This is a genomic window from Xanthomonas vasicola (assembly GCF_000772705.2).
GTDB classification, from domain to species: Bacteria; Pseudomonadota; Gammaproteobacteria; order Xanthomonadales; family Xanthomonadaceae; genus Xanthomonas; species Xanthomonas vasicola.
Genome location: NZ_JSBW02000047.1, coordinates 1 through 57,425, shown reverse-complemented (window position 1 = coordinate 57,425; position 57,425 = coordinate 1). Strand labels below are relative to the sequence as shown.

Sequence of the window (57,425 nt, the reverse complement as noted above, 5' to 3'; positions counted from 1 at the left end):
CCTGCAGCAGCTTGGCCATGGCAGCGGCGATATCGATCGCCGGCACGTTGTTTTCGGTCTCGTAGCGCTGCAGCAGATCGCGGTACATGTCGATCTGGCCGCCGGCCAGGCTCTCGGTGATGCGGGTCATGAAGCGTGCCACGCGGGTGTCGTTAACCGCATCCACGCTCGGCAGCTGCATCTCTTCGATCGGCTGGCGGGTGGCGCGTTCGATCGAACGCAGCATGCCCTTTTCGCGCGGCGTCACGAACAGGATCGCGTCGCCGTTGCGGCCGGCACGGCCGGTACGGCCGATGCGGTGCACGTAGCTTTCGGTGTCATACGGAATGTCGTAGTTCAGCACATGGCTGACGCGCTCCACGTCCAGACCGCGTGCGGCCACGTCGGTGGCGACCAGGATGTCCAGCTTGCCGTCCTTGAGCTGGGCAATAGTCTTCTCACGTGCCGCCTGCTGCATATCGCCATTGATGGCGGCCGCAGCCAGACCGCGTGCCTGCAGCTTCTGCGCCAGTTCTTCGGTACCGGCCTTGGTGCGCGCGAAGATGATCATGCCGTCGAACGGTTCGACCTCGAGGATGCGGGTCAGCGCATCCAGCTTGTGCAGCCCGCTTACCCACCAGTAGCGCTGGCGGATGTTGGCCGAGGTGGTGGTCTTGGCCGCAATGGTGACTTCGGCAGGATCTTTCAAATAGGTCTGCGCGATACGGCGAATCGCCGGCGGCATGGTGGCCGAGAACAACGCCACCTGGCGCTTCTCCGGCAACTTCTTCAGCACCGCTTCGACGTCGTCGATGAAGCCCATGCGCAGCATTTCGTCGGCTTCGTCCAGCACCAGCGTCTTGAGCTGGGACAGATCCAGCGTGCCGCGGTCCAGGTGATCGATCACGCGGCCGGGGGTGCCCACCACCACATGCACGCCGCGCTTGAGCGCGCTCAACTGCTGGGCATACGGCTGGCCGCCGTAGACCGGCAACACGCGGAAGCCCGGAATGGCTTCGGCATATTTCTGGAAGGCCTCGGCGACCTGGATGGCGAGTTCGCGGGTCGGGGCCAGCACCAGTGCCTGCGGCTTGAGCTGGTTGAGATCGGCGTTGGACAGCACCGGCAGCGCGAACGCGGCGGTCTTGCCGGTGCCCGTCTGGGCCTGGCCGAGCACGTCGCGGCCGGATAGCAGCGCGGGGATGGTGGCAGCCTGGATCGGCGACGGCGACTCGTAGCCAACATTGGCAACGGCCTTCATCACAGCGCCTGAGAGGCCGAGGTCTGCAAACAGCAGCGGCGCGGAAGATTCTTGGGTCATGGGTAACTCCGGAGGCGCCGCACGGAGCCGGCAAGCGCAAAGCAGCATAGTGTGCCTTCTCAGGCCCCCTGCTGTCGAAATTTTCGTGACAGTCCATTCAGGTTGTGAGGAATTGCGTGTTCGCGCGAATCATCCTGGCGCGCAAACCCGCTCACCTGCCCGACTGGAGCCCTGTCCCTGGGCACATACCTGCAAGCCCGCTTCAGCACCCTCCTGCAGCAACACCGCTGCATCGTGCTGAAGGTGGCGGCCAGTTATTGCCACGACCGCGACGAGCGCGCTGAGCTGGCGCAGGAAATCGCCACGCACCTGTGGCGGGCATTTTCCAGCTACGACCCGAGCCGGCGGTTTTCCACCTGGATCTACCGCATCGCCTTGAACGTTGCAATCAGCGATCTGCGCGGCCGCCGACACATGCCCGGCGAACCCATCGCATTGGACGCAGCGGTCGAACGCATCGCCGACCCATTGGCGCACGACCCGGTGCGCGAGCAGCGGGTGGCCGCGCTGTACGCCTTCATCACGCAACAACCGCCGCTGGAACGCGCTGTTGCTGCTCTACCCGGACGAACACAACTACCGCGAAATCGGCCAGGTGCTCGGCATCAGCCAAACCAATGTCGCCACGAAACTCAGCCGCCTGAAAACCCGCATGCGCGCCGAACTTTGACCCACACCGATCCGCAACCGGAGCACGCCATGGAACTGGATGACATCACCGCCGCCTGGCGTTCGCTGGAACAACGCCTGGACCAACAAACCGCACTCACCAGCCAACTGCTGGGTGATATGCGCAGCCACGCAGCACGTGCGCAACTGCGCCTGTTGTGGCTGAGCCAATCGGTGCAACTGCTGTGCGCCATCACATTAAACCGGCGTCATCGCCCACAGCTGGCTCCCGTTTGCCGATCAGGCGACAGCCGTCGTCGGCGGGGTGCTGCTGCAGCTGTGGTGCGTTGCGCTGGCAGCTTCGGCGGTCCGGCAACTGTGGCTGTTGTCGCAACTGGATTTCGCGAGGCCACTGTTACAGACACAGCGCGCGCTTGCACAGCTGCGGCGCTGGCGCACACGCGTGGCGCCGTGGCTGGGCGTAGTGTTTGGGTGCTGTGGGTGGCAGTGGCAGACGCTGCGTGGCGCACTCTCACCGGCTTGTCGCTGCCGAACGCCTGGCTGCTGTGCAACTGGTGGTCGGCGCGCCTGGCGGCATCGGCACCTGGCTAGGTGATCGGCGGCTGCAGCGCAGGGGTCCCCCGTGGCTGGAACGCCTCGACACCGCACATGCCGGCCGTAGCGTCGCGCGTACCGAAACCTTGCTGGAACAGATTGCGCGTTTCCAGCGCGAGTAGGCGGATAATCGCCGGCTTCCTGCACGCGAGCACACCATGCAATACCTGGAAGTCGACCTGGACGGCGACTACATTGAACTCAACCAGTTGCTCAAGCTGGCCGGCATCGCCGACAGCGGCGGCCAGGGCAAGGCCATCGTCGCCAGCGGCGCGGTCAGCGTCGACGGTGTGCAGGAGCTGCGTAAGACCGCCAAGATCCGCCCCGGCCAGCTGGTGCAGTTGGACGATGTGGAAATTCGCGTCCTGGCACTGGACCCGGACGCCGAACCTGACGCATGAAGGTGGTGGAGATCAGTCAGCGCAACCACGCACCTTCGGCCGACGATCCAACCCACGACGTCTACATTTTTTCGATCGCCGTCGATTCGGAGAAACCGTTCTGGCTGGAGCAATCCATCCGCGGGCGGCCATGCCGAGCGAGGCGGCTGCACCATGCTGGCCTTGCACGAACTGGAAGCCTGGCCCGGCGACTGGCGTGCCGATGTGACCAAGGCCGGTTGCGCGTGGGTGGCGCCGATTCTTGAAGAAGGCCTGCGTACCGACGATACGCAGGCGGCAATCGATGCAATCTTGGCGCGGGCGCAAGCGCCGGATTGCGCCTCACCCAGCCTGCAACGCTGCATCAAACGCCCAGCAGTGCGCGCACCAGTTTGACGATGCCCCAGAACGACACCACCCAGATGGCGCTACGCAGGTACGGGATCCCTGCGGCATACACCGGCACATAGGCCACACGCGCCCATAGGTAGAGCTGCACGGCGAGTGCTGTTTCTGCACTGGTACGCCCCGCCACGCTCACCGCCAGCACCGCGGCGGCGAAGATCGGAAAGGTTTCCAGATAGTTGCGGAACGCACGGTCCAGCCGCGCGGCCACGCCGGTGAGCGGCTTGGCCTCGCCATCGCGTGCGCTGGCATTCCACTTGGTGCCGCGCTGGGCAGTCATGCTGGCCGAGGCAGCCAGCAATTGCACCAACCCGAGCACCATCGCCCAGCCCAGCGTCTGCAGCTCGATCGTCAGTTGCATACGTGCCTCCCGGCCGATGGAAACATCACTTCACCGCCGTGCGCAGGCTGTAACCGGCCAGACGCCAGGTCTTGTCTTCGTCCAGACGGAACGACACCAGCTCGCGCACCGGCTGCTGTGCCTTGGCAAAGCGGGTCGGGAAGCTGACGTTGACGTAGAGGCCTTCGGGCACCTGCGCGCCGGGGCCGTACTTGACGCGTGTCACCGATCCCTGCCCGCGCCCGACCATCGCACCCAGCCGCGCGCGTTCGGTGCCGATCTGGCTGACGAAGACATCGCGCTTGACGGCAGTCTTGGCCACTTTGGACGCGCCATCCCACAAGGAAGCGATCTGGTTGCCGTCCACCATCTGCGCCACGCGCAGGGCCGCCTGGGTCATTTCGGTGTTCTGCTTGGTCAGCTGCGCTTGCTGCGCAGTGCTGAGCGCCGGCTGGCCTGCGGGCGCTGCAGGTGCTGGCTGTGCGGCGGCCGGGCTCGCGGCGCGACTGGCGGCCTGCGGTTGTTGAGCGAACGCCAGCGCTGGAGCCAGTGCCAACGCGATAACCAGACGAGAACGAAGCATGGGACGAAGACCTTGTACGGATCGGGTGGAAGGAGAAGCGCCGCATACCTTGCGGTGCGTAGCGCAGTCTAGGGTGCGCCCCGCGCAACACAAGTCCCGAGCGCAGCGCGGGAGGACGGGGGCGGCAAAACATGGCGAGCGGTGACGAGGAGCTGGTGGACGATGCGTTTATCGAGAGCGCAAGCGGCGAGCGTTGAATCCTGGCTACAGACTCATGCCCTAGAAGCAATCAGGTCTGGCAGCGGCGCTTTTATCCTTTCTGCTTGGAGTCGCCCGTACGCTGTGGATAGCCGCTTCAAATGGATTGACGCCCATGCGGCAAAGTTATGGAAGTGCCACGCACTGATCCCGGGCGGCGCCATTCCGCCGTCGGCAACCACAATAGCCGTTTTCTAATTGAACTTAGACCTCGCCTCCCGGAGCCGGTGGCATGGCCGCCACAGTACGCGGCCGCCACAGACGCCAGCTAACCCAAAAAGCACGCGCAATTGCGGCAATCAGCGCGACCAGACTCAGCCAGCTTGCCACTGTCGCCGGCCATTGTTCGTGCATGGCGGCAGCGGCCAGACGCAGTAACTCGGCTACACCGAAGCCGACCAGCACCAACAGCGCCGACGGTAGATATGCCAGTAACACACCCTTGGTCTTGCCTCGCATACGTCCCCCCGGCTCGGTTGTGATGCAGCGACGATAGGCAGCGCGTAGTGCGATACGCGTGAAGCCCGTCACTGCATTCAGCCTTCGGGGTGGGTCGCTGGCTGCGGGTCGGCCTGGGCGGCATCCTGGGCTGGCGCGGCGTCCGGCTCGGCAGTGGGCGCACCACTGCCTGCGGCAACGTTCTGGGCATCGCTCGCCGGCGCTTGACCGCTCTGCACCTGGCCAGCCTGCACCTTGCCGTTCTCCGCCTCACCGGTCGGCGTCTCGGCCGCCGGGCTGGCCGGCGGCAGGGCAGCGGCATCGGTTTCGGCCAGCGGGCTTTCGTCCGGGCAGGCCGCATCCGGAAAGCCGAAGCGCTGCTTCAGCGCCAACCCACAGGCATTGACTGCGTCCAGGTCCGCACCCTCGCCCTTGCACTTCTGATCGAAGGCGACCAGAAACGCGTCCTTGCGCCGCACGAAGGCATCGCCGCACTTGCGCATCTGGCGGATGCGTTCCAGATCGTCCTGCACGGCGTTGGTGCCATCCAGGCCATATTCGCGCAGTTCTTCCATCGTGAGCAGGCGCAGGCTGCGGTTGGGCACGGTCATCATCAAGTCGGCCACCGCCACTGCAACGCCGTTGCGCTCCAGATAATCCTTGACGTTGCCGTAGACCTCGCGCAGCTCACGATTGAGCTCGGCGCGCGAGGTGGCCCTGGAGCTGATCCGCATCATGCGGTGGATGCCGACCTTGCCGGCCACTAGCCGGTTGTCGCCCGCTGCCAGCACGAACACACAGGCGCTATGGCAGATCGAGCCTTCGCGCACCCAGATGGTCCAGTTGGATTCGCCGATGGTGTCGCCGGCGCGGATCGCCGCCTCCACCTGCCCGCCGCTGGAATCCAGATCCAGGATGCGATGCGGCAACTTCCACTGCTCAGCCACCGAGGCCAGCCGCCATACCAGCGCTGCAAACCCGGCGTTGATCTTGCCGGCGTAGCGCACCCGTACCAGCCCGGTCTCGCGGCATGGCGCCAGCGCCGCTTCCACGCTGGCCCGGTCCAGTGCCGGCAGCAGCGTGCCGTCGCCGGCTTCGCGGCTGTAATCGGTCGCACAGCTGATCCAGGCCTGGCCCGACTCCAGCTCCGCCTGCGGCCATCCCGCCTCGCCGGCATGCGCACGCGGGCGCGGCGGCGGTATCGGGTCGGGCGTATCCACCGACACCATATGGTCGCCATCGCCCGCCTGCCCTGCACCGTTCTGCTGCGCAACTGCCGCATCGGCGGAGGTCGCCGAGCGATCGCAGGCGGCCAGCAGCAGCAAACAGGCAAGTGACAGGCAAACCAATTTCAACATGATGTGGGGCACTGACCGCGACGGAGATCACCCGCAGTCTATGGCTGGATGGGCCAATGGGTTGACCCAGCCATGAACGCGCAGGCCCGCCGCAACCCTGTCCGAAAACGGCCAGCCGGTGCGGTGGCGAGCGCATAGACTGGTGCCATGCAGACCGCAACGCCCGACCGAACCCAGTGCGATCGCGCCCGCCTGGCGCGCGATGCGCGCTTCGACGGGCTGTTTTTCACTGCCGTGCGCAGCACTGGCATCTATTGCCGCCCGGTGTGTCCGGCGCCGCCGCCGAAGCCGGCCAATATCAGTTACTACCCCACTGCCGCGGCGGCCAGCGCTGCCGGCTACCGGCCATGCCTGCGCTGCCGGCCCGAGCTGTCGCCGCAGGCGCAGCAGCATCTGGGCGAAGAGAGCGTGCAGCGTGCGCTGGCGATGATTGCCGACGGCGCGCTGCAGGAGCAGCCGGTGCAGACGCTGGCCGATGCGGTGGGCTTGAGTGCGCGCCAGCTGCAGCGGCAATTCGTGCAGCAATTGGGTGCCACGCCGATCCAGGTGCACGGCACGCATCGCTTGCTGCTGGCCAAGCAATTGCTCACCGAAACCGCTTTGCCGATCACCGAAGTCGCGCTCGCTGCTGGCTTCAATAGCTTGCGGCGTTTTAACGCAGCGTTTCTGCAGGGTTGCGGCATGCCGCCGTCGGCCTTGCGCAAGCAGCGCGCCGAGGTTCCGGGCGGCGAACTGACACTGCGCCTGGGCTATCGCCCGCCGCTGGATCTGCCGGCGATGCTGGCGTTTTTGCAGCGCCGCGCGATCGCGGGGATCGAGCAAGTCGATGCCAGCGGCTACCGTCGCGTGATCGGCCCGCCGGGCAGTGCCAGCGTGATCGAAGTCAGCGCGGCGGCGCAGCGCGCGGAACTGCTGCTGCGCATCGGCGCCACCGACCCGCGCCAGATTCCGCAGATCGTGCGGCGCGTGCGCCGGCTGTTCGATCTGGATGCAGACCTGCAAGCCGTGCACGCCACACTCGCGCCGGAACCACTGCTGGCCGAGGCAATCGCGCGCCGACCCGGCCTGCGCGTGCCCGGTGGCTGGGACGGCTTCGAAGTGGCGGTGCGTGCGGTGCTGGGCCAGCAGATCAGCGTGGCTGGCGCAGCGACGCTCGCGGCGCGGCTGGTCGACCGTCACGGCGGCCATCATGCCGACATGCCGCCCGGATTGAATCGTAGTTTCCCCACACCCGAACAGCTTGCCGACGCGCCGCTGGAACAGCTTGGGCTGCCGCATGCGCGCGCCGCCACGCTACGTGCGCTGGCATCGGCTTGCGCGCAAGGCCGGCTGCACTTCGGTGCCGGGCAGCGCCTGCCCGACTTCATCGCCGCCTTCACCGCGCTACCCGGGATCGGTCCATGGACCGCCCATTACGTGGCTATGCGTGCGTTGTCGCACCCGGATGCGTTTCCGGCTGGCGATTTGATCCTGCAGCAGGTGCTCGGGGCGCCCGGGCGCCTGAGCGAACGCGCCACCGATGCGCGCTCGCAGGCGTGGCGCCCGTGGCGCGCCTATGCCGTGCTGCACCTGTGGCATCTGGCCAACGACCGTAAGGACACCCGCGCATGAGCACACTGCACTACGACACCTTTCCCTCACCAATTGGCGCGCTCAGCGTGGCCGCCGACGACACCGGCGTGCACCACATCCTGTTCGCGCAGAACCGCTACGACGCCATCGGCCGTGCGCGCTGGTTGCACGCCCCCGATGCGCCGCTGGTGCGCGAAGCACGCGAACAGTTACTTGATTACCTGCATGGCGGGCGACGCAGTTTCGATCTGCCGCTGGCGCCTGCAGGCACGCCATTTCAGCTGACGGTCTGGCGCACGCTGGCGCAGATTCCGTTCGGGCAGACCTGGAGCTACGCGCAACTTGCGCAGGCAGTGGGCAAGCCCGCCGCGAGCCGCGCAGTGGGTGCGGCCAACGGGCGCAATCCGCTGCCGATCGTGCTGCCCTGCCATCGCGTGATCGGTGCCAATGGTGCGTTGACCGGCTTCGGCGGCGGCCTGCCGACCAAGCAGGCGTTGTTGCAGCTGGAAGGTTGGTCGCCGCATAGCGCCGCGCGCGCCGACGATCTGTTCGCCCCTATATCGGTACTACGCACTGGCTGACTTCGCGGCATCACCACTGCGCCGTAAACTACCGCCATGATCGACCGACGATTTGGAATTGCCGCAGCGGCGTTTGCCCTGCTTGCGGCCTGTAGCAGCCAGCCATCCTCGCGCAGCGCGCCCACGCAGTTGCCAACTGCTGCGGCGAACACCGCATCGGCCAGCGCGCCGCATACCTTGTTGCTGATCTCCATCGACGGCCTGCGCGCCGACATGCTCGATCGCGGCATCACGCCCAATCTGTCGCAACTGGCGCATGCGGGCGTACGTGCGCGCTGGATGACGCCCTCGTATCCGTCGCTGACATTCCCCAATCACTACACCTTGGTCACCGGCCTGCGCCCGGATCACCACGGCATCGTGCACAACAGCATGCGCGACCCGGCGCTTGGAGATTTTTGGTTGAGCAAACCCGACGCGGTGGGCGACGCACGCTGGTGGGGTGGCGAACCGGTATGGGTGGGCGTGGAAAAGACCGGCCAGCATGCGGCGACCTGGTCGTGGCCAGGTAGCGAGGCGGCGATCAACGGCGTGCGCCCGTCGCAGTGGCGCCATTACGAAGAAGGCGTGAGCCTGGACACGCGCGTGGCTGCGGTGCGGAACTGGTTGAAGACAGACGGCGCCCAGCGCAATCGCCTGGTCACGCTGTACTTCGAACACGTGGACGAAGCCGGCCACGACCACGGCCCCGAATCGCGCGAATACGCCGACGCTGCGCGCGCAGTGGATGCGGCCATCGGCAAGTTGCTGGATGGCATGCAGCGCGACGGCACCCGCGCGCGCACCAACATTATCGTGGTCTCCGATCACGGCATGGCCGAGGTTGCGCCGGGGCATGCGATCAGCGTGGAAGAGATCGCACCGCCACGGATCGCCACCGCCGTCACCGACGGCCAGGTGATCGGTTTCCAGCCAATGCCCGGCCAGCAGGCCGCAGCCGAGGCCAGCGTGCTCGGCACACACACGCACTACGATTGCTGGCGCAAGGCAGAACTGCCAGCGCGTTGGCATTACGGCAGCCATCCGCGGATTCCGCCGATCGTGTGCCAGATGCATGAAGGCTGGGATGCGCTGTTTCCCGACAAACTCGCCAAACGTGCGCAGGAAGACACGCGTGGCTCGCATGGCTTCGATCCGGGGTTGCCGTCGATGCGCGCGGTATTCCTGGCGCAAGGCCCGGACCTGGCGCAGGGCAAGACACTGCCAGGGTTCGACAATGTGGATGTCTATGCGCTGATGACCCGGCTGCTGGGCATCCCCGCCGCGCCCAACGATGGCAATCCGGCGACCTTGCTGCCGGCCTTGCGCGTGCCGCCGTCAGCTGGCGCCAAGTAGACACCCCAGACATCTTCAGCAGCGCTGACGAGCATGCATGTAAGTGCCGCGTCAGCGTCGATATAGCCGCATAAACACGCTGTTTCGAGTTGCCGCCGGCACGCGCAGACGCTGGAAACAACACGGGAATGTGGATCGCTGCAGACACTGTTGCCGCCAGGCAGTGCGACAATAGTGCGATGTCTGATTCCAATCCCCCGCCGCGTCGCTTGCGGCCGCTGTTATCCAGCGAAGGCTGGCGTCGTCGCGCTGCTCTGTGGGGCGGCGCAATTGCGGTAGCGCTGGTGGCGATCGTGTTCGCCAAGGCCAGCGACGCGGCCTTCCACCTGTTCCAGCACATTACCGCGCACTCGATCTGGTGGGCATTGCTGCTGACGCCGGGCATCTTCGCCCTGCTTGCCTGGCTCACCTCCGGTGCGCTACGGCCCACGCGCGGCAGCGGCATCCCGCAGGTGATTGCCGCGCTGGAGCATCCCGACCCCGCGTTTCGCGACAGCAATCTTTCGTTGCGCGTCTCGGTCGGCAAGCTCGCGCTGACCACCTTGTCGCTGCTCGGCGGCGCATCGGTGGGGCGCGAAGGGCCCACCGTGCACGTTGGTGCCAGCCTGATGCATGTGTTCGGGCGCTGGTTCGGTTTTCGCGACCCGCGCGAGCTCTCGCACTTTCTGCTCGCCGGTGGCGCCGCCGGTATCGCGGCCGCATTCAATACGCCGCTAGCCGGCGTGGTGTTTGCGATCGAAGAACTGAGCGGGCGCTTTGAGCACCGCTTTTCCGGCACCTTGCTCACCGCCGTGATCGTCGGTGGCGTGGTGTCGCTGGGTCTGCTGGGCAACTACACCTATTTCGGCAAAGTGGCGGTGGCCCTGCCGTTAGGTCAGGCGTGGTTGGCGATTGCGTTATGCGGCAGCGTGGCAGGGTTGCTCGGCGGCGTGTTCGCGCGGCTGGTGCTGGCCAGCGTCAGCGGTAAACCGCGCTGGTTGGGCGCGCTGCGGCAGCGGCATCCGGTGCTGCTGGCTGCGTTGTGCGGCCTTGCCCTGGTCGGGCTTGCGCTGGTGTTCGGGCAAGGTGCCTTCGGCACCGGCTACGAGCAGGCGCGCAGCCTGGTGCAGGGGCATGCGGTCGTCGGCCACGAGTTCGGCATGATGAAACTCATCGCCAATCTGGTCTCGTATCTGGCCGGCATCCCGGGCGGTCTGTTTTCACCGGCGCTGGCTGTAGGTGCCGGCATCGGCCATAACCTGTCGGTATTGATGCCCGGCGTAGACCCGCGCACCTTCGTGCTGCTGGGCATGTGCGCCTATCTCACCGGCGTAACCCAGGCGCCGCTGACCTCGGCGGTGATCTCGCTGGAACTCACCGACACCAGCCAGATGCTGCTGCCGATTCTGGCCACCGTGCTGATCGCGCGCGCAGTCTCCGGGCTGGTCTGCAAGACGCCGATCTACCGCGGCCTGGCCGAGCAGTTGCTGACCGTGCCGGCGCCTGCTGCTCCCGCTGCAGAGCGCGCGTCGACGTCGTAGCTCCAGACCTTGTCAGGAAACAGCGGCGAGGACCACGCTCCTACGAACACAAGCTGCCGCACCGCTCGCCAGCGGTGCAGCGCGGCAGATCTCCTCTTCATCGTGCTGCTTCCCGAGGTTATGTATGCGTGCAATGCACTTCGAGCGTTTTGAACAGGTCCCGGAAATTCTGCAGCTCCCCGACCCGACCCCAAGCGAGGACGGCGTGGTGATCAAAGTGGCAGCCACCGGCATCTGCCGCAGCGATTGGCACGGCTGGATGGGGCACGATCCGGACATCGCATTGCCGCACGTGCCGGGACACGAGTTCGCCGGCGAAGTGGTCGCCATGGGAAAACGCATCTCGGGCTTTGCGATCGGCACCCGGGTCACCGTGCCGTTCGTGTCCGGGTGCGGGCGCTGTGCGCAGTGCCATGGCGGCAATCAGCAAGTATGCTCGAACCAGTTCCAGCCCGGCTTCACCGCATGGGGATCGTTCGCCGAATATGTCGCGATCGATTTTGCCGAGACGAACCTGGTCAGACTGCCGGAAAGCATCGACGATGCGACGGCGGCAAGCCTGGGATGCCGGTTTGCCACCTCGTTTCGGGCCGTGGTCGATCAAGCCAGAACCGGCCCTGGCGAATGGGTCGTGGTCCATGGCTGCGGCGGCGTCGGGCTTTCGGCAGTGATGATCGCAGCGGCACTGGGGGCGCAGGTGATTGCGGTGGACATTTTCGACGACAAGCTGGCGTTCGCCGTTGAATGCGGCGCGGTCGCAACGGTCAACGCGTCGAAAGCGGACGACACGGTGGAGGCGATTCGCGAGATCACCAAGGGTGGCGCGCACGTTTCCATCGATGCGCTCGGCAGCCCGGCGACCTGTTTCAACTCCATCAGCAACCTGCGGCGGCGCGGCCGTCATGTCCAGGTGGGGCTGATGCTGGGCGAACACGCCACGCCCAGGATCCCGATGGCGCAGGTAATCGGCCACGAACTGGAGATCTACGGCAGCCACGGAATGCAGGCGTGGCGGTACGGTGCCATGTTGGCGATGATCCAGGCCGGGAAGATTGCACCACAACGGCTCATCGGCAGAAGGGTGTGCCTGGACGAGGCCATTGCGGTGCTGATCGGCATGGACGCTACGCGCGACCTCGGCATCAGCGTCATCGATCGCTTCTAACGCGTATCGCCGCCGGCATCCCCCACACCTGGGGCGCACATTGATGGACCGGCCGGGAGCGTAAACCACCGTTCTGCAAAACAGAAAAACGCGGCGCAAGCGCCGCGTTTCGGTGTCGCGAAGCGAGCTGGGATCAGCTGGCCTTGGCGACGGTCTTTTTGGCGACAGCCTTCTTGGCCGGGGCCTTGACCACGCCTTTCTTGGCAACCGGGGCAGCTGCACCCACGACAACCTTGCTCACCGCGTGCGAACGCGAATTGCCGTAGCTGGCGTTGTAGCGCTTGCCCTTGGCGGTCTTACGGTCACCCTTACCCATTTCGTCGACTCCTGAATGTGAATACAAATTCCCGTGCTGGCACGGGTCTGGCGAGGTTTCACCGGCGGCGCCCTCGCGCAAGGCCGACAAGCCTACCACGGCGGCCCCGGCGCGCGTAGCGGCCGACCGCCTTGCGGAGCTGATCGACTCCAGAGCGATGCACGCAGTTGTGGACTGTGATCGGCTGCGGGTGGAAGCCGCAGAGCAGCCCGACGGTGCGGGTGGCAGACGTCGCTGACCTCCGCTGTACGCATCGGCCTGGCGGCGACGCAACCGCCTCGCTACAGATACCTAGTGCGCGCAGCTGGCGTCGTGGACATGGCCGTGCCCGTGATTCAGGCGCAGATTGACCAAGTGCGCGATGCCGACCAGGGCGCCGCCCAGCGTCATCACCACTGCATGCGGCATCACCGAGTGATGCAGCGGGTCGTACAACAGGCCCACCCATAGCAGCGCCAGGCCAGGCAGCAGCAATGCCAGCGCGTGCAGCGCTTTGTGCCGGCGATACCCGAGCACCAGGCTAAAAAGGCCCAGCAGCGTCACGAACACCACGATGGTCAGTTCCACCCCATCGCCCAGCCAGAACGACAGGCCCAGCGAAGGCGCCAGGGCCAGCACCAGCGGCAATACCGCGCAGTGCACGGCGCACAGCAGCGACCCGGTAGCGCCGAAGCGGTCGAGAAGATGGCGAAGGGTTGGTAGGGGCATGAGGTCCAGCAGGTGCTCGTGGCGACGTGGAATAATATAACATCTTACTACTCCAGCCCCGCACCACTGCATCGCGCAGCGGTGAGGCTCGCCGCCGGCGCAGCAGGCAAGCTGCGCCTTATCACTGATACACAGTAACAACTACAGAGTCCCGCCCACCATGCCTGCACGTTTCGATCTCTCGTTCCGCCGCTCCGCGCTCTCGCTGGCACTGACCAGTCTGCTGACCCCTGCCCTGGCCATGGCCGAGGACGCTCCGCTCGTTGCCGATGCACAGACCCCGCCCAGTTCGGACACGCGCCACGCTGCCAGCCCTTCCAGCGGCCGGCATATCAAGGATCTGGACAAGGTGGTGGTCACCGCCAGCCCGCTGCGCGATGCGGCCGGTGCGTTGAGCCGCCCGGTGGAAGTGCTGGCCGGCGAGCGCCTGGACGAGGTGCGCAGTTCGAGCCTGGGCGAAACCGTGGCCAGCCTGCCCGGCGTGCAGAGTTCCAACTTCGGCCCCGGCGTGGGCCGGCCGATCATCCGCGGCCTGGACGGCCCGCGCGTGGCGGTGTTGCGCGACGGCCTGTCTACCCAAGACGTGTCCACCGTCAGCCAGGACCATTCCCCGGCGATTGAGCCGTTCCTGGCCAACCAGATCGAAGTGCTGAAAGGCCCATCGACGCTGCTGTACGGCTCCGGCGCGATCGGCGGCGTGGTCAACGTGGTCGACGGGCGCATTGCCGAAACGCCGGTGGACGGTTTCAGCGGGCGCGCCGAAGTGCGCGTTGACGGCGGCGACAAGGACGGCAACACCGACATGTTCCGCGTTGATGCCGGCAATGGCAGCGGGCTGTCGATCCATGCCGATGGCGTGTATCGCAACCAGAACGACTACGACACGCCGCAGGGCCGTCAGCTCAACAGCTGGGTCGATTCCAAGGTGGGCTCGATCGGTGCGTCGCTGTCCGGCGACTGGGGCTTTGTCGGCCTGTCGGCGTCGCGCTTCCGCGACAATTACGGCAACCCCGGCGAGCCGGGCGACCCGTCCATCGGCGAGCGCGGCGTCTCGCTGAAACTGCAGCAGGACCGCTACGACCTCAAGGGCGGGCTGACCGATCCGTGGGGCGAAGGCAGCGCGCTGCGTTACAGCTTCGGCCATACCGATTACGCACATACCGAGTTCGAAGGCGAAGAAGTCGGCACCGTGTTCACCAAGCGCGCCAACGAAGGCCGCGTGGAGGCCTCGTTTACGTTGGGCGGCGGCTGGCAGACCGCATTCGGCCTGCAGGGCAGCGACAGCACCTTCCAGGCAGTGGGCGAAGAATCCTTCGTACCCAAGACCGATACGCGCTCGCTCGGCGCATTCGCCGTGGCACGCAACAACTGGGAACGAGTCACCGCCGAATTCGGCGCGCGTGTGGACAAAGTCAAGTACCAGACCGATATCGGTGTGGACCGCGATTTCACCCCGACCAGCGTCTCGGCCAGCGGTGGTTTCCGCTTTAACGAGCAATGGCGCCTGACCGCAAATCTTGACCACGCCGAACGCGCGCCGGCCGAAGAAGAACTGTTCGCCAACGGCCCGCACATCGCCACGCTCGCCTTCGAAGTCGGCGGCGCCGATCTGAAGACCGAGAAGGCCAATCAGGCCGAGTTGGGATTGAATTTCCAGAACGACTGGGTGGATGCCAAGGTGGCTGCGTACTACAACCGCTACAACGACTTCATCTACATCGTCGACACCGGCGGCCAGTGGTTCAACGAAGAAGACAATGACTTCCTGCCGATCCGCCAGTGGACGCAGGCCGATGCGACCTTCCACGGCTTCGAAGGCGAGGCCACCTTCCATCTGGCCAACAACGACAACGGCGCGTGGGACCTGCGCATCTTCGGCGACACAGTGCGTGCACGTTTGAACGATGGCGGCAACCTGCCGCGTATCGCGCCGGGCCGTTTCGGTGCGCAGCTGCGCTGGAATGCGCAGCAGTGGCGCGCATCACTCGGTGCCACACGCACCATGAAGCAGGACAAGGTGGCAGTGAACGAAACCCCGACCGACGGCTACACCTTCGTCGATGCGCATCTGGCGTATCACGTGGATCGCGGCAGCAATGCGTGGGAAGTGTTCCTTGACGGCAACAACCTGACCAACCAGGACGCACGCGTGCACACCTCCTTCCTCAAGGATGACGTGATGCTGCCTGGCCGCAGCGCGTCGTTCGGCGTGCGCTTGTTCTTCTGACAGCGGACTCTCCCCCCGCCGACTGGAAGCGAGGCCGCCTTCGGGCGGCCTTTTATTTGCGTTGCAGACCTCACGCGGCAGCGTGGGCTGCATCGCTGCTGCTTGAGGCCCGTAATCGTATTCGTCGCTGCGTGCGTCAACCCAACGCACAAGATGTGATCGCCGCCACAGCACAGGCAAACACAGCCGTACCGTCAAACAACAAGTGCAGACCGCAGCTGCTGCGTCGCACAACGGGCTGTGGCGCATCTGGGGTTAAAACTTCATTAGCACTGCGCCGACAGGGGGCGCAAGCGACGCGATAGCGCGGGCGCGCGCGTGCACTGACTGGCGATGCATGCACACCACTGCGTGACTCGACAGCGTTCTTGCACTTAAGACAAGGAGCCTTGCGCATGCGTTTTTCATCACCCCGCTACACCCTTTCGCTCGCCGTCGCTGCGGTGCTGCTGGCACCGAATGGCCGCACGCAGACCGCTACGCCTGCAGCGGGCAATCAGGACGCCACCACGCTGGATGCGGTCATCGTCAGCGGCACCGCGCGCTTCAAAGGACTGGCCAAACGCGATGCCAGTTTTTCGATCACCACGGCCAGCCCGGAACAGATCCAGCAAGCGGTCCCACAGAGCACCGCCGACCTGCTCAAGATCGTGCCTGGCGTGTAGTCTGAGCCCAGCGGCGGCGGGACCGGTGCCAATATCTTCGTGCGTGGTATGCCTTCGGAAGGCGATGCGCCGTTCGTGACCATGCAACTGGATGGCTCGCCGCTGTTCCCGCCGCCGACCTTGTCGTTCCTGGAGAATTCCACGCTATTCCGCGTCGACGATACGGTTGAGCGCATGGAAGTGTTGCGCGGTGGTTCCAGCCCGATCTTTTCCAACGGCCAGCCCGGCCTCACCGTCAATTTCATCCAGAAAAAAGGCCAGGACGAACCCGAAGGCAGCGTGCGCCTGACCGGAGGCAACAACGCATTGCGCCGCATCGATGTGTTCAACAGCGGGCCGATGGGCAATGGCTGGTACTACAGCGTGGGCGGCTTCTTCCGCGAAACCGACGGCGTGCGCGACCCGCAGTTTTCCGCCGACAAAGGCGGCCAGTTCAGCGCCACCTTGAGCAAGCGTTGGGACAGCGGCGAGTTGTCGTTTTACGCGCGCCACACCGACGATAACAATGCGTTTTACACCGCGATTCCGCTGCTGTCGCGCAACAACGGCGCCGATCTTTCCAGTTTTCCCGGCTTGAACGCGCAGACTGGCACCCTGCTTGGCCGCGACTTCCGCAATGTGGATCTGTTGGTCGGCCCCAATGGCCAGACACTGCGACGCGATCTGGCCGACGGGCGCGGCGTCGACATCGATGTGTTCGGTGGCGAATGGAACTGGGAGAGCGGCGGCTGGACCGTTGCCGACCGCTTCAACGTGATGAGCGGCAGCGCGCCGACCTCTGCGCTATTTACCGGCGATGCGCCGCAACGCCTGGGCGATTTCATTGCCAGTTACGGCAGCAGCGGTAGCGCCAGTTACACCAATGGCGGCGGTGCGGTGGACCCCAATCAGCAGGTGCTCGAGGCCGGTTGGTGGTCGGTGGACAAACGGTTGAATTCCTTCACCAACGACCTGCGCCTGAGTCGCGAGTTGTTTGCCGGCAACACACTCACCGTAGGTGCGTATTACGCCAAGTATTCCTCTGCCGACATCTGGTACCTGGGCAACACCATGCTGCTCACTGCGCAAAACAACGCGCGCCGCATCGATGTGGCATTGGACGATGGCCGCCAGCCCACGCGCCAGGGCTTTACCAGCACTGCCTTCCTCAACCTGCGCGCCAAGTACAACGGTGAAAACATCGCCGCTTTAGTTGCCGACGAGTGGGAACTGAGCGAGCGTCTGCGCCTGGATCTAGGTGCGCGCTACGAGCGCCAGCGCGTGACCGGGGATGTGCACGACACCACGACCGTGGATCTGGATGGCAACCCGGCCACGCTGTACGACAACGCCACCTCATTGGCATTGGCAACCACGCGGCGCATCGATCAGGACGATGAAGCGTTCTCGTGGACCGCCGGCTTGAACTTCACGCTCGATCAGAACAACAGCCTGTTCGCCCGGGTCAACTCCGGAGTGAAGTTTCCTGGTTTCGACAACCTGCGCGATGGCCAGAACCGCGTGCAGGACGTGGATCAATACGAGCTGGGCTTGAAATCCGGCACCAGTGCGTACGACCTGTATCTCACCGCCTTTTACAACACCTTCAAGAATTCGCCGTTCCAGGCGTTTCTGGCCAATGGGCAGAATTTCACCGCGGTGGGCGATTCGCGCGCACGCGGCCTGGAAGTGGAAGGCGCGATCCGGCCGTTCGGCGGTTTCGAGCTGGCTGGCACCGGGGTGTGGCTGGATGCGAAATACCGCAACTATCGCGAGTTCACTGGCAACCAGGTAATGCGCCAGCCCAAGCGCCAGTTCCGCATCACGCCGAGCTATTACTGGATGCTACCGTTCGGCGATCTCAAGCTGTTTGCCACCTATTCGTACATCGGCGAGCGCTTCGCGGATCTGGCCAACAGCCAGCGCCTGCCCTCGTACGACATGCTGGATATCGGCGCCAACCTGCATGTGGGCGAGCATTGGGAAGTGACCGCCAGCGGGAGCAACGTCACCGACACGCTCGGCCTGACCGAAGGCAACGTGCGCGTGCCTGGTGCGGCCACCGGTGGTGTGTTCATGGGCCGGCCGATTGCCGGGCGGCAGTATCAAATGTCGGTAGCGTACCGCTGGTAGATCGGCGCAGCATATCGAGCCGCGCAGCAGCGGGACTGCTGCGCGGAACCTTGCAAACGACAGCGCGCCGTTTTACATGGTCGCGGCGCGGGCGCGCCTGCCAGTCATGTCATGCATTGCAAAACGCTGCGCGGCAACGACGTAGACACCTTCCCCATGCGCGGCATGCGGTGGGAATAGCCAGACGCACGCAATTGAAAGCAGCACCAGATGCGAAGAAACGCGACGCATCGTGATGGGTTATTTCAATCAAAATCACCTCTGCTGCCGAATTCCGCAGAAAATTTTCTGCAGAAAATTTCGCGTGCAAGACGCAACTGGACAAACACGTCGCAAATTGTGCGGCGGGTCACGCAGGCACCATCGGTCGCAGGCATTGCAGGCACTGAGCTCCCACGCTTAACTCTGACTGTTGCCGGTGCAGACGCACTGCCAACATCGGCTGCGTCGACACGCACAGGGGGGCCGAGGCACGACCTGATCGCATTTTATTCCATAAAGAGAAATGCGCTTTTTAGCCGTCCCGAGATAAACCGACATGACTCCTGCTGCTCGCTGTTTCGCAGTAATGCACTCTTTTCGCAGGCGCCCGCTCACGTCGCTGATCGGCGCGCTGCTGATCGGAAGCGCGCCACATTCGGCGCTGGCTGCAACACCGGCCGTCGCTGCCACGCCCATTGCAAACGCTACTGCAAGCACCAGCGCGACACACAGCGCCACCGCAAAATCCACCGGCACCGACCCGTTGTTTCGCTACCAATGGCATCTGCTCAATCAAGGCCAGCCGGTGTTCGGCGACCAACGTCCACGGCCAGGCGTCGATCTGGATGTGGACGTCCTGCACACGCTTGGCATTCGCGGAGCCGGAGTCAATGTGGCGGTCATCGATGGCGGGCTTGAGATTGCCCATGAGGATCTCGTCGATAACATGATTGTCGGCGGCTCGCATAACTTCTTGAATGGTTCCAACGACCCGACGCCGCCTGCGGATGAAATCGACAATGGCCATGGCACCGCGGTCGCCGGCATCATCGCGGCACGTGGATGGAATGGTCTGGGTGGACGTGGCGTTGCGCCGGAAGCGAATGTGGCTGGCTTCAACGCACTTTCCATACTCGATGGCAGCAAGCAGTACGTCGATATCCGTTACTCCTGGGGCGATGGCCCAGAAGCCCGTGCGATGGACGTGTACAACAACAGCTTCGGCGTCTTGACAGCGGTCTATCCATTCAGCGATCTCGACGAGCAGCGCTCTCTGGAAAAAATGATGCGTGCCCAGCGTGGTGGCAAGGGCGGCATCTACGTCAAGGCAGCTGGCAATGATTTCAATACGCTGCTCGACGTGGATGCACAGGGCAGGCTGATCGATCGCTGCAGCGACCAGACCCGGCAGCTTGGCGTCGCCTGCAGCAGCGCCAATATGGACAACCTCAACAGCCTGACCACCATGATTGTGGTGGGTGCGGTCAACGCCAACGGCGTGCGCGCGAGTTATTCATCGCCCGGATCCGCGTTGTGGGTATCCGGGCTGTCTGGCGAATATGGCTTCCAGCACCGCTTCGACCCGCATCCGGAGACTTTCAGTCCGTTCTATACACTGATCGCTGCGCAAGGCCCGCAGCCATTCTTCTCACCGGCGATCGTCACCACCGACCTGAGTGGATGCGCTGCAGGCAATAATCGCGATCGCGCACGCGCGCCGCAGAATGCGCTGGATACCAGCCACTCCAACATCGATGCCTCGTGTAACTACAACGCACGCATGAATGGCACCTCTGCCTCGACACCGACGGTTGCAGGCGTCGCAGCGCTGATGCTGAGCGCCAACCCGCGGTTGACGCTGCGCGATGTCAAATACATCCTGGCAACGACGGCGGTGCAGGTCGATCCCCATCAAGCCAAGGTGTTCTACAAGGACGCCGTGATCGAGCCCGCCTGGATCACCAACGCGGCCGGCCACCGTTTCAGCAACTGGTATGGCTTCGGCTTGGTGGATGCAGCAGCGGCGGTGGAGCGCGCCGTGCATTTCACCCCGCTGCCGGCAATGCAAGACACCGAATGGACCGTCTACGACGGCAAAAGCAGCACCATCGGCGGCATCGGCTCGCCGGCGCGATTGGCGATCGACATCAAGCAGTCCTTCAAGGTGGAAGGCGTACAGCTGTTCTTCGGAGGAACGCACAAGAATCCTCGTGAACTGCGCGTCGTGCTGGTATCGCCAAGCGGCACCCGCAGCACCGTGATGACGCCGTTTTCCACGCTCGACCCGGGTGATGGCTTCGTGGTGTTCCTGACCTCCAGCAATGCCTTCCTGGACGAGGAGGCAGCCGGTCGCTGGACATTGGAGGTGGACGACATGCTCGCCGACAACGGCAAGGAACAACTGCAGGAATTCGAAATGCGCGTGGTGGGCCACTGACATGAAAACTTCTCTGATCACACTGCTGTGCGTCGTTGCCGCCGGCATGTCTGCACCCGTCTCGGCACAGGTGTTCGATCGCGCCCGCCTGCGTGCTGCCGCAACCGGGCAAACCGTTGTGGTGGACCGTGCCAGTTTCCGGCTGATTCCAGCAGCAGTGGTACAGCTGGCCGACACCACGCGCAGCATTGCCGCCGCGCAATCGCGAGGAAGCGCGCAGACCAGCGCGAATGCACCCATGGGCCGCGTCGATCGCTATGCGATCTATCTCGACAACACCAGCGCTGTTAAGGCGGTCGCGCGCACCACGCGTAGCCAACCATCGGCGACCGTGCTGGCCGCGCTGGAAACGCGTAGCGGCCAGCTGGCATTACTCGGTGCTTCGATCAAATTGTTCGATACCACGCCAGCCATCGCGCGTGCATTGGCCACGCGTACAGGCGGCAACTTGCTCTATGCATCGGCCATCGACGGCAGCGCGATGATCGGCTACGACTCGGCGATGACGGCATTGGACCATTGCCGACAGCTGCAAGGCAGCAACGGCGTAGGAGCGATCAAGCCGGAAGTGATCGGCCCGGCGGCACGGCCACTGTGACGCGACTGCGCTAGAACGTCGGCAGTCACGCGTGCCACGCTGCGGCATTGGGTTGCAGCGTGGCGCGCTGGTGCGGCCCGCCTTACACCGGCAGCGGGCTGCGCTCTGCAAACTGCCCGCGCCAATAGGGGTAATAGGGATACGGCGGTTCTACTGCGCTCACCTGATCCAGACGCGCACGCTGATCATCGGTCAACGACCAGCCCACCGCACCCAGGTTTTCGCGCAGCTGCACTTCATCGCGCGCACCAATCAGCACCGTGCTCACGGTCGGCCGCTGCAACAACCAGTTGATGGCGATCTGCGGCACGCTGCGGCCGGTCTCTGCGGCAATGGCGTCGAGCACATCGACGATGTCGAACAAGCGCGCATCGTCGATCGCCGGGCCAGCGGCGGCGGTGGCATGCAGCCGGCTGTGTTGCGGCAATGGCTGGCCGCGGCGGACCTTGCCGGTGAGTCTTCCCCAACCGAGCGGGCTCCACACCACCGCACCAATGCCCTGGTCGATGCCCAGCGGCATCAGTTCCCACTCGTAGTCACGCCCGGCCAGCGAGTAATAGGTCTGGTTGGCGACGAAGCGGCTCCAGCCGTGCGCATCGGCCACCGCCTGCGATTTCATTAGCTGCCATCCGGCGTAGTTGGAAGCGCCCAGATAACGCACCTTGCCTGCGCGCACCAGGCCGTCGAGCGTGGACAGGGTTTCTTCCATCGGCGTCATCGCATCGAAGGCGTGCAGCTGCAGCAGATCGATGTAGTCGGTGCGCAAGCGCCGCAATGATGCATCCACCGCACGCAGCAAGCGGAAGCGCGACGCGCCGGCATCGTTGGGGCCATTGCCCAGGCGCAGGCCGGTCTTGGTCGAGAGAATCACCTGATCGCGGCGGCCTTGCAGCGCCTGACCAAGGATGTCTTCGGACGCGCCATCGGAATACACATCGGCGGTGTCGAACAGGTTCAGCCCAGCCTCAAGGCACAGGTCGATCATGCGCCGCGCCTGCGCCACATCGGTGTCGCCCCATGCGAAAAACAACGGCCCCTTGCCGCCGAACGTGCCGGCACCCAAACCGAGCACGGGCACCTTGAAACCGGAACGGCCGAGTAGACGGGTTTCCATCGAATGACTCCTTGCAACGTTGAATGAGAGATGCGCTGCGTCGTCGCTCATGCTCGCGACAGCATTTGCTGGCAGCGAAACCAGCGTTTGTGCAGCACATCGAAATCCGCCGGACGCACACTGCGCCACCACGGCCAATGACCAGCGGGCAACGAACTCAACCCACCTGCGCGCACACCGACGGCGATGCAGTGCGGCAGCGTTGCAACTGCACGCTCCACAGCGCCAGACCCAGGCCGACAGCGCTCAACAGCGCAGCCACCCACGGCGTTGCGACCAGACCGGCCTGCGTGGCGATCACCACGCCACCCAGCCACGCGCCCAGCGCATTGCCCAGGTTGAAGGCGGCGATATTCAGGCTGGACGCCAGGTTCTGGCCGGCGCCACGCGCATGTTCCAGCACGCGCAACTGCAACGGCGCTACGGTGGCGAAGGCGGCCACGCCCAGCAGCCCGACAAAAATCACCATCGCGGCCTTGCTGTGCAGCGCCAATCCCAGCGCGCCCAGGACCACCACCAATGCAGCCAGGCTGCCCAGCAACGCCGACGTGGGACGACGGTCGGTCAGCCGCCCGCCGAGCAGATTGCCGACGATCATGCCCACGCCAAACACCAGCAGCACCGGCGACACCGCCGACTGCGTAAACCCGGTGACCTGCAGCAGCAGCGGCTGGATGTAGGTGAACACCGCAAACACGCCGGCGTAGCCCACCACCGTGATCGCCAGGGCCAGCAGCACCTGGCCGCGCCGCAGCACCGCCAGTTCCTGCCGCCAGGACACCGGAGTGGCAGCACCGGCAGCCGCCGGCACCCACAACGCAACCGCGGCAGTGGCCAGCACGCCGATCGCTGCCACCGCCCAGAATGTGGCGCGCCAGCCCAGTTGCAGGCCCAGCCAGGCACCCGCCGGCACGCCGAGCAAGGTGGCCACGGTCAGCCCGGCGAACATCAGCGAGATGGCCGATGCACGGCGTTCGGCCGGCACCAGCGAGGTGGCCACCACTGCCCCGACGCCGAAAAACGTGCCGTGCGCCAGCGACGTCAGCACCCGCGCGACCATCAGGCTGGTGTAGTCCGGCGCCAGCGCGCAGGCCACGTTTCCGACGGTGAAGATCAACATCAGCCCGACCAGCACCGCCTTGCGCGGCAGGCGTGCGCTGGCCAGGGTCAGCACCGGCGCACCGACGAACACACCCAGCGCATAACCGCTGATCAACAGGCCCGCCGCGCTGAGCGAAACGCCCAGATCGGTGGCCACCTGCTGCAGCAATCCCATGATCACGAACTCGGTGGTACCGATGCCGAAGGCACCGATGGTCAATGCCAGCAACGCTGGCGGAAAGCGCGACGAACGCGTGGATGTGAGGCTAGACATGGGGATGGACCAAGGAAGACTGCGCACAGCCTGCGCTTGGCAGTTGTTCGCAAAAACCCCTGCTATCCTGATTCACCTTCAATCAATCATTGAGAATCGCGTGGACCGTCTTGGCGACATTGCCCTGTTCCTGCGCGTACTCGACCTGGGCTCGATCACCGCGGGCGCGCGCAGCCTGGATCTGTCGGTGGCGGTGGCCAGCCAGCGTCTCAAGCGCCTGGAACGCGAATTGGGCGTGCGCCTGCTGCACCGGACCACGCGCCGCCTGCATCCCACTGCCGAAGGGCAGCGGCTGGCCGAACGTGGCCGCGTGCTGGTGGAAGATCTGGACGCGCTGGCCGAAGATCTGCGCGAAAGCGCGCACGATGTGGGTGGCGTGCTGCGCATGACCATGTCCGCCTCATTCGGGCGCCAATACGTCTCGCCGCTGCTTCCGGAATTTCAGGCCCGTCATCCGCGCCTGCGTATCAGCGCGCACCTGAGCGACGACCTGGTGGATCTGGTCAAACAAGGCTTCGATCTGGCGATCCGCATCGGCCCGCTGGACGACTCCGGGCTAGTGGCCCGGCGCATCGCCGACAACCGCCGCACCCTGGCGGCCTCGCCCGATTACCTGCAACGTCACGGCACGCCGCGCACACCGGACGAACTCGCTCAGCACGCCGGCGTGCTGCTGATGGGGCGTGATGGCCGCCAGGACGTGTGGACCCTGCAGACGCCCCAGGGCGGGCTGGTGCGCGTGCGCATGCAGAGCCGCTTCGAGAGCAACTTCGGCGAGCTGATACGCGATGCGGTAATCGCCGGCCAGGGTATTGCAGTGCATTCGTACTGGCATATCGCCGATGAATTGCGCAGCGGCCGTCTGGTCGAAGTGATGCGCGACTACCCGCCGCCCACCTCGCAGATCAGCGCAGTGATGCCGGCGCGTCAGCTGCAACCGCCGCGCGTGCGCGCGTTTGTGGATTTTCTGCTGGAGCGGCTGGGCGAGCAGCCGCCTTGGGGAGTGGCGACGTAGCGCTCGCTTGCCGGGGGGATGCGCAAGCGGCGTTGGTGGTTATGGTGACGATGGCACCGCTGAAACGCGGGTGCCGGTCCTGCGAACTGGCGCAGGGTGGGTGTCTGCGACATGTCATTGCCACTGGAAACGACGGCATCGAGAACCTGCAAGCTGCGTATCACCCGCTGACTGCGTGAATCTGATGGCAGTCTGCACAGCGCAGCCATTGGCCTGGTGGCGCACCGGGCCAACTCGCTGCATCAGTCAGCTCACCGCTGAGGCGCGGTATCGCAAGGTGTGTTCAACTGCTCCGGAACAACCGCACTGGTCGTGCTTGCGCAGATCAACGCTCGCCGCGCAGCAGGCGCTTGTGCAGGCTGCGGCGCTGCGCGTCGCTCAACAAATGCCCATGCGTACGCAACAGCCCGAGGATCTGCAGATGCGCCTGCGCAGTGCGCCGGTCCAGCTCTGCTGCGGCAGCGGCCTCCAGCCGCTTCCACTCGGCGGGACTGGTCGGGGTCGGGAAGCTGGGACGTTTTGCGGGCATGGCATGCCAAAGATGCGGGAGACGCGCACATGATACGGCCGGCACGTGAGTGACCTATCAGTGCCGAAGCTGTCTCCGCTCAAGGCCAGCTGCAACTGCAGCCGCCTTTTCCAGCGGACGCGGCCCTACACGCTGCATGCCTTGCCGCCGACACCACCTGCACTCTTGTACGATCGGCGCTCTCGCGGCCGGGCCGCATTGCATCGTCGACGGGTTTTCGCATGTCTTCGCTGACCGAATTGAGCACGCTATTGCTGCGTCATGCCCCCCGCGACGGCATGCATACCACCCCGATCGCCGGGCTGCAGATCATGCGCAGCGCCTCGCCCAGCGTGTCCATGCCGACCGTCTATACGCCCATGCTGTGTCTGGTGGCGCAGGGTCGCAAGCAAGCCATGCTGGGCGCGCAGGCGTACGTCTATCATCCGCGGATGTATCTGGTGGCGTCGGTGGATTTACCCATCGTCGGCTCGGTGATCGAAGCCAGCGACGCGCAGCCGTATCTATGCTTCTGCCTGGACCTGGACACCGCGTTACTCAGCGAGCTGGCGATCAAGCATCCGGAACTGGTGGAGACGCAGCGCGATGCGGCATCGGCTGGGCTGCTGCTCAATCGCAGCACGCCACAACTACAGGACGCCGCGCTGCGGCTGACGCGCCTGCTCGACCAACCGCATGAAATTGCCGCGCTCGCTCCCTTGATCGTACGCGAACTGTTGTATCGCCTGATGGCCGACCCGGCCAATGCGGCGGTGCGCCAGATGGCCATCGCCGACAGCCGGCTCAACCAGATTTCCAAGGCCATCGTGTGGTTGCGCGAACACTACGCGCAGCGTTTCAGCATCGAGCAGATCGCCGATCTCTCGGCAATGAGCCGCTCCACCTTTCATGCGCATTTCAAGGCAGTCACCACGATGACTCCGCTGGAATACCGCTCGCAGCTGCGTGTGCACGAAGCGCGTCGCCTGATGGTGGCCGAGGCGCTCACCGCTGCCGACGCCGGCTTCCGCGTTGGCTACGAGAGCGCATCGCAGTTCAGTCGCGACTACGCACGCATTCTCGGCATCCCGCCCGCACGCGATGCGCAACGGCTGCGCGCCACTGCGCAGGATGCAACCGAAGCGGCGTGATGCCTGGTGTACGCGGCGCAGGCACCACAGCGAACCAGCACATCGCCGCAGAGTCCGCCAACGCGGCACTTCCACCGCATGAGCATCAACGCTGTTACTCAGCGGCGTATTGCGCCTCGCTCACCTGCTCCAGCCAGGTCACCGGCAAGCCGTCCTGCGATTCGGCAATCGCGATATGCGTCATCGCCACGTTGGCGTTCGCACCGTGCCAATGCTTGGCGCCCGGCGGAATCCAAGCGATGTCGCCTGGGCGGATCTGCTGCGCCGGTTTGCCCCACTCGTGCACGCGCCCGGCGCCGGTAGCGAGGATTAGGGTCTGGCCCAGCGGATGGGTGTGCCATGCAGTGCACGCGCCCGGTTCGAAGGTGACGGTGGCACCGCCTACCCGCGCCGGTGCGTCGGCCTGGAAAGGTGCGTCGATGCGCATCTTGCCGGTGAAATGCTCGGGTGACCCCCACAGCCGATGGCGCCCCGCCCGCCTTGCTCACCCTAAGGATGGTCTGATCAACGGGGCCGGAAAACGAAGCAAGCTACATCAACCGCGCCAAGGGGCGCTCAAATCCCTGATTTGTTGCCGCTTTCGGCGCGTTTGCGGGGTGTTGCCCGGGTTGCAGGCACACCTTCCCCGCAGCAGGCATTAACTGATTGCGCGTCAGCCACAGATTCGACGGTGCAAACAGCGTCAGCACCTGTGCGGTGGTCTTCGCCAAACCGCGATAGCGCACCTTGGCGTAGCCAAACTGGCGCTTGATCACCCGAAACGGGTGTTCCACCTTCGCACGCAGGCTGGCTTTGGTGTGCTCCCAGCGCTTGGCCAACTTCAGTTCGCGCTTGTTCTTGATCTGCTTCAGCGTCGAGGGCTTCTCCTCGATCAGGTAGCGCAGCGTGCGCTTGCCCTTCATCTCATCGCGCTTCTCAAGCCCGGTGTAGCCGCTGTCCCCGCACACCGTCTTCCTTGCCGTGCAGCAGCTTGTGCGCTTGCGTCACATCGGCCACGTTGGCCGCCGTGCATGCGACGTGGTGCAACAGCCCGGAGTCGTCGTCCACCCCGATGTGCGCCTTCATCCCGAAGGAGTACTGGTTGCCCTTCTTGGTCTGGTGAAGTCCGGATCGCGCTCGCCCTCCTTGTTCTTGGCCGAGCTGGGCGCAGCGCTTCCAACCGATACGGCTGGCGCCGGGGCTTCCCCGACGTCGGGTAGTGCGGCTCGATCAGCGCCAGCAGGTCCTTCCACGGCACGACCTGGTCCATCTCGGCCAAGAACACTTCACGCCGCGTCCGCTTGCGCTTGCCGTTGTACTCCGCGTCGCCGAAGGTCAGTTGCATCGTCGTCGTCCCGTTGCATCTGTGGGATTGTCGCAGGACCAGGGGGAGTTGTTTAGAGTTTCCTTAAGAGCAACCGACGTCGCGCAGCTCAAAATCGGGAACGTTGCGACATGGCACTTATTAATTTCCATAAAAAGTCTCATATCCAGACCTCTAATGATTTTCGTATACATGCCCTCATAAATTTTTCAGGTGCATTAAATGCACTTATGACGGATGCCACAAAGAAAAGCACAATTCATCACAATTACATCACAGGCCAGCTAGAGAGGCGTTGAATTTATTTGATCTCTTCAGCATAGTTAACCGCAGGCCGGCATGATTTTCTACGCGTAGCGCTGCAAATATGATTTCGCAACGGCGCATTTCGCTCCGTACCATTTAATTAATTACCCAAACAAAAAGTTGAAATGAAAATAAATTTTTTAGCAGCGACGATATTTTTTGGACTTAGCTGCTCCGCTACCTCCATGGCATTGGCAGCAGACCAATGGCTTTCATTTTCAAACCAACAGAAGACTAGTATCACTTCAACGGAAAGGCTAAGCCCGATCAAAATCAGCGAATCGCAAGCCTACGATGATGCGGCTGCCGGTGGGCTTTGGCTACCGCTGCCTGACGGCCGACGCATCTATGCAAAAACCATCTCTCAGAACACCCAAGACAAAGATCATTGGACCTTTGTCGGCGCCCTACCCTCAGAAAAGCAAAGTGTAGTGATCACTTTTGGGCGCAACGCAGTATTCGGATCATTTCCGGCTGGCAATAACACATCGCTTCGTATCGTCACCCGGGGCGGAAAGCTTTATATCGCAGAACGCCTACCAAAAAACATTGCTATTAATCGCCTCAAGAGCAATGATAGTTCCATGGCGTCCGACTACCTGATTCCGCCAAAGCAACCGTTAAGCCAGCAAGATTTACAACACACCCTTGCACTAGTGAAGCAGGCGGCCAGCGCAACGACCCCGGCAGTGGTCGACGTGCTTGTAGGTTATACCCCAGGCTTGGTCCGCGAGTTAGGATCGGTGGATGCCGTTAACACACGCATCAACTATCTGGTCGCCGTTACCAACCGTGCCTACATGGATAGCCAAGTGAATGGACGCCTGCGCCTGATCGGTACGCAGCAGGTTAATTACACCGATTCCACCACGGATGTTGCCGCACTTCAGGACCTGACCGAAGCCTCAGGTAGCTCTTCATTAGCGGCACTGCACAGCACGCGTGACACCCAGGGTGCCGATCTTGTCACCTTGCTACGCCCCTACAGCGCAAATCAAGGCGCTTGCGGCATGGCTTGGCTGAACGGTGGCGGGCTTCAATCGTACAATAGCAATATGCAGGGATCGGGCTACTCCGCAGTGAGTGACGGTACTGACGAAGAAGCCGGAAATTACTGCGAAGATATTACCTTCGCGCATGAAATTGGCCATAATCTGGGTCTGGCTCACGACAAAGCCGATTCCGGCCCTGGTGCGTTCACTTATGCTTACGGATGGCGGCAGACGTTGGATGAGGGCAGTTTCAATACCATCATGGCTTATGCCGCCGACGATCAGGAGAGGGTTCCATACTTCGCCAATCCACATATCACATTATGCAATGACAACCCGTGCGGGGATGTAGACGAAGCCGACCAGACCAGAGCATTAAATATCACCATGCCCATCGCAGCTGACTTTAGGCCGACAAGCGATGAGTGATTCGTAAGCAGACTGCTACTGGAGCGTGACAGCGCATGGCCGTGTATTAACGACATGCGCTGTTACGACGCGACCATCAGACACTCTTGTAGACACACCATATAAAACGGCAAGTATCATCGATAGAAAATAAGTAAATTTATAGATATGAAGTCGGTGAGCGATCGCGCCGTACCTTCGTGAAAACCTGAAGCCTAGACTCTCCTCAGGGCGTCACGCGCTAACCTTAATCCTTATCAGAGAATGGTATGCAAAGTCGCTTCAGCGGTTGGTCTGCACAGGTGCTCGATGCGGAAGATGTCACAGCAGTCATGCGTGACGTCGGCAGATATGGATTCGCGATCGTCAGGGATCAATGGCGGTTCGATGCTTCCGATTTCAATAAGATGTCGGCACGCTATTATCTTGGCCCGATGTATCAGCCTGACTTCAATCGTCGCTTGCACTCGGAAGGCATGTTACCGTCAGGCATGAACCAAGTCGGTGGCTTGACTACAGGTGCGCATGATGTCTTCAACAGCACGTCAAGCGCGGCATTGCACACTGACGGTTCGTATCTGCCCATCGGCACGATCAAGACCTCGATCCTCCTTTGCAAGCAGCACGCGCTGCGTGGCGGCGAATCGATCCTGTTCGACAGCGTGTCGGCATTTCAGACGCTTGCTCACCATCACCCGGATCTCGCCCAATGCCTACTGGCCCCAAAGGCCTTCCGACGCAGGTCTACCGATCCGCGGCTAGATAGGCAGTACGAGCACGTTGGCCCGATCTTCCTCGCAGAAGAAGACGGCGCAATGGTTGGTGGGTTTACCCTGGACGTGACGGCAGACTGGGACTATTCCCGGCGCATGGACCCGAGAGTGCTCGATGCGGCTGCTTACTTGACGCGTCTCACCAAGCCGGACAGCGGCTACACATTGAGTTTTCCGCTGCGAAAGGGGCAAGCATTGATCATGCGCAATGACCAACTCTCGCACGGACGAAGCGCCTACGTCGAAGATCCGGGCAACCCGCGTATTCTGCTGCGAGGCTTGTTCCTCTCCGCCCCTGGCGCATGCGCTGTGCAGATACGGTCCGCGCGTCGGTCGAAGGCCCCTGACAGCAGGAGCCGCTCGAATGGCTGAGACAACGCCGCCCCTGTTTGCGTCCCAATGGTCCTTGTGGATGTCACACCCAACCAGCGGACTTGAGGCACGCATTGGCAGCGATCTTGCAGGACATCCGATCGACCCGTCCATGACCGCGGCGATCGTCGAGTTTGTTCGCGAGTACCGGAACGGCGGAAAAAACTGGAGCAGCAAAGGGCTACGGGGTGACGAGGTGATCGCACCGTTGCTCGGTCTGGCAAAGCACTCGCCAGTGGTCTTTGATCTCTTCCGCTTGAAGGTTGCCCAGGCGCAGCACAACAAATGGGTGGGTGGCAGCCTGAACGGCACGGTTGCCGCGGCGCAGAAGCAGTACACGAAATTCGTCATCATCTCGACGCCCCGTTCCGGGACGCACCTATTGCGCACGCTGCTCGGCTCCCACCCATGCATCGAGATGCATGGCGAAGCATTCAATCGGTTTAGCCAGCACTTGCTGCCCTATACCGTACAGGACACCACTGCGCAACACATCCTCGAGAAACATCTGTTTCGCCCGTACTTTGAGTACGTGCAGGCTGTCGGGTTCGTCCTCTTCCGCGATCTCGACTCGCAATGGGGAGGCGTCAATGTCTGGGAGATCTTGGCTGGCTTGCCTGAGCTGAAGATCATTCTGCTGGATCGACGCAATCGCCTTGAGCGCATGGTTTCTCTGAGGAAAAGCCTGCTAGATCATGTCTGGTATGTCGGCAGGGACGATAAACGTGCGCGTGGGGATGTCCGGCTGTCCGTAGCGCAGAATGAACTCGTAGATTTCATCGATCACGACCTTGCCAATCGCGCCGCGTTCTGCGAACGCTTCGGCCACCACGACATCCTCTCCATCGAATACGAGCAACTGCTGGACAACCCTGAGAGCACACATGCCGAGCTACTCGCGTTCCTGGGAGTATCGGTCGTGCGACTGGAACCGGGAACCGGAAAAAAGGAAACTGCGTCAATCTCGTCGATCGTTGAAAACGACGCGCAACTGAGATGTTCGATTAGAGGGACACCCTATGAACGCTACATCTAGGCGGCGCGCTTATTGGCCGCCGTATACGCCAATGACCCTTGAGGATTGTCGGCCTAGGATCGTGCGCGGCGCAGGAATTTATCTCTACGATGATGCGGGCAAGCCCTATCTGGACGGCATCTCCGGCAGCTACAATCATTGCCTCGGTCATTCTCACCCGGCACTGATCGACGCCGTCAAACGGCAGATGGACAGCCTGGTGCACGCATGCAACATCGGAACGAGTACGCTCCTACCCGATGCGCTTGCGGAGCGGCTAAGCGAGGTATTGGCGCCAGCCGGACTCGTACAAACGTTCCTGGTAGGAAGCGGCAGCGAGGGAGTCGAAGCCGCAATGAAGATGGCTTGGCAGTATCAACGCGGTCGCGGGCAGCCACAGCGGGTGAAAGTCGTTGCCATCGACGGTGCATATCACGGCTGCACGCTTGGCGCGATGCTCGCGACACGACGCCCCTTCATCAACGAAGGCTCCTTGGCGCTTGTCGCAGATTGCTCAATGACGATGCCATTGCCGCAGAGCATTGACGAGGTGGCAGACTGGGAAGCGCTTCTTGCCGAGCATGGATCGACCGTAGCGGCGATCATCATCGAACCGGTGATGGCGATGGCGGGAACCCGGCAGTTTCCAGCTGGCTTCTTGCGAGCCCTGTCGTCGCTCGCCAGGGCCTACGATATCCCCCTGATCTTCGACGAAGTGTATTGTGGCATCGGACGCACCGGCGTCCTGTGCGAGTCAGTCTCCCAGGGCGCGAGTCCGGACATTGTGATCTTCAGCAAATGTCTCGGTGGCGGCTTCCCGATCACCGCCGTCATGACGACCGCCAAGATCGCCGATGTCTTCGCCACACAGCCGCTCCCGCTTTTCCGCCACGGCCACACCCAATCCGGCAACCTGCTGGGTTGCCGCGCAGCTTTATTCATTCTTGAGCACCTGGATGCCGAGGATTGCTACGAACGGGTCAAAGCAAAGGGCATGCGCTTGCTGCAGGCAATTCGTGACCGTATACCCGCCACCGACGATGTCGTGAGTGTGCAAGGAAAAGGACTGATGTTGTCGATCACCTTTTCGTCGCCAGCGGCATGTAGCCAAGCGCAACACGACGCGCGTCGACACGGTCTGTTCATTGGCGCTGCGGATCGACATCTCAAGCTCGCGCCGTCGTTCATGATCGATGATGCCGAGATCGACGAGTTGGCGCAACGATTGAGCCATGCGATAGACAACCCATCGCATTACTGACGCTTTCTTTTCGTACGAGGGAGAACATGACGTCCGCATACTTCGCGCTCAGGCAGATTGCAGGAGGAACACGCCACGACGCGCCGTTCCAATGGGGAGAACTGCAGTGCATATGGCAAAACGACGCGTTGGCCCACAAACTCGCAGATGAATTTCCGACAGAGGGATTCAACTTCCGGAAACGCAACGGCGGGCATTTTTATCGACGCACGATCGTCCCTCTGGGCTCGTCCGGCGTCGACCAGCCAGCGGCGCTAACGGATGCGTGGCAGGCGATGTGCGGCGAGCTCGTGTCGGAGGACTTCAGGTCCGCGATGTCCGACTTTTGCGGAACGGACCTGAGCGAATTCCCGATGGAGGCCGTTGCGTTTCGTGGAGGGCAGGACACCCACTACCTGCCCCACGTCGATGCATCGTTGTGCAAGGGATTTCGCCTGATCATTTACTTCAACGCCCACTGGGAGCGCGACTGGGGCGGGCTGCTTCGTATTCTTCATCCACGCAATCACCATGACGTGCGCCACGTTGTGCTCCCCATTGTCGGAAACGCAACAGTGATCATTCGCGATGGGGCCTACGAAGACACGTGGCACGAAGTGACGCGGCTGTGCACCACGGGCAGCGTCACTCGCAACACGCTCAATGTCACCTACTATGCGCCCGGGACCACAAGCACAGCCCAATGACGCGAGGATGCCCTTGTTCCACCACGATAGACAGTTGGTCATCCTCTATGGCCCGCCAGCCGTCGGCAAATTGACCGTTGGGAAGGCGCTAGCGAATCGGCTTTCCGCATGCCTGTTTCACAATCACCTGACCTACGATCTCGCCATCGAGCTACTAGGTGCCGATAGCGATTTCGACGCGCGCAGACAGTTTGCGTGCAAACTCAGGCTCCATGTACTGGCGCTCCTGTTTAGGTCCGACTCCCGCACCATTATTACGACGTTCTGCTACGGCGGCCCTGAGGACGACTGGTACATCGACGCGCTGAAGACGCTCTGCGCAGATCATCTCGTGACACCGCACTTTGTTCAGCTCACAGCGCAGCGCAGGCAGCTTCTGGACAGAGTCGAAAACATCGACAGACGCGCTTTCGGAAAGGTGAACAGCAGCAGTGAACTTGCAGTCATCCTGCAGCAATGCGCATATACGCTCGCGATCCAAGCGGACAGCCATCTTTGCCTTGATACATCCATGCTATTGCCAGATGATGCCGCTCTTGCGATTGTGGCGTGGAACTGGCGATTCTCTGCGGTGGTCCATTCCTAAGAACCTGTTCACGATCTTTTTCAAGCCGTGCAAACTGCACGAATGCGCGAGAAGACTACCCAAGTGACATGCGCCGTGAGCGGTTCGAGCACACCCGTCCGATTCTGGAACAAGCCCGCAAACGCACGAAGCCTGCGACGGCAGATATGTACGAGGTGTGGTGCGCAGTGCTGTATCTACTGCCAACAGGTTGCCAGTGGCGTGCGTTGCCCAGTGACTTTCCGAAATGGCGCACGGTGCATTCCCACTTTGCCAAGTGGAGCGAAGTGGACGATGAAGGGACGAGCCTGCTGGAGCGGGCGCTCAAAAAATCAGGTTGGCGTGGCCCGCCAGAAACAGGGGCGCGCGCCTTGAATAGGCCGCGCTCTGCACACGACCTTGCGACTGATTACTCCGCCACCGCGCACTTAGCACACAAACCATGCACTTCCAGTGTCTGGGCCTGCGGCTGGAACCCCAGCGCCTTGGCGCGGGCTTCCAGTTGCGACACGACGTCGCGGTCTTCCAGTTCCACCGCGCTATGGCAGCGGTCGCAGATCAGGAACGGCACCGAGTGCTGGGCGCTGTTGGGGTGGTGGCAGGCGACGAAGGCGTTGACCGATTCGAGCTTGTGCACGAACCCATTTGCCATCAGGAAATCCAGCGCGCGGTACACCGTGGGAGGTGCGTCGGCGCCGACGCCCTTGCCTTCGCGCACCCAGTCCAGCAGTTCATAGGCCTTGACCGGTTTGCCGGCGTCGGCGATCAGCCGCAGCACGTTGGCGCGGATGGGCGTCAGGCGAAGGCCGCGTTCGCTGCAGGCACGCTCCACCGCGCGCACGAAGCCGTTGGCGTCGTCGACGTGGTGATGCGGTGCGGTGCAGGCGAGGTCTGGTGCGTGGGTGTGCTTGGTCATACAGGCTCCGGCGTCAGGCCGCTCCAATCTTGATGAGTGCCGCATCGATGCGTTTCAAGGCACCCTCGCGTCCGGCCAGGTACACCGTTTGCGAAATGTCCGGGCTGACCTGCGTGCCGGTGATGGCCACGCGCAGCGGCTGGGCAACCTTGCCCATGCCCAATTCCAGCGCGGCGGCTGCATCGTGCAGCGCGGCCGAGACGCTCTCCACGCTCCACTGGTCCACTGCAGCCAACAGCTCGCGCGCCTTGCCCAGCGGCACCTCGGCACCCAGCTTGAGGTGCTTCATCACCGCCGCTTCGTCGTAGGTTTCCAGCGGCTGATACCAGACCACGGCTTTTTCGGCCATTTCCTTCAACGTGTGCACGCGCTCGCGCAATGCCACCACCACGTCGGCAGCAGCCGGGCCGGCGGCAAGATCCACACCGAGCTTGACGAGCTGATATTCCAGCTGCGGAGCGATGCTGGCCGGGTCGTCGGTCTTCAGATAATGCTGATTGACCCAGGCGAGCTTGGCCATGTCCAGCCGCGCTGCCTTGGAATTGACGTCTTTGACGTCGAACAGGTCCAGCAATTCCTGCGGCGTGAACAGCTCCTGGTCGCCATGCGACCAGCCCAGGCGTGCCAGGTAATTGATCAATGCGTGCGGCAGATAGCCGGCGTCCTTGTACTGCATGACGTCGGCCGCGCCAGTGCGCTTGGACAGCTTGGCGCCCTGCTCGTCCAGGATCATCGGCATATGCGCGAACTTGGGCACCGGGGCGCCCAACGCTTCGTAGATATTGATCTGGCGCGGCGTGTTATTGATGTGGTCGTCGCCGCGGATCACCTCGGTGATGCCCATGTCCCAGTCGTCCACCACCACCGCAAAGTTGTAGGTAGGGAAGCCGTCCGGGCGAAAGATCACCATGTCGTCGAGCTCGCTGTTGGCGATCTCGATACGCCCCTTGATCAGGTCGTCGAACACCACCGTACCGCCGATGGGATTCTTGAAGCGGATGACGCGATTGGGATCGTCGCGATACGGCAGGTTCTGCTCGCGGGCAGCGCCGTTGTAGCGCGGCTTCTCCTGCTTGGCCATGGCGGCCTCGCGCATGGCGTCGAGCTCTTCGCGGGTTTCATAGGCGTAATACGCCTTGCCCTGCGCCAGCAACTGCTCGGCAACCTCTTGATAGCGGGCAATGCGCTGGGTTTGGTAGATCGGGCCTTCGTCGTAATTCAGGCCTAGCCATTCCATCGCTTCCAGGATGGCGTCGATGGCCGCCTGGGTGCTGCGCTCGCGGTCGGTGTCTTCAATGCGCAGCACGAACTGCCCGCCGCGGTGACGTGCCTCCAGCCAGCAATACAGCGCGGTGCGCGCGCCGCCGATGTGCAGGTAACCGGTGGGGCTGGGGGCAAAACGGGTGCGGCAGGTCATGGAGCGCTCGGCGGACGGGAGTCGGCCGATTTTACCTTGCGCGACGTGGCCCTGCCCGGCCCGTGGCTCAGCGGTTGCGCAGCAGGTCGCCGTACACCACGCACTCGCCGTCGCTGCGGGCCGTGCCCGGCGCGTCGTACAGCACCAGCCAGGTGGGAATCTTGCCGGCCAGGTGCCTGGGCAGGTTGCAGATGGCCTCGGCGCGGTCGCAGTCCTTGCCATGCGGCAGCACTGCCGCTTCCAGCAGGTCGTGCTGGAAGCGCACCGGTGCGCGGTTGGCGGCCAGCACGGTGCGCGCATCCGGCCATTTGAACAGGCGAATCTCGCCATTCAGCACCATTGTCGGCCCGGCAAGCAGGTACAGATCGTCGCCGGAATAATGCAGGTCGCGAATGCCCAGCCCGCCCAGTTGCAGGAAGTGCTTGCGCAGCAGGGTGCCGTCTTCGTCCAGCGGTGCCAGGCGCAGATGGTCGCCATGCGCTTCCACCTGGATCTCCAGCATCGCCGACCAGCCACGCAGCACCGGACCGCGCAGGCCCAGCAGCAAGCGCTGGCCATCGACCACGATGCCTTCGATATCGAAGCCGTTGTCCTTGCCGGGAATCTTCAGGAACAGGCCGAAATGCGGGTCGTCGGCCAGCAGGTCGGTGAGTTGGTTGCGCTTGGCATCGCCCTTGAGGCGAAGTGCGCGGCGGCCGTCGGCGGCTTCGCGTACCAGCTGCGGGCTGCCGTCTTGCGCCTGCTCGATCGGCAGGCAGGCAAGCAAGCGGCGGTTGCCATCGAGCTTCAACTTGGTCAGGCGCTTGGCGTTTTCGGCGTCGTCGCGTCCGCGCTTGGCGTTCTTGCGCTTGCTGCCGTGCGAACCGACGACCCACAAGAATCCGTCCGACAGGCCCATGCCTTCCAGGTCGGCTTCCTCGCCGTCTTCGCCCGGCAGATCCAGCAGGTCCGCCAACGGAAAACTCTGCCCTTCGCCGAAGCGCAGCGTCTGCCGCTGTACCGGATCGAGCTTGCGCAGCCGATCCACCGCGCAGGCTTCATCGCCGGCCACCCACAGCCAATCGTCGGTGAAGGCGGCGCCGGACAGATTGCTGTGCACCAGCGCGCCGGGCGCGAATTCGAGCCGGACGCTATGCGGAATCAGGGTTTTCTTGGCCATTGGGAACCTGTGGGTGATGAATCAACCGAACGCAGCCAGCTTGGCACGCGTGACATCGGCCGCCAACTGCCCCGGCCAATCGCGGTCGTTGGCCACCTGCGCCTGCGCGCGGCTGGCCTCGAACGCAGCGAAGTCCAACTCGGCCAGTGCCCACACCGTCTCGCCCTGGGTCTGCGCCAGCACGCCGTCGGCGGGGAAGCCGACATCCATCGGCGCAAACACCGCCGCCTCGCCGGTATTGATGTCCAACGCCGGGCTCCACGGCGCTTGGCCTGCGGTCACCGATTGCGCGACGAACACGCGGTTTTCCAGCGCGCGCGCCAGGCAGCCGATGCGCACGCGCATGGCGCCGGCGGCGGTGTCGGTGCAGCTGGGCACGATCAACAACCGTGCACCGGCCTCGTATTGCGCACGCACCGGCAGCGGGAACTCGCTGTCGTAGCAGATCGCGATCGCGGCGCGAATGCCGTCCAGTTCGAACACCTTCAGTTCCTCGCCCGGCTCGATCAGCCCGGTGGCCTTTTCGAAGCCGGTGAGCTGCAGCTTGTCCTGCCAGCCGTGCAGGCCCTCCGGGGTGAACCAGTCGCTGCGATTGCGGTAGCGGCCCTGCCCCAGATCCAGCAGAAAACTGCCGGCAATCAGGTGCAGCCGATGTTCCCGCGCCAGGCCGGCAAACAGTTCCAGCCACGGCGCGCGCAGCGCCTGGATGGCCGCCAGCGATTCGGGCAGGCCGGCAGAAATCTGCGTGTCGAACGTTGCGCCCAGTTCCAGCGACAGATATTCGGGCAGCACCACCACCCGCGCACCGGCAGCGGCGGCTTCGGCGATCAGAGCCGACTGGCGCGCCGCAAACGCGGCGAAGTCGACTGGCTTGCCGATGGGGTATTTGGCAACGGCAATTTTCATCTGGTGGCCTTTGGGGTGTGGATCGAAGCGGCGAAGCAATCAGACCAGCTCGCCAACGCATTGTGCAGCGACCTTGCAGACCGCTCGTGATGCTTGTCGGTGGCTATTGGGCGCTGGCCGCACTCACTGCGACAACGCACGTGTCCACACAGCCAAGCTGTGGTCGATCTGGCCATGTTGCAACTCCGCCCATTGCAGGTGCACGCGCATGCCCGGCTGCGGGGCGTAGCCACGTTTGCGCCAGAACGCATCGTTGGGGCGGTAATCGGCTGGTTGGCGCGGGTCGTCGGGCGCGCGTTCCACCGAACAGAACGCGGTCAATGCAAAGCGGCCCAACGCGCGTGCATGCGCTTCGCGCCGGTCGAAAAATGCATGACCGATACCCTGCCCGCGATACGCCGGCAGCAGCACCGATTCGCCGAAATAGAACACGCCGGCCGGATCGATGCCTGCCGCACGGAACGGTGCGTGGAACGCGTCGCTGTCATCGAGCAGCGGCAAACCGGTCGATGCACCGATCACCGCATCGCCATCGCGCGCCAGCACGAAGACGCTGTCCGGCGATGCCGCGTAGGCCGCCAGATAGTCGCGCTCGTACGCGGCATCGCCTTGGTACAGATACGGCCATGCGCCGAACACGCTGATGCGCAGCTGCGCCACCGCATCCAGATGCGGCAGCACCTGCGTGCCGCGCACCGTTTGCACCATTAACGAGGAGCCAGCCATGCCGCCATGGTAAGCCAGCAAGGCGTGGCTGCAATGCGATGCTTCAACGCAGCCAATGACCATGGTTCCAAACGCGGGTCTGCGGTTGTTGCCACAGCAACCACACCGCCGCTTCGTCGGTGGCCAGCAGTACCCCAAGTAGCGCATCGGTGCTGCGTGCCCAGTAGCTGCCACTGCTCAGCCGTTGCCACAGCCCATAGCTGGGTGCCCGGGCGTTGCCGGTGTGGGTGTGCTGCTGCGCTGCCGCCTGCAAGAACGCATGCCCGCTGCTGCGCAGTTGCTGCGCGGTGCGTGCGTGCAGCTGCAGGCCCACCACCCCGCGGCGCCTGTCGCGGTTCAGCGGCAAGGCCGACAGCGCCGAGCTCTCCCAAACGTGCGGCAGCGCTGCGGGAAGCAGCGCCACCGTGTCGATACCGGCGGGCAGCAAACGCTGCGCGCGCCGGTGCAAGTGTGCCTGCGTCAGCATGCCGGGCTCAGCGCAGGCTATTGCCAAGCTCGTACCAATCGAGCTTGCGGGTGACCCACATGATGCTGGCCAGGATGCCGAACAGCAGCAACGATCCCATCAGCAGCGCGTTGTCCTCGGAGATCAACAGGCTGTAAAGCACCGCGTACAAGGCGGTGAGCATCACCGAGAAGCCAGCCGCACGGACCCAACTGCGCAACACGCCGGACAGATAGAAGAACTGCAGGCCGATACACGCCGCCGCCGACACCAGATAGGCCTGCCAGAACGCGATGTGCTCGGAAAGGCTGAGCAGCAGCAGGAAGAAGATCGCCAGCGCCAGGCCCACCAGCAGGTACTGCAACGGATGGATGGGCAGGCGCTTGATCAGCTCGAACAGCACGAAGGCCACGAAGGTCAGCACCACGAACAAGATGCCGTACTTGCTGGCGTGGTCGGCCTGGGTATACACGTCCACCGGGTCGACCAGGCGCACTTCCAGCGTATCCAGCGCCGCATGGCTGGACTGCAACTGGGTCTGCGCACCGGTGGCCAGCGACGACAGCGACCAGCTCGCATCGAAGCCCTTCGGCCCGATGCTCGGCGCATTCGGCAGGAAGCGGCCACCGAAGGACGGGTGCTGCCAGTCCGAGCGCAGGGCGATGTCGTTGTTGTCGGCGATCGGCGCGATGGCCAGCCGGCGCGTGCCGTCCAGCACGAACTGCATGTCCACCACGTTGCCGTCCTGCAGCCGGCCGGCGAGCGGGTCGGCCAGCGGACCCAATTGGGCATGGATGCCCGCCGAACGGTCGGCCAGTGCGCCTGCGCCGCTCTCCAGCGCCAGCGCGCGGCCATCGACCTGCAAGCGCGGCGTGCCGACCAAGCCGCGCACGTCGGAAATACCGATTGCCAGATACGGCTGGCCATACACACGGGTCGGCGCAGCCGCGTAGTCGAAGGGGTCGTATTCGGCATGCAAGGTGGCCTTCCAGGAATACACCTGCACGCGGTACAAGCCCACCTCGCGCACCGAGGGCACCATTTCGCCGCTGAGTTTCAGGCGACGCGGCGTTTGCAGCAGCGTACCTTCGCGCTTGCGCCAGACCTTGCGCTGGTTGCCCTGCTCGTCCGGCTCGGTGACCTGCACGTCTTCGGTATACGGCAGCACCCGCACCGGCGCGATGAACTGCTGCTCGCCGGCCTTGCTCTGCGCCACCCGCTCAACCGCCTCGTCGCGGTAGCGCGCGCGGTCCTGCACCGCGCCACGGATCAGCAATAAGGGAATCAGCAACAGCAGGATCAGCCCGCCGACGGTGGCGAAGCGCAATAACAGTTTCAGGGATTTCATCGGCCATCCTCATCTTGGGAGGTGGCCAGCGTGCGATGCGCCGGTGGCGGGCGTTTGAGGCGAATTTGAAGCGAACGTGAAGTGGGTGCATCGCGTGCCTGCCGGACGGCACTGTGACGCAACGAGTAAATGCAGGTGTCAGATTCCAAAAGTGCAATACATGCCCAAAACAGACTTCCATTCGGTCGGCATCGCTTCGCATCTTCGCCACACGCAGCGTCGCCAGGCGTAACGATGCATGGGCAGTTGCGCAGTCCTCGACCACCCCTGCTTATGTGAGTGCAGATTTCCCGTTCCGCCGTTCTTCAATGACGTTTAGCCACGTGTGCTGCCTCAGCGCCATCGCGGCTGCGTACCTGCTCGGCTGGGGTTGTAGAACTGCGCACGACTGCATTCCTCTATCGCCTGGAGTCTGCCCTGCATGAACACGCAACGTTCGCTTGCCCTTTGCCTGCTCGCCACCTTGAGCCTGACCACTGCCGCCGCACAGGCTGCAGTGCACGGAATGGGCCTGAAACCGTCGTCATTGAAGCAGCCGGTCACCCCGCTGTTCGGTACCGAAAGCGTTAGCGAGCCGCTGCCTGCCAGTGTCGACTTGACCGCGTGGGCGATCACGCCGGGCGACCAGGGCCGGGTCGGATCATGCGCGTCGTGGGCGGCCGCTCACACCCTGACCGGTTGGTATGCCAACGCCAACAAACAGGCCCAGACGCGCTTTGCGCCGATGTACCTGTACAGCCAGGTCAACGGCGGCGTGGATGAAGGCTCCACCCTGGAAGCGCCGCTGGAGATCGCGCTGGCGCAGGGCATCGACACCGAGCAGCACTATTCGTGGGGCAACTACGACTGGAAACACCAGCCAACTGCCGCCGACCGTGCCAACGCTGCCAGGAACCCGACGCCGTATCGCCACTACACCGTGCTGTTTTCGGGCGACGGAAACGGGGGACGCGCCTTGATCGAACAGATCAAGCTCGCCCTTGCCTCTTCCACGCCGGTGGCGATCGGCTTCTATGTGCGCCAGGGCTTTGAAGAACTGACACCTAAAAATCAGGTCGATTACGACATCACGACGCCAATTCTGGGCGGGCATGCCGTCATCGCGCTGGGCTACGACCGCGAAGGACTGATCGTGGAAAACAGCTGGGGTACCGAATGGGGCAATAAGGGCTTTGCCAAGCTGTCCTGGTCGGTGGTCGCCAAGGATGTGATCGGCGCCGACGTGGTGTACTAACACCCAGCGACCACGCGCCTTGCGGGGCGATTGAAACGGTTGCGGCATGTGCTCTGGCGCATGCCGCAACCTTGAACGCATGGCTGCCACCGGCGCCAGCCAACCACGACAACTGCCTGCCAGGCGACTCAGCCGATCGGCAGGCACAACACCGCTCGCGCACCGCCACCATCACGATTGCCCAGCACCACGTCCCCGCGATGCAGGCGCGCAACCTCGCGCACGAACGGCAGGCCGAGCCCGGAGCTGCGCTGCCCGGTCTGCGGACGTGCCAGCGAATAGAAGCGCTCGAAAACGCGCTCGATCGCGTAATCCGGCACGCCGCTGCCGCGGTCTTCGATCGCCAACTCCCAACGTCCATCGCGCAGCTGCGCATGCAGGCGCACGCGGCTGTCCTGCGGCGAGAACGCGAGGGCGTTCTCAAGCAGATTGATCAATGCCTGGCGCAACAAAAAACCATCGCCGAGTACGTGGTGGTCGACTGAGGTCACAGCACTTGCATCCACTTCCACCGCCACGCCCACCGCCGCAGCGCGCAGCGATACCGCCTCCGCAGCAGCCTGCAGCAGCCCACTGATACCAATGCGCTCGCGCGTCTGCAGCCAGCCGTGCTGCTCGACTTCGGCCAGCGCCAGCAGCTTGTCGATGGTTTCAGTGAGCCGCTGTTCCTGCGCGCGAATACTGGCCACGAAATGCTGGCGATCGGCTTCGGGCAATGGCTCGGCCAGCAACTCCGATGCACCGCGAATCGCCGCCAGCGGGCTCTTCATTTCGTGCGTCAACGACTGCACGTATTGCTCCACGTAGGCCTTGCCTTCCAGCTTGCGGCGCATGGATTCCAGCGCCTGGCCCAGATCGCCGATTTCATCGCCACGCGGTTTGGGTGGCGGCACCGGGATGCCGGCGCTCACCGCCTGCGCATAGCGATTGAGCCGGCCGATGCCGCGCATCAACCACCAGGTCATCAACATACCGATCAACGCAGAAATGCCGATCAACCACGCGCCGCGCTGCAGGATGTTGCGCTGGCTGGCTTCGATAAACGGGTCGATGCTGCGATTGGGCTGCGCCAGGGTCAGCACGCCGATCAGTTTGCCGGGGTCGTCCGGTGCGTAGATCGGCGCGGCCACATGCATCACCGTGGCGGTGGGGTCGCCATCGATGTCCGGGCTGGAACGCGCGCCATATTCGCCGCGCAGCGTGCGGTAGACATCGTTCCAGCGCGAGTTGTCGCGACCCACGTCGCGGCCCAGCGAATCGAACACCACCACGCCGCGCGCATCGGTGACGGTCACGCGGTAATCCACCGTGTTCTTGCGAAAACGCCATACCCACGCCTTGGGGTCGCGCTGCTGGGCCCTGGCCACGTTGCGCGCGAAACGGCCATCGGCAAGCGTGCCGGCAGCCAACTCGCCACTGGCCATTTCCGCCAGCACATTGGCCGCATCCACCAGCGTGGATTCCATCGCCTGGCGCACGCCTGGCTTGACCTCGTTGACGAACACCCGCATCACGAAGAACGCGGCCAGACCCACGATCAGGAAAAAGCCCAGAAACAGCTTGAGACCCAGCCGCATGTCAGCGCGTGGCCTCGCTCAGATCACTGAGAGCGGCTGACAACACGTAGCGGGAAGTCTTCAGGTGGATAAGGCCGCCACACAGGAACTGCGATGTGCGCGTGGCACATGCCGAGTCCGAGCAACTGCCGCGCCAGGCCGGCAGCTGCGCAGTCCTTTTGTCAGCCCCTCCAAACAGGTGCCGGCGCATGCCTACAGCTCCAGCGCGTAGCCAAGGCCACGGTGGGTGCGGATGGGGTCGGCCGGCACGCCGGCCAGGCGCAACTTGCCGCGGAGCGTCTTGATGTGGGTGTCCACGGTGCGGTCGGCACTGTCGGCGCTGGCATCCCAGCCGCGGTCCATCAGCTGTGCACGGCTCAGGATCGCGCCGGGGCGCTGCAGCAACGCCGCCAGCAGCGCGTATTCGTAGCGGGTCAGCGGCAGCAAGGTCTCACCATAGCGGATGCGGCTGCCGTCGCGGTCGATGGCAAACACGCCGTGCGGCTGCCAGCCCGATTCGACCACCGCGCCCGCGTTGCGTCGACGCAGGCGTGCGCGCACGCGCGCCACCAGTTCGCGTGGCGAGAACGGCTTGGCCATGTAATCGTCGGCGCCCAGCTCCAGCCCGAGCACGCGGTCGATCTCGTCGTTGCGCGCGGTCAGAAAGATCACCGGCACCTCGCTGAAACTGCGCAGCGTGCGGCACACCTCAAAGCCATTGATGTCCGGCAAGCCCACATCGAGCACCACCACATCGGCCGGGTCGGCACGCAGCCGCGCCAGCGCATCGCGGCCCAGCAGGCAGTGCTCAGGCGCATAGCCCTCGCTGCGCAGCGCGTAGAGCACGGTATCGGCAATGGCGGCTTCGTCTTCGACGACGAGCACGCGGGCAGGAGACTCGGACATGCCGCGCAGCATAACGGCATGCGGGCACCACCTACCGACCGAGGTGTTCCGCGCAGGGCGCGAGGCGCGACCGCACCGCGCTTGCCACATCGCGCAGCGTCCCGCTGCCGCCACGGTGCGCCTGCGCCGGCTTACCCCGCGATGGCCTGCAACAAACTGCGCCGCAGCCTCTACACTGCCGCGATGAACTATCGCCATGCCTTCCATGCCGGCAACCATGCCGACGTGCTCAAGCACATCGCCCTGCTTGCCCTGATCGACACCCTCAAGCGCAAGGACACTCCGTTCTTCGTGCTCGATACCCACGCCGGGCGCGGGCGCTACCAACTCGGTGGCGAAGAGAGCCGCAAGACCAACGAAGCCGATGCCGGCGTGATGCGGCTAATGGCCGAAGCGACCTTGCCCGAGGTCATCGAGCGCTACCTGCGCGCGGTGCAGGCCGACAACCAGTCCGTCGCCCGCCCGGCCACGCCCGGTCACAAGCCCACGCGCACCACGGCCGGCATCCAGCTCAATTACTACCCCGGCTCACCGCTGCTGACCGCGCAGGCGCTGCGCGAGCAAGACCGCATGGCGTTCTGCGAACTGCAGCCGGACGAAGCCGAAGCGCTCAAGGGCTTGTTCGCCAAGGACAGCCGGGTGCGCGTGCATGCCGGCGACGGCTATGCGGCGATCCGCGCCTTCCTGCCGCCGCGTGCCGGCGAAACCAAGATCGGCCGCGGGCTGGTGCTGATCGACCCGCCCTACGAATCGCAGGATGCCGAATACCAGCAGATCATCCACAGCGTGCGCGAGGCGCTGGCGCGCTGGCCGCAGGCGATCTGCATGGTGTGGTACCCGATCAAGCTGCGCCGCAGCCTGCAGCCGTTCATGCGCAAAGCTGCCACGCTGCCGGCCAAGTCGGTGCTGGTGGCCGAGCTGCAGGTGCGGCCGGACGACTCGCCGCTGCGCCTGACCGGTAGCGGGCTGCTGATCGTCAATGCGCCCTGGCAGTTCGACCAGGTGCTGGCGCCCGCGTTGCCGGCCCTTAAAAAGCATCTCGGCGAGCCCGGCGCCTCGACCCGGCTGGAGTGGCTGCGCCAGGACGGCTGAGTCGGCATACCGAAGTGCGCCCGTTGCTGCGGCTGTGGTGCCACGGTCCGGCGGCGTTGTCGGTGAACGGTGCAGTGACACAGGCCGCGCGCTCCGTGTAGCCCACCTGTGAGTTACCGCGGGCATGGGGGGCGCAAGGTATGCAAGCGGGCGCTGTACCCACGGACGCAGGATTCCATTCCTGCACGTGCCCAGGGAACGACACCCTCTTCCTCTTACACAGGCCTCCCGGCCAGCAAGGACTCAGGCCAGTCACTTGGCGGCGTTGCGCCGCCCCACGCTCACGACCGGCTCACGGCTACGCTCGTTAAAGTTGCGTGGGAAGCACTGCCATCTCCTGTCGGCCCCCGGCGGCACATCGGATTCATTCACGGTTGCGCGCCGGGCTGGTGCCAGAATCTTCCGATCTTTAAGGAACACCGGTCATGGCCATTCGCAATCGCATGCCTCCCTGGCATGAAAACTTCAGTCTGCCCAATGGCCGCACCCTTCTGCTCCGCCCGATCCGTCCCGAGGATGGTCCGCCGCTGCAGGGGGCTTTCAGCCTGTTGGGACCGGAAGAAATTCGCGCGCGCTTCGTGCGCTCCTCCGCCGAAATCACCCCGGAGATGGTGCAGCGCCTGACCCACCCCAACCCGAAGAGCGAGATCGTGCTGGTCGCCGCCGAGCAGCTGCCGCCAGGTGAAGCGTTGGTAGGCGCGGTAGCGCGCGCCGCGTTGGTACCGGGCACCCGCCAGGCCGAATACACCATCCTGGTCAGCAGCTTCGTCGCCGGTCAGGGACTGGGGCGGCAGCTGATGCGCAAGTTGGTCAAATGGGCAAGGCGCAAGTATCTGGATTGCCTGTTCGGCGATGTCCTGCAGAGCAACCTGCCGATGCTGCAGCTGGCCGAGTCGCTGGGCTTCAAACCGCAGGCGCACCCGGATTCACCGGAGCTGGTGCGGATGGTGCTGGAGCTGGATGCCTGAGTTGCTGGGATTGGTGATTCGGGACTTGGGATTCCTAAAAGCGGCTTGGCTGACGTGTTTGCTGCGGTCCTTGCCCGCCCACCATCGCAGGGCACGCTGCAAATGCTGCATTAGTAGGTGCAACGAGCCGCTCTCATTTGGCCACCGGCCAACTGTCTGGTGCGGTGTCCTCGCCGATTGCAGGACCGCTGGCGGATGCCGCTAGCGAGCCCCAAGGACCGGCTCACGGCGTGTCCCGCGAGCGGTGAGGGCAACGCGCAATCGACCCGCGCCGGCTTTGGACGTCCTGACTTCGCTCCGTGCTTACGTCACGCCAGCCGCCCCCCAGGTCAACCTGCGCGGCCCCGCCGCCTTTCACGTCAGATGGACCGGCCCAGGCAGGGGCTCTGATAAAATTGCGGGCTGATGCCGTCGCCTACCTTCCCCTCCCCGCCGCTGCCCAAATCCGGCCAGCTCCGCGCCTACTGGCGCGCCCCGTCCTCTCCGACTGCGCTGGCGTGGTCGATCGCGCGGGCAGCCGAGGCGCATGCCGGCCCGCTGCTGGTGATCGCACGCGATAACCAGAGCGCGCACCAGATCGAAGCCGATCTGCATGCATTGGGCGGCGAACACGCCGCGCTGTCGGTGGTGCCGTTTCCCGATTGGGAAACCCTGCCCTACGACCAGTTCAGCCCGCACCCGGAAATCATCAGCCAGCGTCTGGCTGCCCTGCACCGCCTGCCCGGCCTGACCCGCGGCGTGGTGATCGTGCCGGTGCAGACCTTGCTGCAGCAGCTGGCGCCACTGAGTTACATCGTCGGCGGCAGTTTCGATCTCACCGTCGGCCAACGGCTGGATCTGGATGCGGAAAAACGCCGTCTGGAAAGTGCCGGCTACCGCAACGTGCCGCAGGTGATGGACCCGGGCGATTTTGCGGTGCGCGGCGGCCTGCTCGACGTCTTCCCGATGGGCGCAGACACGCCATTGCGAGTCGAGTTGCTGGATGAAGATATCGATTCCATTCGCGTGTTCGACCCGGAATCGCAGCGCTCGCTGGACAAAGTGGACGCGGTCAAGATGCTGCCCGGCCGCGAAGTGCCGATGGACGATGCCAGCGTCGAACGCGTGCTGGCCTGCCTGCGCGAACGCTTCGACGTGGATACCCGGCGCAGCGCGCTGTATCAGGATCTCAAATCCGGGCTGGCGCCATCGGGCATCGAGTATTACCTGCCGATGTTCTTCGCCAAGACCGCAACCCTGTTCGATTATCTGGACGAGCGCGTATTGCCGGTGATCGCCACCGGCGTGTCCAACGCCGCCGATACCTTCTGGACGCAAGCGCAGAACCGCTACGAACAGCGCCGCCACGATGTCGAGCGCCCGTTGCTGCCGCCGGACGCGTTGTATCAATCGCCGGACGCGCTGCGCGAGCGGCTCAACAAGCTGGCGCGCATCGAAGTGTGGGCCAGCGATCATGCGCGCATTGAGGAAGCCGCCCCGCTCGGCGACCAACCGTTGCCGCCGCTGCCGGTGGCTGCGAAGGACGCACCTGCCGGCCAGGCGCTGGCCTCCTTCCTGAGCCATTACCGGGGCCGCGTGCTGGTGGCTGCCGATTCGGCTGGCCGCCGCGAAGCCTTGATGGAAGTGCTGGCCGCCGCGCAATTGAAGCCGGAGGTAGTCGCCGACGTGCCTGCATTCCTGGCGGGCAAGCTGCGTTTCGGCATTACCGTGGCGCCGCTGGAAGATGGCTTTGCGCTGGATCAACCGCAGATTGCGCTGCTCACCGAGCGCCAGCTATTTCCGGAACGGGCCAACCAGCCGCGCCGCACGCGCCGGGTCGGACGCGAGCCGGAAGCGATCATCCGCGATCTTGGCGAGCTGTCAGAAGGCGCGCCGATCGTGCATGAAGACCACGGTGTGGGCCGTTACCGCGGCCTGATCGTGCTCGATGCCGGCGGCATGCCCGGCGAGTTCCTGGAGATCGAATACGCCAAGGGCGACCGGCTGTATGTGCCGGTGGCGCAGCTGCATCTGATCAGCCGCTACTCGGGCGCCTCGGCCGAAACTGCGCCGCTGCATTCGCTGGGCGGTGAGCAATGGACCAAGGCCAAGCGCAAGGCGGCCGAAAAGGTCCGCGATGTCGCTGCCGAATTGCTGGAAATCCAGGCGCGCCGACGCGCACGTGCAGGCCTGGCATTGCAGGTGGACCGTGCGATGTACGAACCCTTCGCAGCCGGCTTCCCGTTCGAAGAAACGCCTGATCAGCTCGCCGCCATCGATGCAACGCTGCGCGACCTCGGCAGCAGCCAACCGATGGACCGCGTGGTTTGCGGCGATGTCGGCTTCGGCAAGACCGAAGTGGCGGTGCGTGCAGCGTTCGCCGCCGCCAGTGCCGGCAAGCAGGTCGCCGTGCTGGTGCCCACCACGTTGCTGGCCGAACAGCATTACCGCAATTTCCGCGACCGTTTCGCCGATTACCCGATAAAGGTGGAAGTGCTCTCGCGCTTCAAGAGCACCAAGGAGATCAAGGCCGAGCTGGAGAAAGTCGCCAGCGGCGATATCGACGTGATCATCGGCACGCATCGCCTGCTGCAGCCGGACGTGAAGTTCAAGGATCTCGGCTTGGTCGTCGTCGACGAAGAACAGCGCTTCGGCGTGCGGCAAAAAGAAGCGCTCAAGGCGATGCGCGCTAACGTGCATCTGCTCACCCTCACCGCCACACCGATTCCGCGCACGCTCAATATGGCCATGGCCGGCCTGCGCGATCTATCGATCATTGCCACCCCGCCGCCAAACCGCCTGGCAGTGCAGACCTTTATTACTGCCTGGGACAACACGCTGCTGCGCGAAGCCTTCCAGCGCGAACTCAGCCGCGGTGGTCAGCTGTATTTCCTGCATAACGATGTCGAAAGCATCGTGCGCATGCAGCGCGATCTGTCGGAACTGGTGCCGGAAGCGCGCATCGGCATCGCGCATGGGCAGATGCCCGAGCGTGAGCTGGAACGGGTGATGCTGGATTTCCAGAAGCAGCGCTTCAACGTGTTGCTGTCGACCACGATCATCGAATCGGGCATCGACATTCCCAACGCCAACACCATCATCATCAATCGCGCCGACCGCTTTGGCTTGGCGCAGTTGCATCAGTTGCGTGGCCGCGTTGGTCGCTCGCATCACCGCGCCTATGCGTACCTTGTAGTGCCGGACCGCCGTTCGATGACCTCCGATGCAGAAAAGCGTCTGGAGGCGATCGCCTCCATGGACGAGCTCGGCGCCGGCTTCACCCTGGCCACGCACGATCTGGAGATCCGCGGTTCCGGTGAGTTGTTGGGCGAAGACCAGAGCGGGCAGATGGCCGAGGTCGGTTTCAGCCTCTATACCGAGTTGTTGGAACGCGCGGTGCGCAGCATCCGCCAGGGCAAGTTGCCCGATCTGGATGCCGGCGAAGAAGTGCGCGGCGCCGACGTCGAATTGCATGTGGCCTCGCTGATTCCCGAGGATTACTTGCCCGATGTGCATACGCGCCTGACCTTGTACAAGCGCATTTCCAGCGCACGCGATCCGGAAGCGCTACGCGAATTGCAGGTGGAGATGATCGACCGCTTCGGCTTGCTGCCGGATCCGGTCAAGCATCTGTTCGCCATCGCCGAGCTCAAGCTGCAGGCCAACGCGTTGGGCGTGCGCAAGCTGGATCTGGGCGAAAACGGCGGGCGGTTGGTGTTCGAGGCCAAGCCGGCGATCGACCCGATGACCATCATCCAGATGATCCAGAAACAGCCGAAGATCTACACAATGGATGGCCCGGACAAGCTGCGCATCAAACTGCCGATGCCCGAAGGCGCCGACCGTTTCAATGCAGCACGCGGCTTGTTGGCAGCCTTGGCACCAGGGTAGGAAATTGACTCCAACCGGATAGACCACTCAAACATGCTGGGCGTCGGACCCACCGCATAGCGCGGCTCATCAACTCCAGGCCGAACGCCTGGATCTCGTTGCTGAAGTAGTCGTTGACCAGTTTAAAGAAAACGAAGTCGCCCAGGTTGTCATCCACCGCCAGCTGTAGCCCGCTCGTAGCGCGATGACTGTGCCGCCGCGTGATCTGGTTGGCGGTGATGGCTGTCATCTGCGCACTCATCGCATCACATTACTCGCGTTGGCGATGGCGATGGCGATGGCGTGAAGTCTGGCGGCGAGCGCTGCGCATCCAGCGCTTGCGACTGGCGGATGCTTTCCTGCACGGGAGGAATGGTCTCGGCCAGATCCACCTTGACCCGGTAGCCGGGCGTGTGCCCGAGGATCCAGATCGCGTCCTGATTCGCTGTCACGCTCTGCAATTGATCTGGATGCACGATGCCCATGCGCTTGGCCTCGACGATGGCGTGCATCGTCACAGCATCGGAAGTGCCTGCTGGCAGGTTGCTGTGGATGGCCCAATACAGCGGCTCGTTTGAGACGGAAGCAGCGCCCGGATCGACACAGCGCTCCGGCGACGGACCCAGCGGCATCTTCCAGCCGGGCGGCACATAGACTTGCCTGTCCTCACGCTGCATGCGCTCCTGAGTTTCTGCCCACCGCTGCGCTGCCATCTCCGCCATGCCGGCACCGGGAGCCAATGGGCCGCGCAAGTGATCGATGCCGTCGACCAGATTCATCGACTGGAGGCTGCGGGAGGTGAGGGTCAGGCCGCCGCGCATCAGGGAGACATCGTTGCGGTACTTTTCGATCATCGGCGCGTACTGCTTGGCCAACTGCTGCGCCTGGGGGTCTTCCAGAGCCGAGCGATCCGGCTTGCCGTTGCCATCGACGGGCAGGAAATTGTGGATGCGGTGCGAGTCGCCCAGTGCGACAGCTACAAGCGGGTTGCGGTCATCCAGGATGCTGTGGATATTGTCGTAACCGGCCTGTTGCAGCAGGGCAATTTCCTGCGGCGTGGCATAGACCTTGACCTGCCCGTAGTGCTTGCTCGCAGCACTGACCGCATCGCCGGCCATGACGTGATTGATCACATCGGTGCCGCCTTCGGGGATGCGCCGGTCCAGGCTGACCGCACCGTAGGCGTTGAACGTCTCGCCCTTGAGGCCGAAGTGGTGGGCGGTGACCTGGGCCAGGTTGCCGCCGAGGGAATGGCCGGTGACGGTGACTTCGGGTGCTTTGCCGTCCTTACCGATTTTTTGTGAATAGACCAACGCATGTCTGGTCAACTCAGTTGCTTCGGCAGCCTGGCGGTTGTGACGTGCTGCGACCATGCCGCCATCGGTGTAGACACCATCCTGCTTGAGCTCACGCTCAGTCTCGGTGCCGCGATGGGCGACAACGATCTCGTTGGTATCGATCCTTCGGTAAATAATTCCTTGATAGCCAGAAGGACTATCTATGTACTCAAGGCGCTTGTATGAAACATCACCTATCACGACGGTTCGACTGTTTTCACCTGTCTCAGGCGGCTTGTCATAACTATCTTTTGCAAGCGCTGCGTATTGTTGGCTTGTGAGGCTCATGGGACCACCTTTTCAGCAGTCAGGGTGACTTTGAAGATATTGTCGCGAGCATTATCATTGAATTGGTCAACACTGACTCTGCCGCTATCCGGGAAATTCTCTATATCTTCCCTTGGGTAGCGCCCTTTCCAGAAGTAAGTTACCCCAGGAATTGATTTTAATATATTATCTTTATACAAGCCAGGCTGGAACCTGGTTTCTTCATGCTTGCCCGTCGCTTTTAAAGATACATCCGCACTGGTTAGTTCCCAGTGACAAGTGCCTTTCCCGTAATAATCCGCATCGACCATGCCATCGGCATAAATCTTCGCCACGTATGTGGTGTCGTTGACCTTTTCGAAATTGATGGGGATCCCATCTTCTTTCTGCTTTGTCGACATGCCCAGTGAGCGATCGATGGGTGTGCACGCATCGCGATTCGTCATTTCATAGAACGCAGTTCCTGATATCCACTCAAAGGGCCCCGGCGCATCCTCGATGGTCATCGTGATTCGGTACGCCTGTGTCGGATGCGGGTTCTTGCGGTAGACCGGATCACCGTCGGTGGTGATCGCGTCAGCACCGTGTCTTTCAGAGCCAGTATTCATGGGGTTACATCCTGCCAAGAAAACCAAGACAAGAGAGCTAGAAATTTTAATTCCCAGCTTCCTTTTCATGCCGCCACCGTGCGTCGGGCAGCACGCTTTGCGGCCGTGATCGAGTCTGTCAGCCGTCCACAGATGCGGTTAATGTTGACGCGATGTATCAACAAGGCAATGAGCATGACCGCGAAGACCACACCGAACTCAGGAATATCCCTGATTATATCCATCACAAAGGGTATGCAAGCTGCTGCTACTGCAAGCATGAGCATTAGTAGCGTCATTGCAGTCGCACTGACAATAACCTGGCGCAGCTGTTTTAGTTCTTCGGTATGTTTTCCCTCTGCTTGCAGCTTCCTCCAAACTGTCAGAGCGCCTGCAATGAGACCCAGCAGCATTGCAACTATAGCGAAGTGTAACAAAGCACAGATTAAGGCCGCATACTGTGCAATCTCCAGCAGGATCGTGAACGTAGTTCGATGGGCCAGGACAACCAAACTTGCGGTCAGTAAGGTCGACATCAGCAAGATAGTCAACATACGCCGGACGCCCTTGGGTGACCGGTACCAATGTGCTTTTGGGGAGGGAAACACGCTATCCATTACATCGCTCCTACGAGCTCTATTGAACTAACGGCGAACGTGGTCAGGCGTACGGGGCCAGCTTTGAGGGATGCCTGTTGGAAACGCTTTTGGGTAACCGCGTGCGAACATCTGTGCTGATCCGGGGTTGACGCAATTGGGATAGGTTACAAATTAAGTACCTGTTGCAGGATTTACAGGCATCCAGCAATCCGTAGGAACACCGACTGTGTAAGAGGTAAATGGAGCGTTGTTGTAATAAGGTATAAATTCATAGCAGCCAGCATACTTAGCTGGAGATAGTGGGCTATGGCATACCACAGGAACGCCACAAACAATCCACGTTTATTCATGGCCCTCACGTTTTAAAATCTTACATAGGCGGCAGATTATACTTTTGGCGGCCCGCCCTAAAATTTTTGAAATAATTGATTCGAGCAGGCGTTGTAAATGACCTTGCATGCTACGTCAAAGTTTTTGTTTTTAGCTTTACATTCTTCCGCTGCTTGATTGGCTGCACCTTCTAAAGAGGCATTGCCGACAAAAACTGTGGTACTACCGCCAGGTATCAAGTTTTCGACTTTTTGAGGTTCGGCTATAGCGCTGCATTGATTAAAATAAGTCAGCTTTATTGCGCAGTTTTTAGGGCCTTTCTTGGCGCAGCGCTCTAGAGCACCCGATTCAGCATCGGATTTGGAAAGCTTTCCTACAGGCACACCATAATAAGGAATAGGGCCTACCCATCCAATGGCAATAGCCCCCCAGGTTTTGATCCATTTTCCCAGCGGCCGAGGTGATGGTGCAGTCTCTTGAGAGCTTCCTTGGGGAATAGGTGCACATGCGATAGCTCCCTGCCCACCAATTTGATACTGCCCTGGCGGACAGCCTTGAGCCCAAGCAGTTATAGGAAGATATAAAGTTGGAAAAACCAAAAGAACACAAAGCCTCATAGATGCATGACCTAAATATAAATTAATTCATCTGAAGTACATCGCCCTCTTTAACACACAGACCTCGGTCTCGTCCAGATCCGCAATATGGTTACTGATAAAGTGATCGTGGATACCAATTTATGCCATGGCTCATGAGCTTGAAGCCGATTACGGCAAGAGGCGGCCAGCCTATTTCATCAGGTCTGACGTGATAGTGCTCTATGAACTATTTTTTACAGCACCCGCGCTGGCGGGGTCATGTCCGGCTGGGCGCGTTGCGCGTCTAGAGCCTGCGATTGGCGGATGCTCTCCTGCAACGGAGGCACTCCCTCGGACAAGTCCACCTTGACTCGGAAGCCCGGGGTTTGACCGACGATCCACACAGCGTCCTGATGCGCGGTCACGCTTTGCAGCTGATGGACACTCAGGATACCCACACGCTTGGCTTCGACCGTGGCATGCATGGCCTCGGCCGGCGAGGTGCCGGCGGGGAGCTTGCTGTGGATGGCCTGATAAAGCGGATCGTTGGGAACCGATGCGGATACAGGCTCACCGAACCGACCACGCGGCGCTGCCGGTGAATCCACTTCGCCGCCAGATGGGCCCAAAGGTATCTTCCAGCCTGGCGGGATATATGTCGGCGCATGCTCGCTCTGCATGCGCTGCTGTACCTCCTCCCAGCGTGCCGCTGCAATGTCCGCGCGCCCTGCGCCGGGTGCGAGCGTGCCGCGCAACCGATCGATGCCATCGGCCAAGGTCATTGCCTGCATGCTGCGTGTACCGAGCGTGGCACCGAGGCGCATCGACGCTATATCGTCGCGGTACTTATGGATCATCGGTGAATACTTTTGCGCCAACTGCTGCGCTTTAGGGTCTTCCAACACCGAGCGATCTGGATTGCCGTTGCCGTCCCCTGGGAGGAAGTTGTGGATGCGGTGCGAATCGCCCAGGGGGATGGCAACAAACGGATTGCGCGCATCGAGAACACTGCTTGTATTGGCGTAACCAGCCTGTTCCAGAGTGGCAATCTCCTGTGATGTGGCGTACACCTTGACCTGGCCGTAGTGCTTGCTGGCAGCGCTGACGGCATCGCCAGCCATCACGTGGTTGATAACGTCGGTGCCGCCCTCTGGGATCCGCCGATCCAGGCCCACCGAGCCGTAGGCGTTGAAGGTCTCGCCCCTGAGTTCGAAGTGGTGGGCGGTGACCTGGGCTAGGTTGCCACCCAGGGAATGGCCGGTGACAAAGACATCGGGTTTGTGCCCGTCACGCTTGCCTAGTCGCTCAGCTGTCTCCAGTGCATGGCGGGTCAATTCAATTGCATCGTCTGACTGGTTGTTGTGACGTGCTGCGACCATCCCGCCATCCGCGGACACACCATCCTGCTGGAGTTGCCGCTCAAACTCGGTGCCGCGATGGGCGACAACAAGTTCGCCTGTGTCGACCCTCCTGTAGATCATGCCCTGATAGCCAGAAGGCCTATCAACGTATTCAAGCCGCTTGTATGGAGCACCACCGATATCTACCGTTCGACTATTTTCACCAGTTTCGCGTGGCTCGTCATAAACATCGCTCGCCAATGCAGCATATTCTTGCGCAGTCAGAGTCATGGCTTTTCCTTGGTGGAAAGCAGGGTCACTTTGAACAACTGGTTGCGCAAACTTTCCTTGAACTGAGTGGGGTCCGAATGGCCAGAGTCGGGATAGTTATCCATTTCATCTTTCGGATATCCGCCAGACCAGAAATATGTCACCACCGGCTCGCCACTAAGTAATTTATCTTTATAAATCCCTGGCTGAAATCGTGTTTCTTCATGCTTGCCGGTAGCTCTTAACGAAACATCTGCGCTAGTTAGCTCCCATCGGCAGACGCCCTTGCCGTAGTAGTCCGAATCCACCATTCCATCTGCGTAGATCGTCGCCACATATGTAGATTCGTTGATTTTCTTAAAACGGATGGGTATTCCATCTTCTTTAGATTTGCTCCAGACACCTGCAATAGGCTCGATTGGCGTGCATTGCTTGTGGTTGGTCATTTCGTAGAACGCTGTCCCCGTCACCCACTCAAACGGCCCGGGCGCATCCTCAATGGTCATTGTGATCCGGTACGCCTGTGTCGGATGCGGGTTCTTGCGGTAGATCGGATCGCCGTCGGTGGTGGTCGCGTCGGTGTCGTGTCTTTCAGAGGAAGCATTCATGGGGTTGCATCCTGCTAAGAGAAATAGAAAAAACCAACCGACAATCTTGATCCTCAGATACCCGTTCATGCCGCCATCGTGCGTTGTGCAGCACGCTGCGCCGCCGTGACTGAGTCGGCCAGTCGTCGACAGGTACGGTTGATGTTGATGCCATGTATCAGCAAGGCAATGATCATAAGAGCGAATACCATACCGAACTCTGGGATTTCCCTGATTATCTTCATCACTGCTGGGACGCACGCTGCTCCCACTGCTAGAAGAAACATCAACGCCGTCACCCCGGCTGCACTGACGATGCCCTGACGCAGCTGTTTTAATTCATAGGTTTTTTTTTCTTCTACTCGCAGCTTCTTCCAGACAATAAGTGCGTGCGCTATAAGCCCCACCAGCATCGAAACCACGACGAAATGCAAAACAGCACCGATGATGGCTACATATTTAGCGATTTCAAACAAAGCGACAAATGACGTGCGATAGCTTAGGACAACTAGACTAGCGGTGAGCAAGGTCGTCAACAAGATAACCGTCAGCATATGACGAAACCCTCTAACTGACAGGTACCAACTTACGTCTAAGGATGGTCTGATCAACGCGACCGGAAAACGAAGCAACCGCATCCGCCGCGCTGAGGGCGCTCAAATCGCCGATTTTTTGCCGGTTTCGGCCGTTTGCGGGGTGTTGCCTGGGTTACAGGCACAG

Annotated in this window: 47 protein-coding genes, 1 other RNA gene and 8 pseudogenes (1 of these 56 running past the window's edge); 26 read left to right on the top strand and 30 right to left on the bottom strand. The window is 62.8% G+C overall.

What is annotated here, in order from left to right:
* Positions 1-1,300: the 5' portion of a DEAD/DEAH box helicase gene (locus NX05_RS12695; protein WP_039436793.1), read on the bottom strand. 623 nt of this gene lie to the left of the window's left edge; the window shows 1,300 of its 1,923 coding nt (coding positions 1-1,300); the start codon lies at positions 1,298-1,300; its stop codon lies beyond the left edge, outside the window.
* A 171-nt stretch (positions 1,301-1,471) separates the two neighbouring features.
* Here NX05_RS12695 and NX05_RS12690 point away from each other — a divergent pair.
* The 4 genes and pseudogenes from NX05_RS12690 to NX05_RS24930 all read left to right on the top strand — a co-directional run bounded on the left by NX05_RS12690 (position 1,472) and on the right by NX05_RS24930 (position 3,300).
* Positions 1,472-1,970, top strand: a pseudogene (locus tag NX05_RS12690) (sigma-70 family RNA polymerase sigma factor).
* A 29-nt stretch (positions 1,971-1,999) separates the two neighbouring features.
* Positions 2,000-2,646, top strand: a pseudogene (locus tag NX05_RS12685) (hypothetical protein).
* 36 nt (positions 2,647-2,682) lie between these two features.
* On the top strand, positions 2,683-2,925 hold the full coding sequence (locus tag NX05_RS12680) for an RNA-binding S4 domain-containing protein (RefSeq protein ID WP_039436792.1): 243 nt from the start codon (positions 2,683-2,685) through the stop codon (positions 2,923-2,925).
* Positions 2,922-3,300: pseudogene (locus tag NX05_RS24930) on the top strand (hypothetical protein). The gene NX05_RS12680 and the pseudogene NX05_RS24930 overlap by 4 nt, the downstream one beginning before the upstream one ends.
* Here the strand turns inward: NX05_RS24930 and NX05_RS12670 are convergent.
* The 4 genes from NX05_RS12670 to NX05_RS12655 all read right to left on the bottom strand — a co-directional run bounded on the left by NX05_RS12670 (position 3,269) and on the right by NX05_RS12655 (position 6,226).
* A complete protein-coding gene (locus NX05_RS12670; protein ID WP_010366909.1) occupies positions 3,269-3,670 on the bottom strand; it encodes an MAPEG family protein in 402 nt (133 codons plus the stop codon). The pseudogene NX05_RS24930 and the gene NX05_RS12670 sit on opposite strands and share 32 nt — an antisense overlap.
* 25 nt (positions 3,671-3,695) lie before the next feature.
* On the bottom strand, positions 3,696-4,232 hold the full coding sequence (locus tag NX05_RS12665; protein ID WP_010377452.1) for a DUF4019 domain-containing protein: 537 nt from the start codon (positions 4,230-4,232) through the stop codon (positions 3,696-3,698).
* Positions 4,233-4,634: 402 nt separating this feature from the next.
* On the bottom strand, positions 4,635-4,889 hold the full coding sequence (locus NX05_RS12660; RefSeq protein ID WP_010366915.1) for a hypothetical protein: 255 nt from the start codon (positions 4,887-4,889) through the stop codon (positions 4,635-4,637).
* Positions 4,890-4,966: 77 nt separating this feature from the next.
* Positions 4,967-6,226: a COG3904 family protein gene (locus NX05_RS12655; RefSeq protein ID WP_010366917.1), complete on the bottom strand. Its 1,260-nt coding sequence runs from the start codon at positions 6,224-6,226 to the stop codon at positions 4,967-4,969.
* Between the two features lie 147 nt (positions 6,227-6,373).
* On the opposite strand from NX05_RS12655, the gene NX05_RS12650 reads away from it, so the two are divergent.
* The 5 genes from NX05_RS12650 (at position 6,374) to NX05_RS12630 (ending at position 12,399) form a co-directional block, all read left to right on the top strand.
* Positions 6,374-7,837: an AlkA N-terminal domain-containing protein gene (locus NX05_RS12650; protein ID WP_039436789.1), complete on the top strand. Its 1,464-nt coding sequence runs from the start codon at positions 6,374-6,376 to the stop codon at positions 7,835-7,837.
* Positions 7,834-8,379 (top strand): methylated-DNA--[protein]-cysteine S-methyltransferase, encoded by a 546-nt coding sequence (locus tag NX05_RS12645; protein ID WP_039436787.1) that lies wholly within the window; start codon positions 7,834-7,836, stop codon positions 8,377-8,379. The genes NX05_RS12650 and NX05_RS12645 overlap by 4 nt, the downstream gene beginning before the upstream one ends.
* A gap of 36 nt (positions 8,380-8,415) precedes the next feature.
* A complete protein-coding gene (locus NX05_RS12640) occupies positions 8,416-9,714 on the top strand; it encodes an alkaline phosphatase family protein (protein ID WP_039436784.1) in 1,299 nt (432 codons plus the stop codon).
* 128 nt (positions 9,715-9,842) lie between these two features.
* On the top strand, positions 9,843-11,234 hold the full coding sequence (locus NX05_RS12635; protein ID WP_039436782.1) for a chloride channel protein: 1,392 nt from the start codon (positions 9,843-9,845) through the stop codon (positions 11,232-11,234).
* A 124-nt stretch (positions 11,235-11,358) separates the two neighbouring features.
* A complete protein-coding gene (locus NX05_RS12630) occupies positions 11,359-12,399 on the top strand; it encodes a zinc-dependent alcohol dehydrogenase family protein (RefSeq protein ID WP_039436780.1) in 1,041 nt (346 codons plus the stop codon).
* A gap of 133 nt (positions 12,400-12,532) precedes the next feature.
* Here NX05_RS12630 and NX05_RS12625 read toward each other — a convergent pair whose 3' ends face one another.
* Together NX05_RS12625 and NX05_RS12620 are read right to left on the bottom strand one after the other, a co-directional pair.
* Positions 12,533-12,715: a 30S ribosomal protein THX gene (locus NX05_RS12625; protein ID WP_003487537.1), complete on the bottom strand. Its 183-nt coding sequence runs from the start codon at positions 12,713-12,715 to the stop codon at positions 12,533-12,535.
* A gap of 291 nt (positions 12,716-13,006) precedes the next feature.
* Positions 13,007-13,423 (bottom strand): MerC domain-containing protein, encoded by a 417-nt coding sequence (locus NX05_RS12620; protein ID WP_010377436.1) that lies wholly within the window; start codon positions 13,421-13,423, stop codon positions 13,007-13,009.
* 160 nt (positions 13,424-13,583) lie between these two features.
* Between NX05_RS12620 and NX05_RS12615 the strand changes: the two genes are divergently transcribed.
* The 4 genes and pseudogenes from NX05_RS12615 (at position 13,584) to NX05_RS12600 (ending at position 21,444) form a co-directional block, all read left to right on the top strand.
* The gene (locus tag NX05_RS12615; protein ID WP_039436777.1) at positions 13,584-15,650 is read left to right on the top strand and encodes a TonB-dependent receptor; all 2,067 of its coding nucleotides are present in this window, start codon (positions 13,584-13,586) and stop codon (positions 15,648-15,650) included.
* Between the two features lie 395 nt (positions 15,651-16,045).
* Positions 16,046-18,427, top strand: a pseudogene (locus tag NX05_RS12610) (TonB-dependent receptor).
* A 568-nt stretch (positions 18,428-18,995) separates the two neighbouring features.
* Complete coding sequence (locus NX05_RS12605) at positions 18,996-20,846, top strand: S8 family serine peptidase (RefSeq protein ID WP_039436775.1); 1,851 nt, start codon at positions 18,996-18,998, stop codon at positions 20,844-20,846.
* 1 nt (position 20,847) lies between these two features.
* The gene (locus tag NX05_RS12600) at positions 20,848-21,444 is read left to right on the top strand and encodes a hypothetical protein (protein ID WP_039436773.1); all 597 of its coding nucleotides are present in this window, start codon (positions 20,848-20,850) and stop codon (positions 21,442-21,444) included.
* An 82-nt stretch (positions 21,445-21,526) separates the two neighbouring features.
* On the opposite strand, the gene NX05_RS12595 is transcribed toward NX05_RS12600, so the two are convergent.
* Both NX05_RS12595 and NX05_RS12590 read right to left on the bottom strand, forming a co-directional pair.
* Entirely contained in the window at positions 21,527-22,558 is a 1,032-nt protein-coding gene (locus NX05_RS12595) for an aldo/keto reductase (protein ID WP_039436771.1), read from the bottom strand.
* 157 nt (positions 22,559-22,715) lie between these two features.
* Positions 22,716-23,933 (bottom strand): MFS transporter, encoded by a 1,218-nt coding sequence (locus tag NX05_RS12590; protein WP_039436770.1) that lies wholly within the window; start codon positions 23,931-23,933, stop codon positions 22,716-22,718.
* A gap of 100 nt (positions 23,934-24,033) precedes the next feature.
* Between NX05_RS12590 and NX05_RS12585 the strand changes: the two genes are divergently transcribed.
* Complete coding sequence (locus NX05_RS12585) at positions 24,034-24,948, top strand: LysR family transcriptional regulator (RefSeq protein WP_039436769.1); 915 nt, start codon at positions 24,034-24,036, stop codon at positions 24,946-24,948.
* Positions 24,949-25,273: 325 nt separating this feature from the next.
* On the opposite strand, the gene NX05_RS12580 is transcribed toward NX05_RS12585, so the two are convergent.
* A complete protein-coding gene (locus NX05_RS12580; protein ID WP_010366955.1) occupies positions 25,274-25,477 on the bottom strand; it encodes a hypothetical protein in 204 nt (67 codons plus the stop codon).
* Between the two features lie 221 nt (positions 25,478-25,698).
* On the opposite strand from NX05_RS12580, the gene NX05_RS12575 reads away from it, so the two are divergent.
* Positions 25,699-26,607 (top strand): AraC family transcriptional regulator, encoded by a 909-nt coding sequence (locus NX05_RS12575; protein ID WP_017122884.1) that lies wholly within the window; start codon positions 25,699-25,701, stop codon positions 26,605-26,607.
* A gap of 94 nt (positions 26,608-26,701) precedes the next feature.
* Here the strand turns inward: NX05_RS12575 and NX05_RS12570 are convergent.
* Positions 26,702-27,104 (bottom strand): annotated as a pseudogene (locus NX05_RS12570) ((R)-mandelonitrile lyase).
* 114 nt (positions 27,105-27,218) lie between these two features.
* Positions 27,219-27,931: pseudogene (locus NX05_RS12565) on the bottom strand (IS5 family transposase); the annotation flags it as partial.
* Positions 27,932-28,341: 410 nt separating this feature from the next.
* On the opposite strand from NX05_RS12565, the gene NX05_RS12560 reads away from it, so the two are divergent.
* From NX05_RS12560 to NX05_RS22515, 7 genes and pseudogenes are all read left to right on the top strand, one after another.
* Positions 28,342-29,637: a reprolysin-like metallopeptidase gene (locus NX05_RS12560; protein ID WP_039436180.1), complete on the top strand. Its 1,296-nt coding sequence runs from the start codon at positions 28,342-28,344 to the stop codon at positions 29,635-29,637.
* Positions 29,638-29,885: 248 nt separating this feature from the next.
* Positions 29,886-30,761 carry a TauD/TfdA family dioxygenase gene (locus tag NX05_RS12555; protein ID WP_080764580.1) on the top strand — a complete coding sequence of 292 codons (876 nt, stop codon included), beginning with the start codon at positions 29,886-29,888 and terminating at the stop codon, positions 30,759-30,761.
* Positions 30,754-31,797: a sulfotransferase family protein gene (locus NX05_RS12550; protein ID WP_039436182.1), complete on the top strand. Its 1,044-nt coding sequence runs from the start codon at positions 30,754-30,756 to the stop codon at positions 31,795-31,797. Before NX05_RS12555 ends, NX05_RS12550 begins: the two co-directional genes overlap by 8 nt.
* Before the next feature lie 61 nt (positions 31,798-31,858).
* On the top strand, positions 31,859-33,037 hold the full coding sequence (locus NX05_RS12545; protein WP_172645759.1) for an aminotransferase family protein: 1,179 nt from the start codon (positions 31,859-31,861) through the stop codon (positions 33,035-33,037).
* Positions 33,038-33,063: 26 nt separating this feature from the next.
* Entirely contained in the window at positions 33,064-33,723 is a 660-nt protein-coding gene (locus NX05_RS12540) for a 2OG-Fe(II) oxygenase (protein ID WP_039436187.1), read from the top strand.
* A gap of 7 nt (positions 33,724-33,730) precedes the next feature.
* A complete protein-coding gene (locus NX05_RS12535) occupies positions 33,731-34,309 on the top strand; it encodes an AAA family ATPase (protein ID WP_039436190.1) in 579 nt (192 codons plus the stop codon).
* Between the two features lie 68 nt (positions 34,310-34,377).
* Positions 34,378-34,656, top strand: a pseudogene (locus NX05_RS22515) (transposase); the annotation flags it as partial.
* 41 nt (positions 34,657-34,697) lie between these two features.
* Here NX05_RS22515 and NX05_RS12530 read toward each other — a convergent pair.
* The 7 genes from NX05_RS12530 to creD all read right to left on the bottom strand — a co-directional run bounded on the left by NX05_RS12530 (position 34,698) and on the right by creD (position 41,205).
* Positions 34,698-35,204 carry a transcriptional repressor gene (locus tag NX05_RS12530; RefSeq protein WP_005912830.1) on the bottom strand — a complete coding sequence of 169 codons (507 nt, stop codon included), beginning with the start codon at positions 35,202-35,204 and terminating at the stop codon, positions 34,698-34,700.
* A 13-nt stretch (positions 35,205-35,217) separates the two neighbouring features.
* Positions 35,218-36,621: a glutamate--tRNA ligase gene (gene gltX / locus NX05_RS12525; RefSeq protein WP_039436193.1), complete on the bottom strand. Its 1,404-nt coding sequence runs from the start codon at positions 36,619-36,621 to the stop codon at positions 35,218-35,220.
* Between the two features lie 67 nt (positions 36,622-36,688).
* The gene (locus NX05_RS12520; protein WP_039436197.1) at positions 36,689-37,780 is read right to left on the bottom strand and encodes a DUF3616 domain-containing protein; all 1,092 of its coding nucleotides are present in this window, start codon (positions 37,778-37,780) and stop codon (positions 36,689-36,691) included.
* A 21-nt stretch (positions 37,781-37,801) separates the two neighbouring features.
* A complete protein-coding gene (locus NX05_RS12515; RefSeq protein ID WP_039436200.1) occupies positions 37,802-38,686 on the bottom strand; it encodes a carbon-nitrogen hydrolase family protein in 885 nt (294 codons plus the stop codon).
* Positions 38,687-38,809: 123 nt separating this feature from the next.
* Complete coding sequence (locus NX05_RS12510; RefSeq protein ID WP_039436452.1) at positions 38,810-39,412, bottom strand: GNAT family N-acetyltransferase; 603 nt, start codon at positions 39,410-39,412, stop codon at positions 38,810-38,812.
* A gap of 43 nt (positions 39,413-39,455) precedes the next feature.
* Complete coding sequence (locus NX05_RS12505) at positions 39,456-39,878, bottom strand: hypothetical protein (protein ID WP_039436203.1); 423 nt, start codon at positions 39,876-39,878, stop codon at positions 39,456-39,458.
* Positions 39,879-39,885: 7 nt separating this feature from the next.
* Positions 39,886-41,205, bottom strand: coding sequence for a cell envelope integrity protein CreD (creD, locus tag NX05_RS12500; protein ID WP_039436205.1), 1,320 nt, complete (start codon positions 41,203-41,205; stop codon positions 39,886-39,888).
* Positions 41,206-41,626: 421 nt separating this feature from the next.
* Here creD and NX05_RS12495 point away from each other — a divergent pair, with 421 nt between their 5' ends.
* On the top strand, positions 41,627-42,439 hold the full coding sequence (locus tag NX05_RS12495) for a C1 family peptidase (protein WP_039436207.1): 813 nt from the start codon (positions 41,627-41,629) through the stop codon (positions 42,437-42,439).
* A 128-nt stretch (positions 42,440-42,567) separates the two neighbouring features.
* On the opposite strand, the gene creC is transcribed toward NX05_RS12495, so the two are convergent.
* From creC to creB, 3 genes are all read right to left on the bottom strand, one after another.
* Positions 42,568-44,016, bottom strand: coding sequence for a two-component system sensor histidine kinase CreC (gene creC / locus NX05_RS12490; RefSeq protein ID WP_039436210.1), 1,449 nt, complete (start codon positions 44,014-44,016; stop codon positions 42,568-42,570).
* A gap of 34 nt (positions 44,017-44,050) precedes the next feature.
* A non-coding RNA gene (locus tag NX05_RS22510) (sX9 sRNA) lies at positions 44,051-44,126 on the bottom strand.
* Between the two features lie 82 nt (positions 44,127-44,208).
* The gene (gene creB, locus NX05_RS12485; protein ID WP_172645754.1) at positions 44,209-44,913 is read right to left on the bottom strand and encodes a two-component system response regulator CreB; all 705 of its coding nucleotides are present in this window, start codon (positions 44,911-44,913) and stop codon (positions 44,209-44,211) included.
* Between the two features lie 171 nt (positions 44,914-45,084).
* Here creB and NX05_RS12480 point away from each other — a divergent pair, with 171 nt between their 5' ends.
* The 3 genes from NX05_RS12480 to mfd all read left to right on the top strand — a co-directional run bounded on the left by NX05_RS12480 (position 45,085) and on the right by mfd (position 50,831).
* On the top strand, positions 45,085-45,993 hold the full coding sequence (locus NX05_RS12480) for a 23S rRNA (adenine(2030)-N(6))-methyltransferase RlmJ (protein WP_039436456.1): 909 nt from the start codon (positions 45,085-45,087) through the stop codon (positions 45,991-45,993).
* Between the two features lie 425 nt (positions 45,994-46,418).
* The gene (locus NX05_RS12475) at positions 46,419-46,961 is read left to right on the top strand and encodes a GNAT family N-acetyltransferase (protein WP_010369530.1); all 543 of its coding nucleotides are present in this window, start codon (positions 46,419-46,421) and stop codon (positions 46,959-46,961) included.
* Positions 46,962-47,366: 405 nt separating this feature from the next.
* A complete protein-coding gene (gene mfd / locus NX05_RS12470) occupies positions 47,367-50,831 on the top strand; it encodes a transcription-repair coupling factor (RefSeq protein WP_039436214.1) in 3,465 nt (1,154 codons plus the stop codon).
* A gap of 46 nt (positions 50,832-50,877) precedes the next feature.
* On the opposite strand, the pseudogene NX05_RS12465 reads toward mfd, so the two are convergent.
* The 8 genes and pseudogenes from NX05_RS12465 to NX05_RS12435 form a co-directional block, all read right to left on the bottom strand.
* A pseudogene (locus tag NX05_RS12465) lies at positions 50,878-51,060 on the bottom strand (type IV secretion system protein); the annotation flags it as partial.
* A 16-nt stretch (positions 51,061-51,076) separates the two neighbouring features.
* Complete coding sequence (locus NX05_RS12460) at positions 51,077-52,435, bottom strand: Tle-like phospholipase domain-containing protein (protein WP_053012859.1); 1,359 nt, start codon at positions 52,433-52,435, stop codon at positions 51,077-51,079.
* Positions 52,432-53,091 (bottom strand): hypothetical protein, encoded by a 660-nt coding sequence (locus NX05_RS12455; protein ID WP_039436278.1) that lies wholly within the window; start codon positions 53,089-53,091, stop codon positions 52,432-52,434. The genes NX05_RS12460 and NX05_RS12455 overlap by 4 nt, the downstream gene beginning before the upstream one ends.
* A complete protein-coding gene (locus NX05_RS12450) occupies positions 53,088-53,618 on the bottom strand; it encodes a hypothetical protein (protein ID WP_039436282.1) in 531 nt (176 codons plus the stop codon). The genes NX05_RS12455 and NX05_RS12450 overlap by 4 nt, the downstream gene beginning before the upstream one ends.
* Positions 53,619-54,007: 389 nt before the next feature.
* Entirely contained in the window at positions 54,008-54,547 is a 540-nt protein-coding gene (locus NX05_RS22505) for a DUF4189 domain-containing protein (RefSeq protein ID WP_080764514.1), read from the bottom strand.
* Positions 54,548-54,762: 215 nt separating this feature from the next.
* Positions 54,763-56,139 carry a Tle-like phospholipase domain-containing protein gene (locus tag NX05_RS12445; RefSeq protein ID WP_039436284.1) on the bottom strand — a complete coding sequence of 459 codons (1,377 nt, stop codon included), beginning with the start codon at positions 56,137-56,139 and terminating at the stop codon, positions 54,763-54,765.
* Positions 56,136-56,795: a hypothetical protein gene (locus NX05_RS12440; protein ID WP_039436286.1), complete on the bottom strand. Its 660-nt coding sequence runs from the start codon at positions 56,793-56,795 to the stop codon at positions 56,136-56,138. Before NX05_RS12440 ends, NX05_RS12445 begins: the two co-directional genes overlap by 4 nt.
* Complete coding sequence (locus NX05_RS12435) at positions 56,792-57,259, bottom strand: hypothetical protein (RefSeq protein ID WP_230597619.1); 468 nt, start codon at positions 57,257-57,259, stop codon at positions 56,792-56,794. The genes NX05_RS12440 and NX05_RS12435 overlap by 4 nt, the downstream gene beginning before the upstream one ends.
* Positions 57,260-57,425: the final 166 nt, after the last annotated feature.

Bases quoted from the DNA above. Each gene is read 5' to 3' on its own strand.
- NX05_RS12680 (WP_039436792.1), top strand. From the start codon at position 2,683: ATGCAATACCTGGAAGTCGACCTGGACGGCGACTACATTGAACTCAAC.
- NX05_RS12670 (WP_010366909.1), bottom strand. From the start codon at position 3,670: ATGCAACTGACGATCGAGCTGCAGACGCTGGGCTGGGCGATGGTGCTC.
- NX05_RS12665 (WP_010377452.1), bottom strand. From the start codon at position 4,232: ATGCTTCGTTCTCGTCTGGTTATCGCGTTGGCACTGGCTCCAGCGCTG.
- NX05_RS12660 (WP_010366915.1), bottom strand. From the start codon at position 4,889: ATGCGAGGCAAGACCAAGGGTGTGTTACTGGCATATCTACCGTCGGCG.
- NX05_RS12655 (WP_010366917.1), bottom strand. From the start codon at position 6,226: ATGTTGAAATTGGTTTGCCTGTCACTTGCCTGTTTGCTGCTGCTGGCC.
- NX05_RS12650 (WP_039436789.1), top strand. From the start codon at position 6,374: ATGCAGACCGCAACGCCCGACCGAACCCAGTGCGATCGCGCCCGCCTG.
- NX05_RS12645 (WP_039436787.1), top strand. From the start codon at position 7,834: ATGAGCACACTGCACTACGACACCTTTCCCTCACCAATTGGCGCGCTC.
- NX05_RS12640 (WP_039436784.1), top strand. From the start codon at position 8,416: ATGATCGACCGACGATTTGGAATTGCCGCAGCGGCGTTTGCCCTGCTT.
- NX05_RS12635 (WP_039436782.1), top strand. From the start codon at position 9,843: ATGTGGATCGCTGCAGACACTGTTGCCGCCAGGCAGTGCGACAATAGT.
- NX05_RS12630 (WP_039436780.1), top strand. From the start codon at position 11,359: ATGCGTGCAATGCACTTCGAGCGTTTTGAACAGGTCCCGGAAATTCTG.
- NX05_RS12625 (WP_003487537.1), bottom strand. From the start codon at position 12,715: ATGGGTAAGGGTGACCGTAAGACCGCCAAGGGCAAGCGCTACAACGCC.
- NX05_RS12620 (WP_010377436.1), bottom strand. From the start codon at position 13,423: ATGCCCCTACCAACCCTTCGCCATCTTCTCGACCGCTTCGGCGCTACC.
- NX05_RS12615 (WP_039436777.1), top strand. From the start codon at position 13,584: ATGCCTGCACGTTTCGATCTCTCGTTCCGCCGCTCCGCGCTCTCGCTG.
- NX05_RS12605 (WP_039436775.1), top strand. From the start codon at position 18,996: ATGCACTCTTTTCGCAGGCGCCCGCTCACGTCGCTGATCGGCGCGCTG.
- NX05_RS12600 (WP_039436773.1), top strand. From the start codon at position 20,848: ATGAAAACTTCTCTGATCACACTGCTGTGCGTCGTTGCCGCCGGCATG.
- NX05_RS12595 (WP_039436771.1), bottom strand. From the start codon at position 22,558: ATGGAAACCCGTCTACTCGGCCGTTCCGGTTTCAAGGTGCCCGTGCTC.
- NX05_RS12590 (WP_039436770.1), bottom strand. From the start codon at position 23,933: ATGTCTAGCCTCACATCCACGCGTTCGTCGCGCTTTCCGCCAGCGTTG.
- NX05_RS12580 (WP_010366955.1), bottom strand. From the start codon at position 25,477: ATGCCCGCAAAACGTCCCAGCTTCCCGACCCCGACCAGTCCCGCCGAG.
- NX05_RS12575 (WP_017122884.1), top strand. From the start codon at position 25,699: ATGTCTTCGCTGACCGAATTGAGCACGCTATTGCTGCGTCATGCCCCC.
- NX05_RS12560 (WP_039436180.1), top strand. From the start codon at position 28,342: ATGAAAATAAATTTTTTAGCAGCGACGATATTTTTTGGACTTAGCTGC.
- NX05_RS12555 (WP_080764580.1), top strand. From the start codon at position 29,886: ATGCAAAGTCGCTTCAGCGGTTGGTCTGCACAGGTGCTCGATGCGGAA.
- NX05_RS12550 (WP_039436182.1), top strand. From the start codon at position 30,754: ATGGCTGAGACAACGCCGCCCCTGTTTGCGTCCCAATGGTCCTTGTGG.
- NX05_RS12540 (WP_039436187.1), top strand. From the start codon at position 33,064: ATGACGTCCGCATACTTCGCGCTCAGGCAGATTGCAGGAGGAACACGC.
- NX05_RS12535 (WP_039436190.1), top strand. From the start codon at position 33,731: ATGCCCTTGTTCCACCACGATAGACAGTTGGTCATCCTCTATGGCCCG.
- NX05_RS12530 (WP_005912830.1), bottom strand. From the start codon at position 35,204: ATGACCAAGCACACCCACGCACCAGACCTCGCCTGCACCGCACCGCAT.
- gltX (WP_039436193.1), bottom strand. From the start codon at position 36,621: ATGACCTGCCGCACCCGTTTTGCCCCCAGCCCCACCGGTTACCTGCAC.
- NX05_RS12520 (WP_039436197.1), bottom strand. From the start codon at position 37,780: ATGGCCAAGAAAACCCTGATTCCGCATAGCGTCCGGCTCGAATTCGCG.
- NX05_RS12515 (WP_039436200.1), bottom strand. From the start codon at position 38,686: ATGAAAATTGCCGTTGCCAAATACCCCATCGGCAAGCCAGTCGACTTC.
- NX05_RS12510 (WP_039436452.1), bottom strand. From the start codon at position 39,412: ATGGCTGGCTCCTCGTTAATGGTGCAAACGGTGCGCGGCACGCAGGTG.
- NX05_RS12505 (WP_039436203.1), bottom strand. From the start codon at position 39,878: ATGCTGACGCAGGCACACTTGCACCGGCGCGCGCAGCGTTTGCTGCCC.
- creD (WP_039436205.1), bottom strand. From the start codon at position 41,205: ATGAAATCCCTGAAACTGTTATTGCGCTTCGCCACCGTCGGCGGGCTG.
- NX05_RS12495 (WP_039436207.1), top strand. From the start codon at position 41,627: ATGAACACGCAACGTTCGCTTGCCCTTTGCCTGCTCGCCACCTTGAGC.
- creC (WP_039436210.1), bottom strand. From the start codon at position 44,016: ATGCGGCTGGGTCTCAAGCTGTTTCTGGGCTTTTTCCTGATCGTGGGT.
- creB (WP_172645754.1), bottom strand. From the start codon at position 44,913: ATGCTGCGCGGCATGTCCGAGTCTCCTGCCCGCGTGCTCGTCGTCGAA.
- NX05_RS12480 (WP_039436456.1), top strand. From the start codon at position 45,085: ATGAACTATCGCCATGCCTTCCATGCCGGCAACCATGCCGACGTGCTC.
- NX05_RS12475 (WP_010369530.1), top strand. From the start codon at position 46,419: ATGGCCATTCGCAATCGCATGCCTCCCTGGCATGAAAACTTCAGTCTG.
- mfd (WP_039436214.1), top strand. From the start codon at position 47,367: ATGCCGTCGCCTACCTTCCCCTCCCCGCCGCTGCCCAAATCCGGCCAG.
- NX05_RS12460 (WP_053012859.1), bottom strand. From the start codon at position 52,435: ATGAGCCTCACAAGCCAACAATACGCAGCGCTTGCAAAAGATAGTTAT.
- NX05_RS12455 (WP_039436278.1), bottom strand. From the start codon at position 53,091: ATGAAAAGGAAGCTGGGAATTAAAATTTCTAGCTCTCTTGTCTTGGTT.
- NX05_RS12450 (WP_039436282.1), bottom strand. From the start codon at position 53,618: ATGGATAGCGTGTTTCCCTCCCCAAAAGCACATTGGTACCGGTCACCC.
- NX05_RS22505 (WP_080764514.1), bottom strand. From the start codon at position 54,547: ATGAGGCTTTGTGTTCTTTTGGTTTTTCCAACTTTATATCTTCCTATA.
- NX05_RS12445 (WP_039436284.1), bottom strand. From the start codon at position 56,139: ATGACTCTGACTGCGCAAGAATATGCTGCATTGGCGAGCGATGTTTAT.
- NX05_RS12440 (WP_039436286.1), bottom strand. From the start codon at position 56,795: ATGAACGGGTATCTGAGGATCAAGATTGTCGGTTGGTTTTTTCTATTT.
- NX05_RS12435 (WP_230597619.1), bottom strand. From the start codon at position 57,259: ATGCTGACGGTTATCTTGTTGACGACCTTGCTCACCGCTAGTCTAGTT.